Source organism: Pseudarthrobacter oxydans (assembly GCF_030812335.1).
Classification (GTDB): Bacteria; Actinomycetota; Actinomycetes; order Actinomycetales; family Micrococcaceae; genus Arthrobacter; species Arthrobacter oxydans_B.
In genome coordinates, this window is record NZ_JAUSSN010000005.1 from 113,294 (window position 1) to 169,306 (window position 56,013).

Annotated in this window: 50 protein-coding genes, 1 tRNA gene and 1 other RNA gene (2 of these 52 only partly in view); 18 read left to right on the forward strand and 34 right to left on the reverse strand. The window is 66.9% G+C overall.

Going from position 1 to position 56,013, the window contains the following annotated elements:
* The 3 genes in view from purL to purS are tightly spaced (at most 1 nt apart) and all read right to left on the reverse strand, a layout consistent with a single transcriptional unit that may run on beyond the window.
* Window positions 1-584, reverse strand: the start of a protein-coding gene (gene purL, locus J2W14_RS10065; RefSeq protein WP_307461885.1) for a phosphoribosylformylglycinamidine synthase subunit PurL. It extends 1,756 nt beyond the left edge of the window; the window shows 584 of its 2,340 coding nt (coding positions 1-584); it begins with the start codon at window positions 582-584; the stop codon falls past the left edge of the window.
* Entirely contained in the window at window positions 581-1,351 is a 771-nt protein-coding gene (purQ, locus tag J2W14_RS10070) for a phosphoribosylformylglycinamidine synthase subunit PurQ (RefSeq protein ID WP_307461887.1), read from the reverse strand. The genes purL and purQ overlap by 4 nt, the downstream gene beginning before the upstream one ends.
* A gap of 1 nt (window position 1,352) precedes the next feature.
* Window positions 1,353-1,604, reverse strand: coding sequence for a phosphoribosylformylglycinamidine synthase subunit PurS (gene purS, locus J2W14_RS10075; protein WP_011690410.1), 252 nt, complete (start codon window positions 1,602-1,604; stop codon window positions 1,353-1,355).
* A 299-nt stretch (window positions 1,605-1,903) separates the two neighbouring features.
* Here purS and J2W14_RS10080 point away from each other — a divergent pair, with 299 nt between their 5' ends.
* Both J2W14_RS10080 and J2W14_RS10085 read left to right on the forward strand, forming a co-directional pair.
* Window positions 1,904-2,089, forward strand: coding sequence for a hypothetical protein (locus J2W14_RS10080; RefSeq protein WP_307461891.1), 186 nt, complete (start codon window positions 1,904-1,906; stop codon window positions 2,087-2,089).
* Between the two features lie 354 nt (window positions 2,090-2,443).
* A complete protein-coding gene (locus tag J2W14_RS10085; protein WP_307461894.1) occupies window positions 2,444-5,527 on the forward strand; it encodes a S8 family serine peptidase in 3,084 nt (1,027 codons plus the stop codon).
* Between the two features lie 119 nt (window positions 5,528-5,646).
* Here the strand turns inward: J2W14_RS10085 and J2W14_RS10090 are convergent, their stop codons facing one another.
* The 4 genes from J2W14_RS10090 to J2W14_RS10105 are packed head-to-tail and all read right to left on the reverse strand — an operon-like array spanning window position 5,647 to window position 8,019.
* Entirely contained in the window at window positions 5,647-6,009 is a 363-nt protein-coding gene (locus J2W14_RS10090) for a serine protease inhibitor (protein ID WP_307461897.1), read from the reverse strand.
* Entirely contained in the window at window positions 6,006-7,004 is a 999-nt protein-coding gene (locus J2W14_RS10095; RefSeq protein ID WP_307461900.1) for a 3-methyladenine DNA glycosylase, read from the reverse strand. Before J2W14_RS10095 ends, J2W14_RS10090 begins: the two co-directional genes overlap by 4 nt.
* Entirely contained in the window at window positions 6,961-7,518 is a 558-nt protein-coding gene (locus J2W14_RS10100; protein WP_307461903.1) for an SSI family serine proteinase inhibitor, read from the reverse strand. The genes J2W14_RS10095 and J2W14_RS10100 overlap by 44 nt, the downstream gene beginning before the upstream one ends.
* 27 nt (window positions 7,519-7,545) lie before the next feature.
* Entirely contained in the window at window positions 7,546-8,019 is a 474-nt protein-coding gene (locus J2W14_RS10105) for a MarR family winged helix-turn-helix transcriptional regulator (protein WP_307461907.1), read from the reverse strand.
* A gap of 80 nt (window positions 8,020-8,099) precedes the next feature.
* Between J2W14_RS10105 and J2W14_RS10110 the strand changes: the two genes are divergently transcribed.
* Together J2W14_RS10110 and J2W14_RS10115 are read left to right on the forward strand one after the other, a co-directional pair.
* A complete protein-coding gene (locus J2W14_RS10110; RefSeq protein ID WP_307461911.1) occupies window positions 8,100-8,333 on the forward strand; it encodes a hypothetical protein in 234 nt (77 codons plus the stop codon).
* Between the two features lie 219 nt (window positions 8,334-8,552).
* Complete coding sequence (locus J2W14_RS10115) at window positions 8,553-8,759, forward strand: hypothetical protein (protein WP_370871255.1); 207 nt, start codon at window positions 8,553-8,555, stop codon at window positions 8,757-8,759.
* 89 nt (window positions 8,760-8,848) lie between these two features.
* Here the strand turns inward: J2W14_RS10115 and J2W14_RS10120 are convergent, their stop codons facing one another.
* The 4 genes from J2W14_RS10120 to ffs form a co-directional block, all read right to left on the reverse strand.
* Window positions 8,849-10,207, reverse strand: coding sequence for an aspartate kinase (locus J2W14_RS10120; RefSeq protein ID WP_307461918.1), 1,359 nt, complete (start codon window positions 10,205-10,207; stop codon window positions 8,849-8,851).
* A 325-nt stretch (window positions 10,208-10,532) separates the two neighbouring features.
* Window positions 10,533-11,132 carry a recombination mediator RecR gene (gene recR / locus J2W14_RS10125; protein ID WP_307461921.1) on the reverse strand — a complete coding sequence of 200 codons (600 nt, stop codon included), beginning with the start codon at window positions 11,130-11,132 and terminating at the stop codon, window positions 10,533-10,535.
* 51 nt (window positions 11,133-11,183) lie between these two features.
* Window positions 11,184-14,318, reverse strand: coding sequence for a DNA polymerase III subunit gamma and tau (locus tag J2W14_RS10130; protein ID WP_307461925.1), 3,135 nt, complete (start codon window positions 14,316-14,318; stop codon window positions 11,184-11,186).
* Between the two features lie 27 nt (window positions 14,319-14,345).
* Window positions 14,346-14,442, reverse strand: an RNA gene (gene ffs / locus J2W14_RS10135) — signal recognition particle sRNA small type.
* 315 nt (window positions 14,443-14,757) lie between these two features.
* Between ffs and J2W14_RS10140 the strand changes: the two genes are divergently transcribed.
* Window positions 14,758-14,842 (forward strand) — tRNA-Ser (locus tag J2W14_RS10140).
* 149 nt (window positions 14,843-14,991) lie between these two features.
* Here the strand turns inward: J2W14_RS10140 and J2W14_RS10145 are convergent.
* On the reverse strand, window positions 14,992-15,903 hold the full coding sequence (locus J2W14_RS10145; protein ID WP_307461928.1) for an oxygenase MpaB family protein: 912 nt from the start codon (window positions 15,901-15,903) through the stop codon (window positions 14,992-14,994).
* 328 nt (window positions 15,904-16,231) lie between these two features.
* On the opposite strand from J2W14_RS10145, the gene J2W14_RS10150 reads away from it, so the two are divergent.
* The 4 genes from J2W14_RS10150 to J2W14_RS10165 all read left to right on the forward strand — a co-directional run bounded on the left by J2W14_RS10150 (window position 16,232) and on the right by J2W14_RS10165 (window position 20,842).
* Window positions 16,232-17,662 carry a M23 family metallopeptidase gene (locus J2W14_RS10150; protein WP_307461931.1) on the forward strand — a complete coding sequence of 477 codons (1,431 nt, stop codon included), beginning with the start codon at window positions 16,232-16,234 and terminating at the stop codon, window positions 17,660-17,662.
* 110 nt (window positions 17,663-17,772) lie between these two features.
* Window positions 17,773-18,258, forward strand: coding sequence for a glutathione peroxidase (locus J2W14_RS10155; protein ID WP_307461933.1), 486 nt, complete (start codon window positions 17,773-17,775; stop codon window positions 18,256-18,258).
* Between the two features lie 224 nt (window positions 18,259-18,482).
* On the forward strand, window positions 18,483-19,694 hold the full coding sequence (gene fdhA, locus J2W14_RS10160) for a formaldehyde dehydrogenase, glutathione-independent (protein WP_307461935.1): 1,212 nt from the start codon (window positions 18,483-18,485) through the stop codon (window positions 19,692-19,694).
* A 206-nt stretch (window positions 19,695-19,900) separates the two neighbouring features.
* A complete protein-coding gene (locus J2W14_RS10165) occupies window positions 19,901-20,842 on the forward strand; it encodes a phosphodiesterase (protein ID WP_307461937.1) in 942 nt (313 codons plus the stop codon).
* A gap of 3 nt (window positions 20,843-20,845) precedes the next feature.
* Here J2W14_RS10165 and J2W14_RS10170 read toward each other — a convergent pair whose 3' ends face one another.
* Entirely contained in the window at window positions 20,846-22,480 is a 1,635-nt protein-coding gene (locus tag J2W14_RS10170; RefSeq protein WP_307461940.1) for a stealth family protein, read from the reverse strand.
* Window positions 22,481-22,601: 121 nt separating this feature from the next.
* Window positions 22,602-23,516 carry a hypothetical protein gene (locus J2W14_RS10175; RefSeq protein WP_307461943.1) on the reverse strand — a complete coding sequence of 305 codons (915 nt, stop codon included), beginning with the start codon at window positions 23,514-23,516 and terminating at the stop codon, window positions 22,602-22,604.
* 179 nt (window positions 23,517-23,695) lie between these two features.
* On the opposite strand from J2W14_RS10175, the gene J2W14_RS10180 reads away from it, so the two are divergent.
* The gene (locus J2W14_RS10180) at window positions 23,696-23,995 is read left to right on the forward strand and encodes a type II toxin-antitoxin system VapB family antitoxin (RefSeq protein ID WP_307461945.1); all 300 of its coding nucleotides are present in this window, start codon (window positions 23,696-23,698) and stop codon (window positions 23,993-23,995) included.
* The gene (locus J2W14_RS10185) at window positions 23,988-24,659 is read left to right on the forward strand and encodes a LytR C-terminal domain-containing protein (protein WP_307461947.1); all 672 of its coding nucleotides are present in this window, start codon (window positions 23,988-23,990) and stop codon (window positions 24,657-24,659) included. The genes J2W14_RS10180 and J2W14_RS10185 overlap by 8 nt, the downstream gene beginning before the upstream one ends.
* A 15-nt stretch (window positions 24,660-24,674) precedes the next feature.
* On the opposite strand, the gene J2W14_RS10190 is transcribed toward J2W14_RS10185, so the two are convergent.
* Window positions 24,675-25,313, reverse strand: a complete 639-nt coding sequence (locus tag J2W14_RS10190) for a TetR/AcrR family transcriptional regulator (protein WP_307461948.1) — start codon at window positions 25,311-25,313, stop codon at window positions 24,675-24,677.
* A gap of 375 nt (window positions 25,314-25,688) precedes the next feature.
* Window positions 25,689-26,408 (reverse strand): ZIP family metal transporter, encoded by a 720-nt coding sequence (locus J2W14_RS10195; protein WP_307461950.1) that lies wholly within the window; start codon window positions 26,406-26,408, stop codon window positions 25,689-25,691.
* Window positions 26,409-27,246: 838 nt separating this feature from the next.
* On the opposite strand from J2W14_RS10195, the gene J2W14_RS10200 reads away from it, so the two are divergent.
* On the forward strand, window positions 27,247-27,645 hold the full coding sequence (locus J2W14_RS10200) for a GNAT family N-acetyltransferase (RefSeq protein ID WP_307461952.1): 399 nt from the start codon (window positions 27,247-27,249) through the stop codon (window positions 27,643-27,645).
* Window positions 27,646-28,059: 414 nt separating this feature from the next.
* On the opposite strand, the gene J2W14_RS10205 is transcribed toward J2W14_RS10200, so the two are convergent.
* From J2W14_RS10205 to J2W14_RS10255, 11 genes are all read right to left on the reverse strand, one after another.
* The gene (locus J2W14_RS10205; RefSeq protein WP_307461954.1) at window positions 28,060-28,782 is read right to left on the reverse strand and encodes a DsbA family oxidoreductase; all 723 of its coding nucleotides are present in this window, start codon (window positions 28,780-28,782) and stop codon (window positions 28,060-28,062) included.
* A 55-nt stretch (window positions 28,783-28,837) separates the two neighbouring features.
* On the reverse strand, window positions 28,838-29,380 hold the full coding sequence (locus tag J2W14_RS10210) for a GNAT family N-acetyltransferase (RefSeq protein ID WP_307461956.1): 543 nt from the start codon (window positions 29,378-29,380) through the stop codon (window positions 28,838-28,840).
* On the reverse strand, window positions 29,377-30,243 hold the full coding sequence (locus J2W14_RS10215; RefSeq protein WP_307461958.1) for a sugar phosphate isomerase/epimerase family protein: 867 nt from the start codon (window positions 30,241-30,243) through the stop codon (window positions 29,377-29,379). The genes J2W14_RS10210 and J2W14_RS10215 overlap by 4 nt, the downstream gene beginning before the upstream one ends.
* Before the next feature lie 87 nt (window positions 30,244-30,330).
* A complete protein-coding gene (locus tag J2W14_RS10220) occupies window positions 30,331-31,554 on the reverse strand; it encodes a substrate-binding domain-containing protein (protein WP_307461959.1) in 1,224 nt (407 codons plus the stop codon).
* Entirely contained in the window at window positions 31,554-32,666 is a 1,113-nt protein-coding gene (locus J2W14_RS10225) for an ABC transporter permease (protein ID WP_307461960.1), read from the reverse strand. Before J2W14_RS10225 ends, J2W14_RS10220 begins: the two co-directional genes overlap by 1 nt.
* The gene (locus J2W14_RS10230) at window positions 32,663-33,700 is read right to left on the reverse strand and encodes an ABC transporter permease (protein ID WP_307461961.1); all 1,038 of its coding nucleotides are present in this window, start codon (window positions 33,698-33,700) and stop codon (window positions 32,663-32,665) included. The genes J2W14_RS10225 and J2W14_RS10230 overlap by 4 nt, the downstream gene beginning before the upstream one ends.
* Entirely contained in the window at window positions 33,697-35,277 is a 1,581-nt protein-coding gene (locus J2W14_RS10235; RefSeq protein WP_370871256.1) for a sugar ABC transporter ATP-binding protein, read from the reverse strand. Before J2W14_RS10235 ends, J2W14_RS10230 begins: the two co-directional genes overlap by 4 nt.
* A gap of 69 nt (window positions 35,278-35,346) precedes the next feature.
* Window positions 35,347-36,366 (reverse strand): sugar phosphate isomerase/epimerase family protein, encoded by a 1,020-nt coding sequence (locus tag J2W14_RS10240; RefSeq protein WP_307461963.1) that lies wholly within the window; start codon window positions 36,364-36,366, stop codon window positions 35,347-35,349.
* A gap of 1 nt (window position 36,367) precedes the next feature.
* A complete protein-coding gene (locus tag J2W14_RS10245; protein WP_307461964.1) occupies window positions 36,368-37,564 on the reverse strand; it encodes a Gfo/Idh/MocA family protein in 1,197 nt (398 codons plus the stop codon).
* 9 nt (window positions 37,565-37,573) lie between these two features.
* Window positions 37,574-38,710, reverse strand: coding sequence for a Gfo/Idh/MocA family protein (locus J2W14_RS10250; protein WP_307461965.1), 1,137 nt, complete (start codon window positions 38,708-38,710; stop codon window positions 37,574-37,576).
* Window positions 38,707-39,447: a sugar phosphate isomerase/epimerase family protein gene (locus J2W14_RS10255; RefSeq protein ID WP_307461966.1), complete on the reverse strand. Its 741-nt coding sequence runs from the start codon at window positions 39,445-39,447 to the stop codon at window positions 38,707-38,709. The genes J2W14_RS10250 and J2W14_RS10255 overlap by 4 nt, the downstream gene beginning before the upstream one ends.
* Window positions 39,448-39,612: 165 nt before the next feature.
* On the opposite strand from J2W14_RS10255, the gene J2W14_RS10260 reads away from it, so the two are divergent.
* Window positions 39,613-40,824: an ROK family transcriptional regulator gene (locus J2W14_RS10260; RefSeq protein ID WP_307461968.1), complete on the forward strand. Its 1,212-nt coding sequence runs from the start codon at window positions 39,613-39,615 to the stop codon at window positions 40,822-40,824.
* 106 nt (window positions 40,825-40,930) lie between these two features.
* A complete protein-coding gene (locus J2W14_RS10265) occupies window positions 40,931-42,124 on the forward strand; it encodes an MFS transporter (RefSeq protein WP_307461969.1) in 1,194 nt (397 codons plus the stop codon).
* A gap of 268 nt (window positions 42,125-42,392) precedes the next feature.
* Here the strand turns inward: J2W14_RS10265 and aceB are convergent, their stop codons facing one another.
* Together aceB and aceA are read right to left on the reverse strand one after the other, a co-directional pair.
* Window positions 42,393-44,057 (reverse strand): malate synthase A, encoded by a 1,665-nt coding sequence (gene aceB, locus J2W14_RS10270; protein WP_307461971.1) that lies wholly within the window; start codon window positions 44,055-44,057, stop codon window positions 42,393-42,395.
* A gap of 106 nt (window positions 44,058-44,163) precedes the next feature.
* Window positions 44,164-45,477: an isocitrate lyase gene (gene aceA, locus J2W14_RS10275; protein ID WP_307461972.1), complete on the reverse strand. Its 1,314-nt coding sequence runs from the start codon at window positions 45,475-45,477 to the stop codon at window positions 44,164-44,166.
* Window positions 45,478-45,646: 169 nt separating this feature from the next.
* Here aceA and J2W14_RS10280 point away from each other — a divergent pair, with 169 nt between their 5' ends.
* Window positions 45,647-47,128 (forward strand): helix-turn-helix transcriptional regulator, encoded by a 1,482-nt coding sequence (locus tag J2W14_RS10280; protein WP_307461973.1) that lies wholly within the window; start codon window positions 45,647-45,649, stop codon window positions 47,126-47,128.
* A gap of 186 nt (window positions 47,129-47,314) precedes the next feature.
* On the opposite strand, the gene J2W14_RS10285 is transcribed toward J2W14_RS10280, so the two are convergent.
* From J2W14_RS10285 to J2W14_RS10295, 3 genes are read right to left on the reverse strand one after another with little or no spacing between them, the layout of a single operon-like run.
* Window positions 47,315-48,352, reverse strand: coding sequence for a TAXI family TRAP transporter solute-binding subunit (locus J2W14_RS10285; protein ID WP_307461976.1), 1,038 nt, complete (start codon window positions 48,350-48,352; stop codon window positions 47,315-47,317).
* Window positions 48,349-49,785, reverse strand: coding sequence for a sensor histidine kinase (locus J2W14_RS10290; RefSeq protein WP_307461979.1), 1,437 nt, complete (start codon window positions 49,783-49,785; stop codon window positions 48,349-48,351). The genes J2W14_RS10285 and J2W14_RS10290 overlap by 4 nt, the downstream gene beginning before the upstream one ends.
* On the reverse strand, window positions 49,782-50,450 hold the full coding sequence (locus tag J2W14_RS10295; RefSeq protein ID WP_307461981.1) for a response regulator transcription factor: 669 nt from the start codon (window positions 50,448-50,450) through the stop codon (window positions 49,782-49,784). The genes J2W14_RS10290 and J2W14_RS10295 overlap by 4 nt, the downstream gene beginning before the upstream one ends.
* Before the next feature lie 359 nt (window positions 50,451-50,809).
* Here J2W14_RS10295 and J2W14_RS10300 point away from each other — a divergent pair, with 359 nt between their 5' ends.
* Window positions 50,810-52,234: an MFS transporter gene (locus J2W14_RS10300; RefSeq protein WP_307461984.1), complete on the forward strand. Its 1,425-nt coding sequence runs from the start codon at window positions 50,810-50,812 to the stop codon at window positions 52,232-52,234.
* Window positions 52,235-52,328: 94 nt separating this feature from the next.
* Here J2W14_RS10300 and J2W14_RS10305 read toward each other — a convergent pair whose 3' ends face one another.
* On the reverse strand, window positions 52,329-53,171 hold the full coding sequence (locus J2W14_RS10305; protein ID WP_307461987.1) for a hypothetical protein: 843 nt from the start codon (window positions 53,169-53,171) through the stop codon (window positions 52,329-52,331).
* Window positions 53,172-53,383: 212 nt separating this feature from the next.
* On the opposite strand from J2W14_RS10305, the gene J2W14_RS10310 reads away from it, so the two are divergent.
* Window positions 53,384-54,079, forward strand: coding sequence for a queuosine precursor transporter (locus J2W14_RS10310; RefSeq protein ID WP_307461989.1), 696 nt, complete (start codon window positions 53,384-53,386; stop codon window positions 54,077-54,079).
* Between the two features lie 34 nt (window positions 54,080-54,113).
* On the opposite strand, the gene J2W14_RS10315 is transcribed toward J2W14_RS10310, so the two are convergent.
* A complete protein-coding gene (locus tag J2W14_RS10315) occupies window positions 54,114-55,127 on the reverse strand; it encodes a LacI family DNA-binding transcriptional regulator (RefSeq protein ID WP_307461992.1) in 1,014 nt (337 codons plus the stop codon).
* Between the two features lie 154 nt (window positions 55,128-55,281).
* Between J2W14_RS10315 and J2W14_RS10320 the strand changes: the two genes are divergently transcribed.
* Window positions 55,282-56,013: the 5' portion of a Gfo/Idh/MocA family protein gene (locus J2W14_RS10320; RefSeq protein ID WP_307461994.1), read on the forward strand. It continues 447 nt past the right edge of the window; 732 of the gene's 1,179 nt are visible here — the first part of the coding sequence; it begins with the start codon at window positions 55,282-55,284; its stop codon lies off the right edge, out of view.

Below are 56,013 nucleotides of genomic sequence, written 5' to 3' on the forward strand. Positions count from 1 at the left end.
CCGATGTTCGGCAGGCCCAGGGAGTTCCCGTAGCCGCCGATGCCGGCCACGGCGCCGTGCATGACGCGGGCCGTGTCCGGGTGGTCAATGGCGCCGAAACGCAGCGGGTCCATTACAGCCACCGGGCGGGCGCCCATCGAGATGATGTCGCGGACAATGCCGCCGATGCCAGTCGCGGCGCCCTGGTAGGGCTCCACGAACGACGGCGAGTTGTGGGACTCGATCTTGAACGTCACGGCCCAGCCGTCGCCCAGGTTGGTGACACCGGCGTTTTCGCCGATGCCCACCAGCATGTCCTTCTTCATCTCGTCGGTGACCTTTTCGCCGAACTGGCGCAGGTGGTTCTTCGAGGATTTGTAGGAGCAGTGCTCGCTCCACATCACGGAGTACATGGCGAGTTCGGCGCCGGTCGGGCGGCGGCCCAGGACCTTGACGACCTCGTCGAACTCGTTCTGCTTCAGGCCGAGTTCGGCCCAGGGGAGTTCGACGTCCGGGGTCTTGGCCGCGTTCTCGACGGTGTCGATGTTGAACTTCTTGGTCTCGGTGGCGGTGCCGGCCGTCCGGCCAGTCGACGTCTCCGTCATTTGTTGTCTCCCACGATCTTGTTCAGGACAGAGGTGAAGAAGCCGAGGCCCTCGGTGCCGGAGCCGATTTCGGGCCCGAAACCGGCCTCGACGGCGTGCTCCGGGTGCGGCATGAGGCCCACCACGTTGCCCGCGGCGTTGGAAATGCCGGCGATGTCGCGGCGGGAGCCGTTCGGGTTGAAGCCGACATAGCGGAACACGACCCGGCCCTCGGCCTCCAGGGCATCGAGGGTCTTCTCGTCCGCGATGTACTGGCCGTCCTGGTTCTTCAGCGGCACAGTGATTTCCTGGCCGACGGCGTAGTCCCGGGTCCAGTCGGTGGTGTTGTTCTCCACGCGCAGGATCTGGTCGCGGCACATGAACAACAGGCCGTCGTTCTTGATCATCGAGCCGGGCAGCAGGTGCGACTCGGTGAGGATCTGGAAGCCGTTGCAGATGCCCAGGACGGGCAGCCTGGCGTCCGAGTTGGCGGCGTCGATGATCCTGGCCATGAGCGGCGCGAACCGGGAGATGGCGCCGGCACGCAAGTAATCGCCGTAGGAGAAACCGCCGGGAATCACGACGGCGTCGACGTCGCCGAGGGTGGTGTCGGCGTGCCAGAGAGGCACGGCGGCGGCGCCGGCCAGGCGGACCGCGCGGACGGCGTCGCGGTCGTCCAGGGTGCCGGGGAACGTGACAACGCCGATCCTCGCACCCGTGAGCTTGCGAACATCAGGAGCTTGATCGGCGACGGCGACGGCCTCGCCGATCAGGGGAAGTTCAGTCATCTCAGGCCTCGACGACCTCGACGTTGACGACGTCCTCGATGACCGGGTTGGACAGCAGGGTCTCGGCGGCGTTCCGGGCCTGGGCCAGGATCTCCTCCGTCACCTCGCCATCGACCGTGAGTTCAAAGCGCTTGCCCTGGCGGACAGAACTAAACGCGGTGAAGCCCAGACGAGGGAGTGCACCCACGATGGCCTTCCCCTGCGGGTCGAGAATCTCGGGCTTGGGCATGACGTCGACAACGATCCGGGGCATCCGGCAACTCCTGTGCGTGAGCATTGGGTAAGGGCGCAGCGGAGTGATGCCGTCTCACGCCGGTCCGCTGTGTGGTGAGGACTGCTTGATGAACACAGCGTGAAAGGGCGCTCCGCGAGCTTGCATGCCCATTCTACCGGCCGCGGCGCGTCCGGCCGCATTGGCGGCGGGAAGTGTGAACGAAGCTGCCCGGCCGCCCGGACAGCACTCGGGGGGACGCCCACGTCAAACGCGCGGCGGCCCGGCCTGGCCTGCGCCGATCTATGGTCACACCGGTGCGCCGTCAGTAGGATGTGCGCATGTCTGAGAAATCAAAATCCATGGTCTTGCCCGTCGTCGCTGCCGCCGTTTTCGCCGGCCTGGGCCGGATGGTGCTGCAAAAAATCAAAGCGGACCGCAAAGCCCGGGAAAGCAATGTCGCCGGGCCGCTGGATGACAAGACCCGCGAGTGGATCAGCGAAGTGGTCAGAACTCCCCGCCGGTAGCGGGCGCTGGAGTTCCCTGGCTCCCCAGTAGCGCCTCCGGAGCCCTGAGTCCGTCCCCGATCGGCCGACCCGGCAGGGCCGGCCGCGCCCCTCCGGGCGTGGCCGGTCCGCCGGGTCTTGTCGATTTGATTGACAAATTTTGATTTACCCTTTGTGGGCTATGTCATATCCGGCTCTCAGTCTGTACTGTATGAATCGGCTGGTATCCGTCGGGCCCGTGAGAGTCTCAGCTCTTTCTGTCCGGCCAGTCCGTTGACCCGGCACCACCGTCGGGACCGTTCCTTATGAAAGGTTCAACCACACGTGAAATCACCAGGAAAGAGCTTCCTTCGAAGCGGGGGACTCCGGAGGGCCATGGCACTGACCCTGGGCTTGCCGGTCCTCTTGTCAACAGTCGCGATCGCGCCCGCCACCGCGGCACCGGGATCCACCGTTGCCCAGGTTGCACAGAAGAATCTGGATCCCAGCAGCTACCCGGACGGGCGCTACATCGTCCAGCTGGCTGAGAAGCCGGCAGCGAGCTACGAAGGCAGCACGCCTGGTTTTGCGGCCACCAAGCCGGCGACAGGCAAGAAACTCGACGCCGGGAAGGCCGAGGTCAAGCAGTACCGGGCCCACCTGGAAAAGAAGCAGGCCGAGATCGCCGGACAGCAGGGCGTGCAGATCAAGCGCCAGTTCTCCGCAGCCGTCAACGGCTTCAGCGCCACGCTCACCACGGACCAGGCCCTCCAGCTCGCCAAGGATCCCAGCGTCCTGATGGTTTCCCCCGACACGGAAAACGCCCCGGATTACTCCAGCACCGATTTCCTGAAGCTCAGCGGCGAAAACGGCACCTGGAACACCAAGTTCGGCGGCCAGGACGGTGCCGGCAAGGGCGTCGTCGTCGGCGTCATCGACACCGGGTACACCCCGGGCAGCGCCTTCTTCGCCGGCGAAGAGGTCAAGCCCCTCGTCGGCAAACCCGTCGTTGGTGTGCCGTACAAGACGGCCGACGGCAAAATTGCAATGCTCAAGTCCGACGGAGAAATCTTCGCCGGTGAGTGCCAGGCGGGCGAGGACTTCGACGGTTCGGCCTGCAACTCCAAGGTCCTCAGCGCCCACTACTTCTCGGAGGACTTCGAGGCGAACGTGCCCCCGGCCAACCGTGCTCCGGAGGAGCTGTTGTCCCCGGTCGACGTCGACAGCCACGGCACCCACACCGGCAGCACCGCCGTGGGCAACGCCAACATCGAGACGTTCGTCGACGGCCGCAGCTTTGGCTTGACCAGCGGCATCGCGCCCGCCGCAAAGCTCTCCGTGTACAAGGTCTGCTGGGAAGACACCGACCCGAACACCGGCGGCTGCTACAGCTCCGCGTCCGTGGCCGCCGTCGAACAGGCCATTGAGGACGGGGTGGATGTGCTGAACTACTCCATCTCCGGCTCCGCGACGTCCGTGATCGATCCCGTTTCGGTGGCCTTCCTGAGCGCCTCCACCGCGGGAATCTTCGTCGCCGCGTCAGCCGGAAACTCCGGACCGACGGCCAGCACCGTCAACCACGGCGGCCCTTGGGTCACCACGGTTGCGGCCAGCAGTTTCTCCCAGGAGCTCCAGGGCACGGTTGAATTCGCCGACGGCGCCAAGTTCCGCGGCGCCAGCATCATGAACAAAGAGGTCAAGGACGCTGGCGTCGTGCTGGCTGCCGACGCGGCCGCAGCGTCCCCGCCGTCGTCCCCCGCGCTGTGCGGGCCCGGCACGCTGGACCCGGCGAAGGTCGCCGGCAAGGTCGTCGTCTGCGACCGTGGTGTTGTCGACCGCGTCGCCAAGAGCGCCGAGGTCGCCCGCGGCGGCGGCGTCGGGATGATCCTGGTGAACCTCAGCAGCTCCTCGCTGGACACGGACAAGCACGCCGTCCCGACCGTTCACGTGAACCCGCCGGCCACCGAGGCCATCAAGGCCAAGGTCACCGCCAACCCGGCCCTCACGGTGTCACTGGTAGCCAAGGACACCACCGGGCTGGCGCTGGAGGCTCAGCCGCAGATCGCCGGATTCTCCTCCCGCGGGCCGCTGCTGGCCACCGGCTCCGACCTGCTCAAGCCTGACGTCGCCGCCCCCGGCGTCGCCGTCCTGGCCGGCGTCTCACCGATCGGCACGGGCGGCGACGACTTCGGATTCCTGTCCGGTACGTCCATGGCCGCGCCGCATGTTGCCGGCTTCGGCGCCCTGCTCCTGGGCAAGAACCCGAACTGGTCCCCGGCCACGGTGAAGTCCGCCATGATGACCACGGCAGGCAATGTGGTCAACGCTGACGGCTCCAAGAACACCGACGTCCACGCCACCGGCGCGGGCCAGGTGGATCCGGCACGCATGGTCGATCCGGGTCTGGTCTACGACGCGAACCTCGGGGACTACCTGAAGTTCATCCAGGGCACGGGGGTCAACATTGGCCAAGCGTCCAGCACCCTTCCGCGGGATATGAACGTTCCGTCCTTCTCGCTGGGCAGCCTGACCGGAAAAATCACCGTGACCCGCACGCTGACTGCCCTGACCCCGGGCGTCTACAAGGTCCAGGCGAATGTGCCCGGCATCAAGGTCAGCGTGGCTCCGGCCTCCCTGAACTTCAAGGCCGCCGGCGAGAAGAAGACCTTCAAGGTGAGCTTCGAAAACAAGGGAGCCGCTCTGGCCCAGTTCGCTATGGGCTCCCTGAGCTGGGAGGGCGCGGGCAAGACCGTCACCTCGCCGATCGCAGTCCGTCCGCAGTCCGTCCTGGCTGCCAAGGAGGTCTCCTTCACCTCGGAGGCCGGCACCGGCTCCGGTGACATCAACGTTGTCTCCGGCACCGACAAGCCGATCTCGATGACGCTGGATGGACTCTCCAAAGCGGATTCCTCCGCAGTGGAACTGATCCCGGGTGCGTTTACCGGCCGTGCTGACGCCTCAACGTTCGTCAAGACGGTGCAGGTCCCTGCCGGTGTCCCGCTGGCCAAGTTCTCGGTCATCTCCTCTGACGAGGCCTCGGACTTCGACATGTGGGTGGTCACCCCCCGGGGTGTCGAGCAGGTCGCCACGGCGTCGGCCAGCGAGTCGCTGTCCATCCCGAACCCGGCAGCCGGCTCGTACACGATCTACGCGAACCTGTACTCCAGCCCGGGTAACCAGGCCACCAAGGCATCGGTGGACGCGGCTGTCCTCGGCGCCAATGAGAAGAATGCGACGCTCACGCCGAACCCGCTGGTGCTGCCCAACGGCGAGGCCGGCAAGGTCACGCTGAACTGGACCGGCCTTGAGCCCGGCTCCTACATCGGACGGGTCACCTTTGCCGGAACCAGTGAGCCGACGTTCGTCAGCGTCCTGGTGAATGGCGCCGGCGAGGCTGCGGTCGCGCCGACGTCGGACGGCTCGGCCGGGCTGTCCAAGTTCCTGAACCAGGAGCTGGACCGCCCGAACAACGCCATCTAGGCGGAGTCCAACCCTGATAGCAAAGGCCAATGGCCGGCGGTTTCCACCGCCGGCCATTGGCCTTTAAGCTGCCATTCAGACTTCCGGTGGGGCCAACACTGGCGTTCCGCGGGGGCGGCTCAGATCGCTCCGGTGGAGCCCGCAACTCCGCCCAGCAGCGGCGCCATGGTGCGCCAGCGGGCGATCTCGCAGCCGTCGGTGCGGCTGAACTCGCTGCTGACTTCCCGGCCCAGGAACCAGCCGGTCACCACGGCGACCTGCGGGCCGCCGTACTGCTGGGTGCACAGCTTCGGCGGGCCAGGCTTGGGGAAGAAGATGTCCTCCCCGTGCTGCGTGACTGCCGCGAGGGCGGCGGCGGAATCCGGCAGGGTGCAGCCCTCGGCGAGGGCTCCACCGCTGGCCTCCAGCCGGAAGACGTGCTCCGGGGCGCCGGGGGCCTCGGTCAGGCGGATGGTGAGATCGATCTCGTGGGCGGCGGTCATTGCTGTCCTTCCGTGCGTTCGGGAGCAGGTCCGGGGCCGGAACCCGCCGACTGGAGCAGGGGCGTGAGCTCCCGCAGCAGCCGGCGCCGCAGCTCCTGCGATTCGTCGGAGAAGGCCCGCTGGTGCTCAACGTACTCGGCCTTTCCTTCTGCCGTTTCGATCAGGATGGCGGGATATCCCCATTCCTCCAGGTCGTAGGGTGACGCCTGCATGTCCATGGCCCTGATCCGCCAGGACAGCTCGAAGCAGTCCATCACCAGGTCGCTGGGCAGCAGCGGCGCGAGTTTGTAGGCCCACTTGTACAGGTCCATGTTGGCGTGCAGGCACCCCGGCTGTTCCATGCTCCGCTGGTTCTCCCGGCTCGGCGCCAGGCTGTTCAGCGGCACGGCGTCCGGCGTGTAGAAGCGGAAGGCATCGAAGTGCGAGCAGCGGATCCGGTTCTCCTCCACCACCTCGTCGGTCCGATCGGAGCCGAGCCGCAGCTGGAGGTACTCGTGCCGGAGCTCGAATTTGTCCTGCCGGTACACCATCGCCCACTCGTGCAGCCCGAAGCAGCCGAACTGCGCCGGCCGCGCCGCCGTCCCGGCCAGGATAATTCCGGCGAACTGCAGTGCGTCCCGCCGGTCCCGGACGAACGCCTCGACGTCGACCGTGACGGCCGCGCTGCCCGGCAGCAGGCCGGCGGCGGCGAGTTCGCCGTCGTCGGGCGTGCGGTAGTACTTCCAGCCGGTGCGCTCCGCCGCGTCGGGACCGGAGAGCACGACGCCGGCACCCGGGTGCCAGCGCAGCAGCTGGCCCGGCTTCTGGGTGTAGTAGGTGAAGAGGAAGTCCTCGACCGGGTGCTTCCGCCCGGCGGACCGCCGGGCGAGGTAGGGATCCGCATAGCGCCGGACTCGCGCCTGATGAGCGGCCTGGCGCTGCAGCCAGGCTTCCTGGGGGAGGCAGTGCAGCTTAGACAGCCCCGCCGGTCGAGCCAAGGACGTCCTTGGCGGCATTCCAGGCCGCGATCTCGCAGCCGTCGCGCAGCGTGAAGGTCGCTTCGACCGCCCGGCCGTCCACCACGCCCGTGACCGTGGCCTCCTGCGGGCCGCCGTACTGCATGGTGCAGGCCTGGTCCGTTGGCCGGGGCGCGGGACTGAGCACCGCCGCGTTGTTCTTTACGGCCAGGCAGGCCGCGGCAGCATCGGGATGCTGACTCTCGGCGGCCGGGACCCCGCCCTGGCAGACAAGGGTGAAGTTCGCGGGTGTGCCCGTCTCGGACGGCTTGACCATGATCGCCAGTTCGGCGTTGCCTTCCCCGGGACCGGAGGTCACGGGTACGGCAGACGGCGAGGGGGCCGGCGTCGTCGTTTCAGTGTCCGGCGAGGGGGTGGCCGTAGCGGAGGGGCTTGCCTCCGTCGGGCCGGGGGACGTGGCCGACGGCGACGGGGTTCCGCCGCCCGGCGTGCAGGCGGCCAGTCCGGCTACCGCCATCAGAACGAGCGCCGCGTGGCTCAGTTGCTTGCGCATCAGCAGTCCTCCTGTGTTTTGCACAGTCTACCGCCGAGCCGGGCCGTTGGGACCAGCCTTCGTGGCCGCAATCAGATCCATCATGGAGGCGTGCAGCTGGCTGACCTGTTCACGGGTCAGGCCCAGCCGGTCCATCATGGTGCCGGGCACAGCGGTGGCCTGCTGCCGCAGCGCAGCTCCTTGCGGGGTCAGTCCCACGGCAAGGGTCCGTTCGTCGCCGGGCACCCGCTGGCGCGTGATGAAGCCGGCCGCTTCCAGACGGCGCAGCAGGGGCGAAATCGTTGCGGGCTCCTGGGCGAGGGCCTCGCTGATGTCGCGCACGGAGCGGGGGCTGGACTCCCAGAGGCACAGCATCACCAGGTACTGGGGGTGGGTGAGTCCGAGCCTGTCCAGCACCGGCTTGTACGCGCCGACGACGCTGCGGGATGCCACCGTGAGCGCGAAACAAAGCTGGTGCTCCAGCAGGAGGTCGTCCTGGGTTCCGTCGGTCACATCCGCCACGTGGGCCCTCCTTGAATAGTTAGTGCACTAATCATTAGCGTACACTGATGGGAACGTCTCGTTCTTAGGAGTGGATAGTGATGGCCAAGGAAAAAGCCGAAAACGCCTCGCAGAGGTTCATGCGCGCTATGGGCAAACTCCGGATGATTTTCGGACCCGCCAACCGCAGCTCCCTGGTGCACGAGATGACCGAGCAGAACCGTGAGCTGCTGGCCCGGCGCGAAGCCGAAACCCAGCAGTGGGAGACCCTGCACCGCCCCGACGGCAGCACCTACGTTGTGCCGCGCAACCCCGAGGACAAGTCGCTGCGGTAAAGCCGCTGCCGGCTGCGCCTGCGGCCGTGCTCCCGGGCCGGTCCCCGCGGATCCCGGACTCGTCCCCGCGGAGTTTCAGGAGGCGGGCACCCATGCCTTTCCCCCGGCGTCGGGCGTAAAATAAGGTCACTGGCACCAGCACTTAGCCACGGCCGTTCCCCGTGGCCGCACAGGGGAGAGGGGGTGGGAATTGTGGCACTTCCACTGAAGAAGGCTGCCCTGAGGCAGCACCTGCACCCGTCTTCATGGGCACGCTTCCTTTTCGGCCCTGCCTCACGAGGGGACTACTCGGCACCGGTCATTCACAAGCATGACGAGTTCGAGACGGCCTCCGAGGCGGAGCTCGCCGGTTTTGAAGTGGAAACCGACGCACACGGACATCACTACGCTGTCCGAAAGGAAGACCTCCCGAAAGAGCAGGTCTGAGCAGCGCCCCGCCGGGGGCATAACGAAGGGAGCGGCAGATGCCGCTCCCTTCGTCGGTTAATTCCTGGGGCTAACCCCCGGCGGGTGACTCAGCGGCCGGTACCGCCGTGCACCCTCGCCTCATCATCGCTGTCCAGGTCGAAGGCCTTGTGGATCACGCGCACGGCGTCGTCGAGCAGGTCCGCGTGCGTGACGACCGAAATCCGGATCTCCGAGGTGGAGATCATGTTGATGTTGATCCCGGCCTCGGACAGCGCCGCGAAGAACCGCGCCGAGACGCCCGGGTGGGAACGCATGCCGGCGCCGATCAGCGACAGCTTGCCGATCTTCTCGTTGTACTCGATGCTCTCGAAACCGATCCGGTCCTGCGCGGCGTGCAGGGCGGCCAGGGCGTCGGCGCCCTCGACGATCGGCAGCGTGAAGGAGATGTCGGTCCGGCCCGTTCCGTGCGTGGAAACGTTCTGGACGATCATGTCGATGTTCGAGTGCGCATCGGCGATGACCTGGAAGATCGCGGCAGCCTTGCCCGGGATGTCGGGAACCCCGACGACCGTGACCTTGGCTTCGGAACGGTCGTGTGCAACACCGGAGATGATTGGCTGCTCCAAGGCAACTCCCTCTTGGGTTGTGATTTTGTCGTCGGCGCTGGGCATGACCCAGGTGCCTTCGTTCTGGCTGAATGAAGAACGGACATGCAGCGGCACGCCGAAACGGCGGGCGTACTCGACGCAGCGCAGGTGCAGGATCTTGGCGCCGGACGCCGCCAGTTCCAGCATTTCCTCGCTGGAGATCCGGTCGATCTTGCGGGCGGAGGGCACGACCCGCGGGTCGGCGGTGTAGATCCCGTCGACGTCGGTGAAGATCTCGCACACGTCCGCGTCCAGGGCGGCGGCCAGTGCCACCGCCGTCGTGTCCGAGCCGCCGCGGCCCAGCGTGGTGATTTCGTTCGTGGTGCGGCTCATGCCCTGGAAGCCCGCGACGATCGCAATGTGGCCCTTGTCCAGGGCGGTGCGGATGCGGTGCGGGTCGACGTCGATGATCCGGGCCTTGCCGTGAATGCCGTCGGTGATCATGCCGGCCTGGGAACCGGTGAAGGACTGGGCCGACGCGCCGAACTTGTTGATGGCCATGGCGAGCAGTGCCATCGAGATGCGTTCGCCGGCGGAAAGGAGCATGTCCATTTCACGGGCGGGGGCGGAGTCGGTGACCTGGGCCGCGAGATCGAGCAGCTCATCGGTGGTGTCACCCATGGCCGAGACCACCACGACCACTTCGTCGCCGGCGTTCTGGGCATCCACGATCCGGCGGGCCACGCGCTTAATGCCCTCGGCGTCCGCCACGGAGGAACCGCCGAACTTCTTCACCACAAGGTGCTTCGTCGTGGCGGCAGCAGCGGGCAGTTCCTGTGGCTGCGGTCCGGGATGGACTTCGGTAGTGGGCAAACTCATGCGCGCACCCTCACTGGATTATCGGGTCTGGGCCAAGCAACCAAACGGCGCGACGGCGTAACTTCTCACCCCAGTTTATCGCCGGGACGCCTTGGTTGCTGAATTGTGACCGCATGCCAGACAGCCCCGCATCTGTTCCGCTGCACATGCGCTCCGCCGCGGGCATGGGGTGGGCATGTGCTCCGGCCCGTTGCGGACATGCCCTCCGGGGTGGCCGGGCGATGGGCATATTGGCCTTATGTCCATCCGTGGGCGCGGAGGCTGGGCATGTCCACGCCGGGCAGAAGGGCGACGGCGGCAGCCGCCGAGGCGATTGGCGGAGCCGCTAGCTCAGGGCGTTGCGCCGGCCTTCGAAGGCGCGGCCGAGAGTGACCTCGTCGGCGTATTCGAGGTCTCCGCCCACGGGCAGGCCCGAGGCCAGCCGGGTCACGGCGATGCCTATCGATTTGAGCATCCGCGCCAGGTAGGTCGCGGTGGCCTCGCCCTCCAGGTTGGGGTCGGTGGCGATGATGATTTCCTGGATGGCGCCGTCGTTGAGCCGGGTGAGGAGTTCCCGGATCCGGAGCTGCTCGGGGCCGATACCGGCAATGGGGTTAATCGCCCCGCCGAGCACGTGGTACCGGCCCCGGAAGGAGCGGGTACGCTCGACGGCGAGGACGTCCTTGGATTCCTCAACCACGCAGATGATCGAGGGGTCCCGGCGGGGGTCGCGGCAGATGTTGCACAGCTCCTGTTCCGTGACGTTGCCGCACACGGTGCAGAATTTGACCCGTTCCTTGACGCTGGTGATGGCGTCGACGAGCCGCTTCATGTCCTGCGGATCGGCCTCGAGGATGTGGAAGGCCAGCCGCTGGGCGGACTTGGGCCCGACTCCGGGAAGGCGTCCGAGCTCGTCGATCAGCTCTTGAACTGCACCTTCGTACACTGTGTCCTCGTTCGTTTGGGGTGGTGACGGGTGGTGGACCCGGCGGTGCGGCTAGAAGCGCGGCGGCAGCGGGCTTCCGTCCAGGGACCGCTCTTCAACAAGTTTTCCGCCCAGGATGCGCTCGACGGCGGCCCGTCCGAAGACGCCCGATTCCTCGATCGTTTCGTCATCCGCGCTGGGGATGTCCTGGACATAGGTGGTCGTGGCGGCCGTTGCCCGGGCCGGGGCTTTGGCGCGGCCTGCTTCGGCTTCCGGGCTGTTGGAGAGCCGTTGATAGAGGCTTTGCCGGCCCGTCGAAGGCGCCGCTGCCGCGGATGCGGTGGCCGCAGCCGGCGACGCGGCCGGTGACGCGGGTGCGGCCGCTGGGGCGGTGGTTGCTGAGGGCGCGGGCGCAGCCATCGGCGCGGCGTTTGTGGAGGCCGGAAGGGAGGGGGCGCCCACCGACACCAACTCCGCGGAATCTCCCCACCCGTTGGACGACGAGGTGACCGGCTCGTACGCGGCGGTAGCCGACACTGCTGCGGCGTAGTGCGGGACCTGGGCCGCCGCAGGTTCGTAGTGCGGCGGTTCCGGCTCCGGCGCCGGCTCGGGGGCCACGGGTTTCCCGGGCGCGTAGCTTCCGACGTTGGAGTCGGAGCCGATCGTCCAGATTCCGGGGGCCTGCTCGACGGCGCGGGCCCACGGGTCGTTGGCGGTGTCCGGAGCCTGCGGTGCCGGGGTGCCGGCTGGAGGGTTCGCGGCAGCGCGGGAACGCGCCGGCGAAGCGGCCCTCTTGCGGGCCGGAGCGGCGGAGGGCGGGGCGGGAGCCGGCTGGGCGGCCCGCGCCACGACTGGGGCCGCGGGGTCCCAGTCCATGGGCGGTTCCTCGTCCAGCGGCGGAGCGTCCTCGTCCCGCGGCGGGCCCCAGTCATCGTCGGGGTAGGCGTAGGAGCCGGCGGCCTCCGGGGAAGCGCTCGGAAGTTCACCTTTGGCCGGGGCTGCCGGCACAGCAGACGGCGGTTCCTCGGGGGCAACAGCTGCCGGAACGTGCGTCGGCGCCGGGGAAGGCGAGATGGATGCGGCGGCGGGTGTCTGGACCGGAGCGGCCGGTGTGACGGGACGAGATGCTGGTGTCTCTGCAGCAGGCGAAGGCTCCGACCCTGCCGGGACGGTCTCTGCTGCACCGGAAGGAGCCGGGGCGGCGGCCGGCGTCAGGCCCCAGTCCGCGTCGGTGGACGTGGCCGGGACGTCCCGGCTAACGGGTGCTTTTGGGTTTGGCTCAGAGCTCGCTGCGCTGTTGCTTCCGCTGGCCACGGCATTGATCTGGCATTCTATGCCGATGGTCTTGTGGATCGCCTGCCGCAGGTTCTCGGAGTGATCCGCCCGGCCGAACGCGCCGGCCAGCCCTGAGGTGGTGAAGGCGAGCGTCAGGACATGGTCTTCGAAGTGGCCCACCTGGGCATTGGGTTCGACCAGGGCCCACGTGCTCCGCTTGATCTTGGTCAGCGTCTGCAGGATCTCCGGCCAGGCGCGGCGGAGCACTTCGACGTCGGGCCCGGAGCCGGTGGCCGCGGCGCGCGGGGCTGAGGGAGCCGCGGTCGCCGGCTGACTTTGGGCAGGTGCGGCTGCGGCTGCGGGCGCCGGTGAAGGAGCGGTTGGGGTCGGTGCAGCGGGGGCCGGACTGGACGGGACCGGGGCTGGGGATGCCGCAGCCGCGGCCGCCGGATGCACCGGCGCCGGCTGGGGTGCCGGGGCCCGCCCGGGCTCCGCACGGTTAACCGCGGCGGACTCGTCGACGGGCCAGTCGCCGGTGCTGACGCGCGGCGGGGTAAGTGTTTCCCTGGCCGGTTCGGCGTCGCGCCCGGGTGCGACGGAAGGCGCGGAGGCTGCCGGGGCTGCGGGGCCCGCGGCGGCCGGAGCTGCAGCTGCAGGAACCGGAGCCAGCGGGGCCGCGTCCGGGGCAGCGACGGCGGGCGCGGCTGTGGCCGGGACAGCGGAGGCGGCGTGCGGGGCGGCCGGTGCCCCGACGTCGTTGCCGGCATAATTCAGGCGGCGTTCCACCCTGTCGATCCGGGCGGCAATGCCGCGCTCGGTCTGCTCGGAGGACGGCAGCAGGATGCGGGCGCAGAGCAGCTCCAGATGGAGCCGCGGCGACGTGGCGCCGGTCATTTCGGTCAGGGCCGTGTTGGTGACGTCCGCCGCGCGCGACAGCTCGGCCGCGCCCAGGTTGTGGGCCTGGTTCTGCAAACGCGCGATCTGGTCCGCGGGCATGCCGCGGAGGATCGACTGGGCGCTTTCCGGCATAGCCTGGACGATGATGAGGTCGCGGAAGCGCTCGAGCAGGTCCTCCACGAAACGTCGGGGGTCATGCCCGGTCTGGATGACCCGGTCCACGGCCCGGAACACCGTGGCGGCGTCGGAGGCTGCCACGGCCTCGACGACGTCGTCGAGCAGGGACGCATGGGTGTAGCCGAGCAGCGCGACGGCGAGTTCGTAGTCCAGGCCGTTGGGTCCGGCGCCCGCCATGAGCTGGTCCAGGACCGAGAGCGAGTCCCGCACCGAACCGCCGCCGGCGCGGATCACGAGCGAGAGCACGCCCGGGGCCACGGCGACGTTCTCCTGCGTGCAGAGCAGTTCGAGGTACGCCATGAGCGGTTCCGGCGGCACGAGCCGGAACGGGTAGTGGTGCGTGCGGGAGCGGATGGTGCCGATGACCTTGTCCGGCTCCGTGGTGGCGAAGATGAACTTGATGTGTTCCGGCGGTTCTTCGACGATCTTGAGCAGCGCGTTGAACCCGGCGGACGTGACCATATGGGCCTCGTCGATGATGAAGATCTTGTAGCGGTCGCGGACAGGAGCGTACGTGGCCCGTTCGCGCAGGTCACGGGCGTCGTCGACACCACCGTGGCTGGCGGCGTCTATTTCAATGACGTCGAGGGATCCGGAGCCGCCGCGGGCGAGCTCCACGCAGCTGGGGCACTTGCCGCAGGGGGTGTCCGTGGGGCCCTCGGCGCAGTTCAGGCAGCGGGCCAGGATGCGCGCGGAGGTGGTCTTTCCGCAGCCGCGGGGGCCCGAGAAGAGGTAGGCGTGGTTGACGCGGTTCTTGCGCAGAGCCGTCATCAGCGGCTCGGTGACGTGTTCCTGCCCGATAACGTCCGCGAACGAATCGGGGCGGTATCTGCGGTAAAGGGCGGTTGTAACAGTCACAGATAAACCCTACCAATCGGCACAGACATAAAAGACCCCTCATGCACCCGCCAGAGCCCATTTACCCTTGCTACCTTCCGGTCCTGGGGGAGTTCAACAGGATGACGCCACATGAGGGGCCGTCAGCAAGTTTACCCGACGTTTGAGTGTGCCCCGAATCGTGCACTGCGCACCCGGAAAATCCCGCGGGACATGCCCAATTTTCGCGGCTCCGAGTGGGCATTCCGGGCTTATGTCCAGTGGCGGCGCGGGACGCGGGGCGGGGGAGCGCGCGGGTGGACATGCCCATTTCTCGCGGCTCCGAGTGGGCATTCCGGGCTTATGTCCAGTGGCGGCGCCTAACGTGGGGCATGTCCCGTGGGGCGGGGGCCGAGGGGTCAATTGGGCGATGCCGGGAAGTTCAGGTATTCTAGTATCTGCTTTTGATTCAGAAGCTACTGGAGAATTCGCCTAGCGGCCTATGGCGCACGCCTGGAACGCGTGTTGGGTTAACGCCCTCGGGGGTTCAAATCCCCCATTCTCCGCGGTTGGCCCCGGTCCCTTGGACCGGGGCCTTTTTGCGTCCCACGGAATCCCCGCAGCCGGGCGTTAGCGGGGTTAGCGGCCCAAATGTGTACGTTTTGGCCGCTGACCCCAAAATCCCGGCACTGGAAACCCGGGCGCCGGTCCGGCCTCAGGCCAGGCGGCCCAGCCTGCGCAGGCGGGCCCGGGCGGCCTGCTCGCTGGGACCGACCCGACCCAGGGCAAGATGGACGACGCCGAGCGTCACCTTTGTGGCCAGCCGCACCGGCAGCGGGATGGGGCCCAGCCGTGCCGTCCGCAGTCCCAGCAGGTCGCGGTATTTGGGCTCCAGGCTTGCCACGGCCGCCGCGAACAGCACCCGGTAGCCAGGCCTGAGCACCCGATGGAGCGGCGGATTGCGGATGAACGACACCGTCTCGGCGACCCTCTCGTCGGAACGGAGCTCGCCGGCGTCGTGCCACCGGTCCAGCTGCCGGCGCATTTCCGCCTCGCTGAGTGGCGGGGACTCCACTCCCATGAGCTGGCCGGCGTGCGCCCACTCCCGCACGTAGGCGTCGGGGCCGCCCGGAATCGGTCTGCCCCAGATCTTGTGCGCCGACAAGAATGCGTCGGTGAAGGCAATGTGCACCCAGCGGAGCAGCTCCGGATCATTCGCCGCATAGCTCCGGACGACGCCATGTCCGTCCACGTAATCCCCGCGCACCGACCCATGGAGCCGCAACACCCAGTCGGAGGCGGCCCGGGCCGCGGCGGTTGAACCGTAGGAAACCGTAAAGATCCAGCGGATCGTCCCGGCAAGCCGGCCCAGGGGGTCCTCGCGGAAGCGGGAGTGGTCGTGGACGCCGGCCAGCGCCCCGGGATGGAGCGCCTGCATGAGCAAGGCGCGAATTCCCGCCACGATCGTCGGCATGTCCCCGTGGACGGCCCAGACCGCAGATCCTGGCAAGTGGTAGCCAGGATCGTCGCCTTCCGCCAAGCGCGGGACCCAGTCCGGCACGGCGTCCCGGGTCCCGGTGAACGTCTGCTTGAGTTCTGCCTGCCATTCCCTGAGGAAGTTGCGCATACTCCATTCTCACCCACCGCTGCGGCGCCCAGTACCTGCCCCGATCCTGAGGACTACTGGTCCACCACCTGTAGTTGGAAAGGGGTAGTTAATACGGTTCCCAGGTCCCCGCGATTGTGGTCCCATAAGAGCGTGAGTCCGCAAAATTGGGGACTGGCGAACAGGATGCGGGAGTCACATCGTGGGAAAACACTGGGGAAACTCATCGAGTGAGCGGACAGTCAGAGCGCGAATCATTGCTGCGCGCTGTCTATCCGGCGGCTTCTGCCTCTCCCTGGCGGTCCTGACGTTCGGCGTCCAAGGACTCTCGGGCAGCGGCGCGGCCGTTGTGCCGTCCCCCTCTCAGGCCTATGGCGTCGTGGGACCGGGCACGCTGAATCCGGACACTCCGGGCACGGCCGGTGCCCGCACCGCCCCGGCCGCTGACGCCCTGACGTCGGCGGCCTTCACTGCGGATGCCTTGGCGCTCGTGGCCTATACCCGGTCAACGGTTGAGACGACTTCCAAGGACGGCGTCCCCGGGGAGCTCAATGTGGCGTCCGCCGGACTGAAACGGCCCGCCGAAGGCTACCTCATGGCCCCACTCGAATCCCTGCGGGAGTCCTCGTCGTTCGGGCTGCGCACCAGCCCCATCACGGGGTCATCCGGGGAATTTCACTGGGGCCAGGACTTTGCCGCGGCGTGCGGCACCCGAGTCTACTCGGCCGACGCCGGCGTGGTGCGGGCTGTCGGCTGGCATCCGTGGGGCGGCGGAAACCGCGTGGAAATCGACCACGGCAACGGGCTCATCACCACGTACAACCATCTTGAGGGGATCGCCGTCAAGAAAGGCGACTCGGTGCGGGTTGGCGAGGTCATTGCCCGGGTGGGAACGACCGGATCCTCCACCGGATGCCACCTGCATTTTGAGACCATCCTGAACGGCTCGCACAAGAATCCGCACGACTGGATACTTCTCCCGATTGTGCAGACGGACCAGCTGGGCGCCCTCGAGATGGCCAGCTACGCGCCCGACGCCGGCAAGCCCTCCAATACTTCCCTTGGCTGGGCGATCCCGGTGTCTGAAGACGGGACGCATGTAGTTGCTGGCGGCGCCGAGGAAGTGCCCGCTGCAGCGCTGCCGGGAGTGCCATACTCCTCGTCCCCCGCGCCCGAGCCCACTCCGTCCATCTGGGACGCGCTGTCGCCGACGAAGACGCGGTCTGACACGCCAACACCCGAACCGAGCCAGCCGCCGGGCGGGACCACGACGACGGCGGGCACAGCGACGCCGAGTGACACCCCGCCACCGTCGGAGCCGAGCACCGAGCCCCCGCCACCGTCGGAGCCGAGCACCGAGCCCCCGCCACCGTCGGAGCCGAGCACGGCACCACCGCCTCCCGCGGAGCCGGAGCCGAGTACGGAGCCCCCGCCGCCAACAGAAACGCCGACGCCGTCGCCGTCGCCGGAGCCCACCTCGGAACCGGCACTGCCGCCTCCGCCGCCGGTCGTGGAGCCCGCTCCTCCGCCGCCCCCGCCGCCGGCGCCCACCTCGGAACCGGCACCGCCGCCGCCGGTCGTGGAACCGGAACCTGCACCGCCGCCTCCGCCGCCTCCGCCGCCGGTCGTGGAGCCCGCTCCGCCGCCCCCTCCTCCGCCGCCGGTCGTGGAGCCCGCTCCGCCGCCCCCGGCGCCCACCGAGGAACCGCCGCCGCCCGCGCCCACCGTAACCGCTGAACCGTCGGCGACCACGGACCCGTCACTGTCCCCTGGCCCGTAGACGGCACAAACCCATACCTCCACGCGTTGGTATCGAATGACAGTCGTGACCCATTCCGGAACGCCGCTCCGGACACGAACTTCATAACCGACTTCGCGAGGAACCTTCCCATGACCTCTCTGCATAGCATTCCGCTCACCCTCATCGACGGCACGGACACCGATTTTGGCCGCTTCAAGGGGGAGGTGGTGCTGGTAGTGAATGTTGCTTCACAGTGCGGGTTCACGCCGCAGTACGCCGGCTTGGAGGCGCTGCACAACAAGTTCCGCGGGCAGGGCTTCCAGGTCCTCGGTGTGCCCTGCAACCAGTTCGCTGGCCAGGAACCCGCCGCCGACGCCGAGATCGCCGAATTCTGCGAGCGGAATTTCGGCGTGACCTTCCCGCTCACCACCAAGGCCGACGTCCGCGGCAAGAACCAGCACCCGCTCTACGCCGAGCTCACCAAATTCAAGAACAGCTTTTTGCCGGGACTGGTGAAATGGAACTTTGAGAAGTTCCTGGTGAACCGCGACGGCGAGGTGGTGGCCCGTTTTGCCCCCACCGTGGAGCCGGACTCATCGGAGATTATTGAAGCGGTCCAGTCCGCCATTAGCTGAGAGCCGGCTCCCAGAGCACAAGGGGACAACGGCCCCTATCCCTAAGTATGCTTACGGCCCTAGACTGGCCGGACCGTCGAAATCACCCGGGCACACGCACGGCGTTGACACGCGTGTGTGAGCTGGCTGTACCGCTGCCACAGGCCCGGGGACGGTGCATCAGCACGCTTCGAGAATCACAACTGGACACTCATATTGGGGTCCGTGAAACCAGGAGGAAAGCGATGACAGGGAACAAAGCCGTTGCCTACAAGGGACCGGGCAAGGTCGAACTGATCGACATTGACTACCCCAGCTTCGAGCTTAAAGACGGCCCGGGGGTCAACCCCGCCAACGTGGGCCGTTCGGTGCGCCATGGCGTAATCCTCAAAACCGTTGCCACGAACATTTGCGGCTCCGACCAGCACATGGTTCGAGGCCGCACCACAGCCCCCGCGGACCTGGTGCTGGGCCACGAAATCACTGGCGAAGTCGTGGAAGTCGGACCGGACGTGGAATTCATCAAGGTGGGGGACATCTGCTCGGTCCCCTTCAACATCGCCTGCGGCCGCTGCCGCAACTGCAAGGAGCGGAAGACGGGCATCTGCCTCAACGTCAACCCCGCACGCCCGGGTGCCGCTTACGGCTACGTGGACATGGGAGGCTGGGTCGGTGGCCAGGCCAACTATGTCCTGGTGCCGTACGCAGACTGGAACCTGCTGAAGTTCCCGGACAGGGACCAGGCCCTCGAGAAGATGATGGACCTGGCGATGCTGTCAGATATCTTCCCGACGGGCTTCCATGGCGCCGTCAGCGCCGGTGTGGGCGTGGGCTCCACGGTCTACATCGCGGGCGCCGGTCCGGTCGGACTGGCCGCGGCCACCAGCGCGCATCTGCTGGGTGCCGCCGTCGTGATTGTCGGAGACCTGAACGCCGACCGCCTGGCCCGGGCGCGCAGCTTCGGCTGCGAGACCGTTGATCTGACCGAGGGCGGGCCCGCGGAACAGATTGAACAGATCCTCGGGGTGCCCGAAGTCGACTGCGGTGTCGACGCCGTCGGTTTCGAAGCCCGGGGACACGGCCACGACGCCAAGGAAGCTCCGGCAACGGTGCTCAACTCGCTGATGGATATCACGGCCGCCGGCGGTGCGCTGGGTATTCCGGGACTTTACGTCACCGGGGACCCGGGCGGCATCGACGAGGCCGCCAAGAAGGGCGCGCTCTCGCTCAGTCTCGGCACCGGCTGGGCCAAGTCGCTGAGCTTCACCACCGGCCAGTGTCCGGTGATGAAATACAACCGCCAGCTGATGATGGCGATCCTGCATGACAAGGTCCACATCGCCCAGAACGTCAACGCGAAGGCAATCCCGCTGGAGGACGCACCGAAGGGTTACGCGGAGTTCGACGCCGGCGCTGCCACCAAGTACGTGCTGAATCCGAACGGATACCTGAGCTAAACCGCACGGAATCCGAGTAGTGATAATCCGGCGGGCACGGCCGGCCCTGACCAGGGCAGGTATGTGTCCGCCGGATTACTCGGTTATTGCCTCTTTTCGAACATGCCTACTGGTGTTTGCACATTGTTGGCCGAATGTCTGGTTGGATAGATATTACTGAGAGGGACGCTGGAGGCAACCGCTTCCACCCAACCAGGAAGGTAGCAATGGAGCTCATCGAGGCCGAGCACCCCCGGCCACGTCATTTTTTACTCCATCTGAGTGACCCCCACCTGCTGGGAGGTTCGGCGCCATTGCATGGTGTGGTCGACAGCGACGCCCTGCTCCAGCAACTCTTTGACGAAGTCCGGGCTTCCGGTGCCCGCCCCGAAGCCGTGATTTTCACCGGCGACCTCGCCGACCGGGGGGAACCCGAGGCCTATGCCAAGTTGCGGGCCATCGTGGAGCCCGCCTGCAAGGCCATGGGCGCGAAAGTCATCTGGGCGATGGGCAACCACGACAACCGCGCCCACTTCCGCACCGGTCTGCTGGACCTGCCGGCCGACGACGCCCCCGTGGACCACACGTACTACATCAACGGGCTGCGGATCATTACCCTCGACACGTCCGTCCCCGGCTTCCACCACGGAGAGCTGAGCCCGGATCAGCTGGAGTGGCTGGCGGCCGAGCTCGCCACTCCCGCCCCGGACGGGACCATCCTTGCCCTGCACCACCCGCCGGTGCCCTCGGTCCTGGACCTCGCCGTCCTGGTGGAACTTCGGAACCAGACGGCACTGGCCGGGGTTCTGCGGAACTCCGACGTCCGTTCGATTCTGGGCGGCCACCTGCACTATTCGACGACGGCGACCTTCGCTGGGATCCCGGTCTCCGTGGCGTCGGCCACCTGTTACACGCAGGACCTTAACGTGCCGGTCGGCGGAACCCGCGGACGCGACGGCGGACAGGCCTTCAACCTGGTCCACGTCTACGAGCACACGATCGTGCACTCCGTCGTCCTGCTCGGCGACACCCCGGCAGTCGGCGAACTCGTCTCGGCCGCGGAAGCCCAGCGGCGGATCACCGCGGCAGGGATTCGCATCCCGGTCAAGGCGAAGCTCGAAGACCCGGCCAGGACGCCGGGCCACCGCCGGCTGACCGCCAGCAACTAACCCCTACTTCTCCCAGGGAGCCTTGATGGGGTAGTACTTCTCCAGGAAGTCCGTCACGAGTTCGGCCCGTTCCTCGGCCGGGACCTCCGGGAAGCTGCCGTCGTTGAGGCAGAAGAAGTCCATGTTCCGCTTGGCGAGCAGCTTGGGCAGGTAGTTGAGTCCGGCCCGTGCGGTGGTGTCCACGTAGCGCACCTTGGCCGCCGTCTGGGTGACGGCGCGGCCGGTGAGCAGCGCGTAGTAGTGGTAGAACGAATTGGTCACAGAGATGTTGTCCGCCGCGCGGAACGTGCTGGCCGCCGTCTTGGCGAATTCCGCCGGAAACTCCTGCTCCATCTGGGCGACGACGCTGCGCCGCAGCGGCGCAGCCGTGTGCTCCAGATGCCGGGTGGTGATCCGGCCGAACCGGTCCCAGAGCAGCTTCCGGTTCACCCGGGCCGCGTTCTCGAACCCGCTGCGCTCCGTGTCGTTGTCTCCGAGCCCGATCCGGGTTTCCGCCTCGATGAACTTCGTGATGCCGCCAGGGGTGAAGAACATGTCCGGTCCGACGGCGCGGCCGAAGAACATGTCGTCATTTGAGTACAGGAAGTGCTCGGACAGGCCTTGGATGTGGTGCAGCTGGCACTCCACTGCCTGCGAGTTGTGGGTGGGCAGCACGGCGGGGTCGGCGAAGAACTCCTCGCTGCGGACGATCGTGACACTCGGGTGGTCCGCCAGCCAGGAGGGCGCGGGGGAGTCCGTGGCGATGAAGATGCGGCGGATCCAGGGCGCGAACATGTAAACCGAGCGCAGCGCGTACTTGAGTTCGTCGATCTGGCGGAAGCGGGCCTCGTGGTCGTCGCCTTCGCCCACGACAACGCCGGCCATCCGTGCGCGCCGCGCCGCAATGTACTCCGGGGAGCTGCCGTCCACCCAGGAAAACACGAGATCGATGTCGAAGCTGATGTCACTGGCATGGTCCGCGAACATGTTCTCGATGGTGGGCCAGGTGTGGCCGTACCGCTCAACCGTGCCGCGGACGGCGTCCTGGGCCAGCATCGTCCGGCGGGTCAGCGAGTTCTCGATCGGGAGGATCAGCTCGTCGCCTTCGAAACTCCACAGTTCCAGCTGCACGCCGGCCGAGGCTCCGAACTCGAAGCCGCCTTCCGGTTCGACCCGGGGACGGTACAGCCGGAAGATCCGCGACTGCCGGTTGGGGGAGAGTTCGCCGTCGGCAACCAGCACCGAGGACTTCTTCTTGGCGTCGACGCTCATCGAGTAGAAGGGCTCATCGTGGCAGGCCTCCACGAGCGCGTCGCGGAGTTCCTTGCGGTCCTTCCAGTCCACGGCGATGACGGGCCGGTCGTTGTTGCCGCGGACCAGGAGGTAGTCCAGCCCGGCGCCGTCCAGCACCGAGCGGATGAACATCAGGTCCTCGACCATGGCCTGGTACGGCGTGCGGTTCTCGTTGATCAGTCCGTACCGGCCCCGGCGGCGCACAACGTCCTGGCGCGCCCGGAATCTCGCGACGGCAGCCGCGGAGGTGACCTCGTCGTGGGCGTCGACCGATGCCTGGCTGCCGTAGTAGATCTCGTCCTGGACCAATGCGTCTGTAATTTCGATTCTCCGTGATTGTTTGCGTGAATGTGTCCCTACTTGCATAATAACGTCCGCCCCAAAATCGACCCGAATTTCCGCGGCTGGAACGCCGCCAGTGTGGGCCGCAAGAGGCCCCCGTCCGCCCCCGGAGCCCTCGGCCCGGGGGTTACTGCAGTCCGCCGGTTCAGCCCAGCAGTGCCTGGCGCCAGCTGTGCAGGAAAGCCGCCCCGGCGTCGTCGTGGATGACGTCCTCGCCAAGCCCCAGGTCCGCCGCGGTGAGTACGTCATACGGTTTCACCGGGATGCCGTCGGCGGGCCGGACGTCGACGTGTTTCACCGGGTGGTCGTTGTGGTGCAGCCAGTCGGCCATGGCGTAGTCGGTGCGGGAATCGCCGACCGTGCGCCAGGCCTGCGGGGTGACACCCTGCGCCGCCAGCAGCTCCACGGCCCGGCTCGCGCCGAGGTCCTTGCCGAGCCGGACCGACTCGATGTCGGTGGAGATGATGGTCGGATCCACGCGGTAGTCGATCCGGTCATCGGAATCCGGGGCGTGGTGGTCCAGCCGCACCACACCGAGGCCGTGCCGGCCCATCAGCTCCATGGCATCGGCGTCGAAGAGCTGCTGCTCGGCGCGGTAGTCGGAGTTCTCGACGGCGATGTGCTGCTCCACGGAGACCATGGCCAGCTTGGTCTCGTCGAAGAACATGTGAGCGGCGTAGTCCTCGGCCACCAGACGCCGGACGTCGTCGCCAAAGCTCCGCGGGATGGCCAGATCGTGATCGACGTGGACCGGACCGGGTCCCGCGGCGGTGTAGCTGAACCAGACGGCGCCCTTCTCGCACACGGCATGGATGAGGGTGCCGGCCGGCATTCCGGCGGCGATCATCGGTTCCATTACCTGTTCGCGGATGAAGGCCGCCGACCGGCCGGTGTTGAAGATGACCGGGATCCCCGCCGCGGCCAGCGCCAGCAGGTCCGCGATGATCACCGGCTGCACCGCACGGGTGACGGGGCTCGCCACGGGACCGTCGACGTCGAGCAACAGTGCCAGCGGGGGAGCCGACGGCGAGGGGGACGCTGAGGTCTCGGGAATTGTCATGGCCCCATTCTCCCAGCAGCCGGGCATCTTTGCATGTCTTGTGGACCGTACCGCTGTCACGGTGTTGACTGTGACAGCTCGGGCGGCACGGTATGACAAATGGTTACTGTTTGGCTACAACCTCCCGGCACCGGGAGTCGTGGATTCCTTTGGCCGTCCAAGTTCCTTAGTCTTGCAGGGTGATATTCAAAGCCGTGGGCGAGGGACGCCCGTACCCTGACCATGGTTACACCACGCCCAAGGACTGGGCAACGCTGCCGCCGCGGCCGGTCCGGCTGGATGAGCTGGTGACCACCAAGCGCACGCTCGACCTCGAGGCGCTGCTGGCCGAGGACTCGACGTTCTTCGGCGATCTGTTCCCGCACGTGGTGGAATACCGCGGCGTCCTGTACCTGGAGGACGGCCTGCACCGCGCCGTTCGGACCGCGCTGCACCAGCGGACAGCGATCCACGCGCGTGTGCTGGTGATAAATGGCTAGAAAGCCGAAGGACGTCACCGTCCTGCACGGACACCAGGTCATTACCGGCTCGGATCTGCGGGCCACTTTCGTGGAGGACGAGGAGCTTAACCACAATCCCGTCAGGAAGCGACGACGCATCCTGCACGGGGTCGTCCTGGTGCTGCTCGTCGGGCTGGTGGCCGCCGCCATTGTCGTTGCGCTGGCTATCATGAACGGCCAGATCAAGATCCCGACGGCGGAGCGCAGCCAGGCCGCCGCGTCCGTCTGCCCGGAAGCGCGCTTCGACTACACGCCGCCGGAGACGATCAACCTCAATGTCTTCAACTCGACCTCCCGCCCGGGCCTGGCCCGCTCCGTGGCCGACGAGTTCGCGGCCCGCAAGTTCATCGTCGGGGCCGTTGCCAACACGACCTCGAGCTACCGGGGGATAGCGTTGGTCGTTTCCGGCGCCGCGGGCCAGTCCGCGGCGTTCACCGTGCAGCGGAACCTGCCGGGCTCGGACTACTTCCAGGACGGCCGGACAGACCCGAGCGTGGACGTCATCCTCACCGGAGACTTCCAGCAACTGGCGAACCCGGAACTCGTCGACCAGACGCCGGGCCAACTCAGCTGCCCGCGCGAGGACCGGCGGATCGCCGACGAATCCGGGTCGCCCGTGACGCCCACCCCGCCGGCCGGGTAGCGCCGGGCCCGGACGTCAGGTGGATACACGAAGGGGTCGGCCGTCGTCGCCGAACCGGGCCCCGGCGCCGAGCTGGACGAACCGCACAGTCCGGGCAACCCGGGCCTCCGCCTCGGCGTCCTGGCCGACGCCGTCACCGCGGGCGGCGCTGGAGGACAGGGTGCCGTGGATGAGCTGCGCGAGCTGGGTGATGTCCGACTCGGGCAGGTAGCCCTGGGCGATGCCGTCCCGGAGGATGCCCTGCAGGAGCACGCTGAGTTCCCCGACGTGGTCCGCCAGCTTCGCGAACGATGCTGGCGAGAGCACGGCCCCCATCGCGGGGCCGGGCGGCAGGTGCCGCCGGCTGAGGTCCTCGACCTGGGCGCGGACGTACAGGGCCAGGCGGTCCACCGGGTTCTCCAGCGCAGCCAGGGATTCGCGCAGCTCGACCAGGAAGCGCTCGGTCTCATCCAGCGCATAGGCGATCAGAAGCTCTTCGATGTCCGCGTAGTAGTTGTACACGGCGGTGCGGCCGATCCGGGCGTGGCGTGCGACGTCGGTCATGGTCAGCCCCGGGAGCCCGTGCGTGAACAGGAGTTCGCCGAAGGCGGTCAGGATGCGGTGCTGGGTCTCGGCTCGTTGGGCGGCGTTGCTCGCGGCCGAAATCCTGGGCATACGGACACTTTAGCGCGATCTGTCAGTAAACCGGCGCTTATTGCCGGCAGCGACCCCGGGCACCAGATGACATTTCCGGCGGTAGATGAGTCAGCCATGACGCGAGAAGCATGGTGAAGGCGCTCCGAATGGTCATTGATACTCTCGGCTGTGCTGTTCCTCGCCGGCTATTCCGTCAAGCTCATTCCACAAATAAGCAAGTTGTCGCGTCACCGGTGCTCCGACCGTAGCGCTTGCTGCGCCTGGTCAGGATCCTGTGGGTCGTTCACCGCTTCAGGGCAATTGCCGTCGCGGCAGAGAGCCCGCGTTTTCGATCTTCCTTTGCGTCCTTGCCCAGCCAGAGGGTACACCTGAAGGATGAAGCCGGTCGCGGCCTCAGTGCCCGCCGAGGATCTCCACAAGGGCGAACGAGAGGCCGAATCCGAAGGCGATCGCAATGCCCGTGGCGGCGCCGGCGTCCCGAAGCCCCTCCGGCACCATGCGGGTCGTTACGTTCGTCAGGATGCCGCCGCCGGCGAAGGCCAACGCGAAGGCCACGACCTCTGGCGGGGCTGCCCGTAGCAGCACCATGAAGACGGCCACCGACGCGGCGCACAAGAACGTCATGGCCAGCCAGGCGGACATGACGTGGCGGGTGGTCATGCCGGACTTGCGCAGCGGTCCGGTGTCGGCCATGGCCTCGGGCACTCCGCAGAGGAAGACAGCGGCAAGCACCGCGCCACTAATGCCGTAGCCGCTGAGTAGCGCCCCGGTGATAACAACAGCTTCGGCGACCACGGACAGCCCGATCACAAGGAACCTGGGCTCGTGGACAGGAGGTTCGGACAGTGGCCGGCCGCGCACGGCACCCGTTACCACCCACGCCGTCGCCACGGCCCCGCCGATCAGTCCCACCCCGACATAACCGCTTCCGCCGGCCAGTCGCCCGGCCTCGGCTACGAGCTTGTAGGCGACGGCCGAGAGCAGGGCGCCGGCACCGAGCCCGGTTAGGATGCCGAGCAGGACGCTGTTGCCAACGCGCCACCGCAGGGCGAGCAGCCCACCCAGGAAGTACGAGGACCCGGCAAGAAGACCCCAGCCAAATGCCTGCAGCATCGGCGCCCCTTTCCGCTTAGGCACTAAAGCACCGCGCCTAGGCATCATCCCGAAAGGCCGCGGGGATGGCAATGGCCGCGCGCGACGCGCCGCGGGCTGGAAGCCGTGCTCAGGGCCCCGGGGAAGGGACCGGACGTTCATCGGCGCGTTGTTCGGGGGATTGGGCCATGATTGCCGTCCGCCGTTCTTTCGGGGCGGGCAACTCACGGACACCGCCGCGAGGATCGACGACGATCCCTGAACCGTGAGTTGCGTGGCCCGGGTCAGCCCGATGCGTCTCACGACAAGACAAGACGTGCTTTCCCTCGCCGCAGAGGAGCCCGGGTACGTGGCAGGAGCGTGCTTCGGTGTTACAAACCCACCCTGAGGACTCCCGACGCCGTTTCCTGCATGGTCTGTCCACAGGATGTGCTGGCCGCTGAAGACCAGGACATGGTGGAGTCCTGCGGTAATTCTCACTGACCCGGTAAATTGTTCCTCGTTGGCCCAGTAACAATCCCGGCCGGCATTGGACGCAGCAGAGTGGGGACGTTGCGGCTCTGGCCCGTGGGGCACATGGCGCTTGCGCTTCCCGGCCATAGCTACCCCCGGGAGGCGTATTCGGCTGGTGTGTGTCTGGTGGGCTTCCTAGGGGCTGAGCATCGTGGCAGGCCCGCGACCCACGATTTTCTGTCCCTATCTGCCTGGCCGTCGTTGTCTGCTCAAAACGATTGAAGCTGCCGGGCGCTGGCACTTGCCCCTGACACGGCCGCTACTCATACGCACCGCGTTCACCACTGCAAATACCGTCGATATCTTAGCCCTCGCTGAGTGGGCTCTATCTGCAATGCTGTTCAGCATGACGGTAACCTTTGAATGGCGCGGAGTGGTTCGGAACGAAGAAATCAATCAGCTGCACGCTGAGGGCTTTGATCATGCCTACGTTGAAGACGACTGGACTGATCTGCTCTCGCGCCACAGTCTGGGGTGGGTAACAGCGCGCGATGCCGAGGGTCTCGTAGGCTTCGTCAACGTTATCTGGGACGGTCAGGTGCACGCATTCGTCGAAGACACTTTGGTGGCACATCGTGCCCGCCGGCAAGGCATCGGGAAGAAACTCCTTGCCGTGGCGACGGAACACTCCAAGGGAGCGGGATGCGAGTGGCTTCATGTTGACTTCGACGATCACCTGAAGCGCTTCTACTTCGATGCATGCGGTTTCCGTCCCACCAATGCTGGACTCATCCACCTGCGCTAGCCGGGGCTACCACCGAAGCAGCGAGCGTTTTCCAACCGAGACGAATAGGGCACGCGGGATTCTGTTGATCGAAGCAACACACCATACGAGTTCCGAGCGCCCGGCCTCCTCGCAACGGTCGGCGGCCAGGCGTTCGGGTTACGGGGCGCTGTAGTGATGATGTCGATGCCGGCTCAATCAAGACAACCGCGGCGGGGTACACCAGTGAAAGGTCCGCTGAAGGTTCCCAATACGGACATGTAGAGGGAAGAGTGTGGACATTCCGTGCAGGCGACTTTGGAAACTGACATCCGGGCCACTTGGCCAACTTAATGAGAGGAACCTTAGGTCCTCTTGCCAAAACCTGCCCAGGAAGACGACTCAGTTCAGTGCTAAGACGTCAACTGGCAGCGAACTGACACCGGAAATCCGGTCCTAGGTGGTGGCGCAGCCCTCGGGGCCGCAGGCTTCCGCGGTTCCTCGGGCTTCCGCGCCGCCGGCGGCGCTGACCATTTCCAGCGGGCGGCTGTCCTGCCACGCCTGCTCGAGGGCGGCGGTGAAGGTCTCGGCGGGCTGGGCGCCGGAGAGCCCGAATTTCCGGTCGATCACGAAGAACGGGACGCCGGTGACGCCTAGGGCGCGGCCTTCCTCGAAGTCCAGCCGGACGTCGTCGGCGTATTTGTCGGTGGTGAACAGTTCCACCAGCTCGGCGGCGCCGATTCCCAGGTCCAGCCCCAGCGAGGTCAGGTAGTCACGGCTGCCGATGTCCTTGCCGTGCTCGAAGTGGTCGCTGAGCAGGCGTTCTTTTGCTGCGTCCTGCTGCCCGTGCGCGGCGGCGAGGTGGATCAGCCGGTGGGCCGTGAAGCTGTTGGCGACCACGACGTCGTCGAAACGGTAGTTGAGGCCCTCGCCCCTGGCCTGCTCCGCCACGTGCGCGAACATTCCGGCGACCTGGGCCGGCGCCAGGCCCTTGCGGGTGCTCAGGTAGTCCAGTTCGGTGCCGTCGTAGTGGTCGGGCAGCGAGGGGTCCAGCTGGTAGCTGCGCCACGTCACCTCCACAGCCTCGCGGTGCGGGAAGGCCGCCAGGGCGGTTTCAAAGCGGCGTTTGCCGATGTAGCACCAGGGGCAGGCAACGTCGGACCAGATCTCAATCTTCATGCTCGCCACAACCCCGGCGCGGCCGGCTCCATTCCCCGGCGGACTGTCGGCTTGGTCACGGGACCCGTGCGAGCGGGAGTTCCATGACGAAGTCGTGTTCCACGGTGCTGCCGAGCCGGAAGGACTTGGTGCCGACCTTTCGGAAGCCGGACTTCTCGTAGAACCGGATGGCCCGGGCGTTCTGGCTGTTCACGCCGAGCCAGAGCCCTCGGGCGCCGGCTCCCGCGGCCGCGCCGATGCTGGCGCGCATCAGTTCGGCCGCGGCGCCGAGCCCGTGGTGGTCGGGGTGGACGTAGCACTTGCTGAGTTCGGTGCACGGCAGTTCGCCCAGGACCGCGGCCACGTCCGGGTCGCTGGCTGGGCGGGCCACCAGCAGGCTGTAGCCGCGAAGGTCGCCGTCGGCGTCGATCACCAGGACGGTGACGTCCGGGTCGGCCAGATAGGTGCGGAAGTGGGCCTCGCTGAGGGTGTTGGCCAGGTGCGCCGCGATGTCCTCCGGCCGGGACTCCGGCGGACACGCGAGCGGGAAGGTGACGGCAGCCAGCGCGGCCAGCCCCCCGGCGTCGTCCGCGGTTGCCTGTCGGATTACATGCGTCACAACGGAATCTCCCGGGACAGGCTGCGAAGGAAAGCCAGGCCGCTTTCAGCCAGTTCGTCCTGGCTCGGGGCAAGCGGCCGCCAGATCGACGCGGCGACGGCAATGGCGGCATTCTCGACGGTGAAACTCTCAATGTTGAGCGGTCCCGTGTAGCCGACTTCATCCAGGACCTGCAGGAAGCCCGTCCAGTCGGTTTGGTCCCCGCCGGGAGCGCCCCGGTCGTTGCCGCAGACCTGCACATGCACCAGATGCTCTCCGGCGGCCCGGACGGCAGCGGCGACCGAACGCTCCTCGATGTGTAGGTGGTAACTGTCCAGCGCGAGGCCGACGCCGTTCCCGAGCAGCGGCCCAAGCGCCTCAAGCGCCTGATCGACCGTATTGATCAGCGATGTTTCGTACCTGTTCAGGGGTTCGATGCCCAGCACGACTCCCGCCTCCTGGGCCCGGGCCGCGACGGGCCGGATGTTTCGGCGCAGCTCCGCGTAGGCGTCCCGGCGCTCTTCGGCTGACATCCGCCACACCCCTCCGGTTTGGGCGTAGAAGGGTCCACAGACAGTCGGCGAACCGATGCTGCCGGCCATGGTGATGCAGGCGGTCAGGTAGGCCTGGGTCCTTTCTACGGAAGCCGGATCCGTAGCCACCAGGTCCCGCCCCGGCGCCATGGCCCCCACCACGAAAGGCTTCAGCCCGGTTCCCGCGAGTGTCTCCAGCACCGTTCCGGAAGAGAAGTCGCCCGCGTTTTCCAGCGGGAGTTCGACGGCGTCAAACCCCAGGGCGGCGATTTTCCCCAGCAATCCGGGGAGGCTGGTATCGGTCAAGGGGGATTCCCAGACCCAGGTGCTGATGCCGATCAGACGCGCCAAGCTGCCTTCTTTCCATCTGTTGGTCCTGCCTCCAAATCCAGAGGCGGTCCCGCGGGGTGAGGGAACTCCGGGGACCGCCGCGCCGCGTCAGGGAATCTGCCGCTGCTGCCACACCTCCGGGTAGCCGTCCAGATCCTCGCCGCCGAACTTGGCGTAGTGCCCGCCGGGCATGCCCTCGTTACGCTGCAGCCACTCGTCCAGTTCGTCTACCAGGATGGGCTCCTGCGGCAGAACCCATTCGGCCGGAATCTGTTCGCCCTTGAAGATCTTTTCCAGGGCCAGCAGCGGGGTCCGCCACTGGAAGTTGGAGTAGACCGGGGCCATCGCGTCGATCCCGGTCTGCTTCCACTTGGCCAGGAAGCTCATCTCATCCTCGCCGGTCATCACGGGCAAGGGCTTGCCGGCATCCTCGAAGGCCTCGAGGGCAGCCACCGCACCGTCGCCGGCGTCCATCCAGACGCCCTTGACGTCACCTGTGGCCAGTTCATCGGAGATGATCTTCTTGATCTCGGTGGGATCGGCCCCGGTGAAATAGTCCGTGGCCTGGATTCCCTTTTCCTCGAAGATCTTCTTGGCCGCCGCCCAGCGGTGCTCCAGCACATCGACACCCGGGAGGATGCGAAGGGCCACCACCTTGTCCCCGGACTGAAGCTTCTCACTCAGGAAAGTTGCGGTGTCGATACCCCAGGCGAATCCGCCGATCGGGTGGATGAAGGTGGTGGCGCATTTGGTCTCCACACCGCGGTCAAACACCACCACGGGCTTGCCTGTCTGGCAGGCACGTTCGACGGCCTGGGTGAGGGCCGCGGTGGAGTTGGGCGAAATAACGAACGCCCCGCAGTTGCCCTCGGCGATGAAGTAGTCGATGTCCGCTATTTGGGTGTTGTCGTTGTCTTTGGCATCCCGGGTTTCCATTTCGGAGATGACCCCGGAGCCCTGGAGTGCCTTGAGTTGCTGGTTCATGGTGATCCAGCCGGTCTGCCGCCAGGGGTTGGAGATGGAGGCGTTGGCGAAGCAGACTTTTTGCGGTCCCTGGGCCGCGAACTTGGACGTGTCCGTCATCGCGCCCGCGATGTACTGCAGGTAGGGCTGCTCCGGGTCCCCTTCGAAGGTTGCCGAGCGCTGCTGGTTCTGTGTGTCGTAGAGAGCCTGGTCAAACCAGTCCTGGCTCGCCGGGCTGCTGGCCGCCGGAGAACCGGTGCCGGCTCCCGTCGTTTCGGTGACGGACGGATCTGTAGTGGTGCATGCGGTCAGGGCCACCAGCGGCAATGCTGCGGCAAGGGCGATCGCGCGGACAGAGTTATTGCGCATCAGACTCTTTCTCCTCCTTGTTCGGTGCCCTCGGCGGGCGGTGGTGCTGCGGCCAACTGGTGCTGTTCGTCATGGGCAGCGGAACTCGCTCCTTTGCGCTTGCGCTGCCATGACTGGGATGCTGCGGCCACAGCGATGATGATGATGGCTCCCTGGACCGTGTCCCGCCACGTCGCAGGGACACCCATGAAGTTCAGGAGGGTGAACAGCGACTCGAGGGCGAATGCCCCCGCTGCGGCGGACAGGACCCAGCCGCGCCCGCCGCCCAGCACAACGCCCCCGAGAACAACGGCGGTGATCGCGGTGAACTCGTACCCGCGCCCCACCGACGGATGCACACCCGCATAGCCCACGAGCAGGATGCCAGCCACGGTGGCCGACAGCGATGAAATCATAAAGGCGCGCGTGCGCACCCACCAGACCCGGGAGCCGGCCAGTGCCGCCGCCGCAGGATTGTCTCCGACCGCGATGAGCATGCGGCCGAAGGGGCGGCGCATCAGTATGAACGCCGCGACCGCCAGGGCGGTCAGGATAAGGACCGGGTAGGGAATGATGTCCAGGACCGGAACGTCACGGATGCCGCCGCGTCCGATCTGCCGGAAGCTGTCCGCAGGGTTGCCCTGGGCCGCGCCGCCGGTCCAGTAGAGGACCAGCCCGAGCAGCGCCAGCATCATGCCCAGCGTGACAATGAAACTTGGGACCTGCAGCAGGGTGGTGATCAGCCCGTTCACCAGCCCGATGAAGGCACCCAGCACCAGCATCAGGACGAGCACGGGGATCACCTTGGAATCGTCCTGCCCGATCAGGTTGCCGGCGACGATGACCTGCATCGTCACGACGGAGCCCATCGACAGGTCGAATTCCCCGCCGACAATGACGAAGTACTGGCCGATGGCGGCGATGGCAATGGGGGCAGTCCTGCCGACGAACCGGATGAAGGAGCTCGGCTCCCCGAAGGACGGGTTCAGCACAATGATGGCGGCCAGGAGCCCGATCAGCAGGATGAAGACGGCGCCGCCGGGGGTGCGCATGGCGCGCAGGAGCCGCTCGGAACGGCTGGCACGGTTCTGCTTGAGAATCGCGCTGCGGTCGGAGTTCAGTGCCGTACTCATGGCCCCTCCACCGGCACGGGCCGGGCAGCGGGCGTCTCCGTCGAGCCTTTCGCCGGGAACCGTTCCGGTCTGCTGACGATCCGGCGCCGGGCATAAACGGCGACGGCGGCGACGATCACCACGCCCCTGACCACGTCCTTCAGGAACGGGTTGACCTGCATGACGGACATGATGTTGTCCAGCATGGCAAAGATCAGCACGCCGCCAAGGGTGCCGGTGATGGTCCCCTTGCCGCCGGAGAGCAACGTCCCGCCGAGCACAACCGCCGCGATGGAGAGCAGATCGTAGCCGCCCTGGGAACCCACGGTGGGACTGCCGACACCCAGCCGGCTGGCCAGGAGCAGTCCTGCCATCCCTGCCAGGACAGAGCAGATGACGTGCGCCGTAATCACCGGCACGTCAACGCGGATTCCGGAGGTACGGGCCACGGCGATGTCGCCGCCGACAGCGTACAGATGGTGCCCGACGCGTGTGCGGTGCAGGAGCAGCATGGCCAGGCCCGCGCAGGCCAGCATGATGATCGTGGAGATCGGGACGGGGCCGATCCCCGTGGCTCCGACGAGGCGGAACTCCAGCGGTGTCTGGCCGAAGCTGCCCTTGAAATTGGTGGCGAGGTAGCCGCTGATAATCAGGCCCACGCCCAGCGTGGCGATGAATCCGTGCACGTTCAGCCGGGCGACGATGAGCCCGTTCGCGAGTCCGATGACCGCGGCCGTCCCCAGCGTCAGCAGGACTGCGGACAGGATGTTGTTGGGGTTGTTCGCCATCACCCCGGCGGCGATGAGGCTGGCCAGGCTGGTGACATAGGGGACGGAGAGGTCCAGGCTGCCCGCCAGGATGACCAGTGTCTGCCCGATCGCGATGAAGCCCAACACGCTGGTCCCGGTCAGGATGCTCGAGATGTTCCCGGGACTGAAAAAACTCCGTCCGATCGAATTCACCAGCACAACACCCAATATGAGTGTCGCCAGCGCCACGAGGTAGACGATCTGGGTGGAGGACAGCCGCTGGAAGAAGCCTGCTCGCCGTGTCATGACTCTCCTTCGGGTGCAGTCCTGGCGCCGGTTCCCAGCTGCAGGACGGCTTCTTCTGACGTTCCGGCGGGCAGCTCACCGACGAGCCGGCCATCACGCATCACCAGGATCCGGTCCGACATGCCGATGACTTCCGGGAGTTCACTGGACACCATCAGGATGGCTTTGCCCTCCGCCGCGAGCTGGCGCATCAGCCGGTAGACGGCCACCTTGGCGCCAACGTCAATGCCGCGGGTGGGTTCGTCCAGCAGCACAAGCCGGGGACGGATTGCGAGCCATTTGGCGAGGACCACTTTTTGCTGGTTGCCGCCCGACAGGTACTGCACCTCCTGGTCCAGGTCACGGGCTATGACTTCCAGGGAGGAGAACACGCCCGGGATCTCGGTCTTGACGGCTTTTGTGCGGCCCGGGAAAACCGACCGGATCACACTGAGTGCGTTGTCCAGGATGGACTGGTTCAGGCTCAGGCCTTCCGCTTTGCGGTCCTCTGTGATCAGGGCCATCCGTGCCCGCACGCCCTGGCGGGGTGATTTGGGCAGCAGTTCCGCGCCGGCCATCTTCATCGTCCCGCGGGTGAAGGGTGCGGCGCCGAAGATGCCGTGGAGCAGTTCTGTGCGGCCGGACCCCTGAAGTCCTGCCAGACCGACTATCTCGCCCGGCCGAATGCTGAGGCTAATCCCGTCCAGCTGGCCGTTTCCGGCGCCCTGCAGCTCGAGGATCGGCTCCTCGGTAACGCCGTCGGCGGCCGCGTTCTCCCGGGGTAATTTCTCCGGGAAGAACGCCGAGATGGGCCGGCCCACCATCAGCCGGACGAGTTGGGCATCGTCCAGTTCGGACGCTGGCCGGGTGCTGACCACCTTGCCGTCTTTCAGGACGGTGATGACGTCACAGAGGTCGAACACTTCGCGGAGGCGGTGGGAGACGTAGAGGATGGCCGTTCCACGTTCACGGAGGCGTGCCACGATCCCGTAGAGAAGTTCAACCTCGGCACCCGCCAAGGCTGCCGTGGGCTCGTCCATGGAGATGATCCGCGCGTCATAGCTGACCGCCTTCGCGATCTCCACGACCTGTTGTTCAGCCACCGTCAGGCTCCGCACCTGCCCGGTGGGCCGGATGGCGGTGATCCCCAAGGATTCAAGAAGCTCCTCCGTTTTGGAGTTCATCAGGGCTTTGTTCACCAGCAGTCCGCGGCGCGGCTCCCGGCCCAGATAGATGTTCTCGGCCACCGTCCGGTCCGGCAGAAGGTTGAACTCCTGGAACACGGATGACAGCCCGGCTTCGTGGGCCTTGGTGGGGTGGCTGAAGTGAACTTCCTTGCCCTCCAGGAGGACGGTTCCGGCGTCGGGCTGGTACACGCCGGCCAGGACTTTCATCAGGGTGGACTTTCCGGCGCCGTTTTCTCCCATGAGCCCGTGCACCTGGCCGCGGTGAAGGCTTAGATGGGCGTTTTCCAGCACGGGGATCCCGAAAAAACTTTTGGTCAGTCCGCGGACTTCCAGGATTGGCGGGGGTGCCGGCTCGTCGGAATGGAGCGTCTCGGAAGCAGGCACGGCATCAGTTTCGTTGTGGTTCTCCATCGATGCGTCCTCCACGAGCTAACTGTTACAGGGGCCGTTCTGATCCGTCAAGGAATAAACGGGTGGTCACTATTGCGGGTTTACCGCCCCGTCCTTGGCGCTGAAGGCGGCGTCGAAGGCGGTGTTCGACGCCGGGAAGTCGTACTTTTTGAGGTTGGCGAGTGCTTCGGGGGCGCCGTGGAGGCGGTCCATGCCGGCGTCTTCCCATTCGACGGAGATGGGGCCGTCATAGCCGATCGCGGCCAGGGCGCGGAAGGACGATTCCCAGGGCACGTCGCCGCGGCCGGCGGAGACGAAGTCCCAGCCCCGGCGCGGGTCGCCCCAGGGCAGGTGGGAGCCCATGACGGTGTTCCGGCCGGTGGGGCGAAGCTTCGTGTCTTTGCAGTCCACGTGGTAGATCCGGTCCTTGAAGTCCCAGATAAAGGAGACCGGGTCGATGCCCTGCCACATGAAGTGGGAGGGGTCCCAGTTCAGCCCGAACGCCTCGCGGTGGCCGATCGCTTCGAGGGTGCGGACGGTGGTCCAGTAGTCGTAGGCGATCTCGGAGGGGTGGACCTCGTGGGCGAAGCGGACGCCGCATTCGTCGAAGACGTCCAGGATCGGGTTCCAGCGGTCGGCGAAGTCCTGGTAGCCGGCCTCGATCACCGACACGGGGACGGGCGGGAACATCGCGACGTACTGCCAGATGGAGGAGCCGGTGAACCCGACGACGGTGTCGACGCCGAGGGCGCGGGCGAGCCGGGCGGTGTGCTGCATTTCCTCGGCGGCGCGGGTGCGGACGCCTTCGGGGTCGCCGTCGCCCCAGACTCTGGTCCCGACGATGGCCTCGTGGCGGAAGTCGATGGGGTCATCGCAGACGGCCTGGCCCTTGAGGTGGTTGGAGATGGCCCAGACCTTGAGATTGTATTTCTCCAACACGGCGAGTTTGGACTCGACGTAGCCGGGATCGTCCCAGCGCCAGGCGTCCAGGTGGTCCCCGGAGACGGCGATTTCCAGGCCGTCGTACCCCCACCCGGAAGCCAGGCGCGCGACTTCCTCGAACGGCAGGTCGGCCCACTGGCCGGTGAACAGGGTGTACGGGCGGGCCATGTCAGGCTCCTTCGGTGGCAACGGGGGCAGCGGTAGCGGGGGAGTTGTCCAGCCGGACCATGGAGCTTCCGGCCGCGGCGCTTTCCGCGACTGCGGCGAGAATGCGCTGGACAGCCAGTCCGTCCTGGAACGACGGCGAAGGCTGGGCTCCGGTGTCAATCGCCACGAGGAAGTCCCGGATTTCGTGCGTAAAGGTGTGTTCCCAGCCGATGATGTGGCCCTGCGGCCACCAGGCAGCCATATAGGGGTGGTCCGGTTCGTTGACCGGGATGCGCCGGAACCCCTGCTCCCGGGCCGGAGCAGTGGCGTCCAGGAAGTCGAGTTCATTCAAGTTCTCAAGGTCGAAGAGGATGGCGCCTTTATCGCCGTATATTTCGATTTTGAGGGAGTTCTTCTGTCCAGTGGCCACCCGCGAGACTTCAATCGAGGCGATGGCCCCGGACGCAAGCGTCAGCGTCGCCCAGGCGGCGTCGTCGACCGTCACCTCTTCCAGCCCGCGGGCGCCCGGCCGGTGCGAGGTGAAAGTGTGCAGCCGGCCGGAAACGTCGGTGACCCGGTCTGCGAGCAGGAACAGCACCTGGTCGATGGCGTGCGAGGCGATGTCGCCCAGCGCCCCGGATCCGGCCGTGTCCTTCTGCAGCCGCCACGTCATGGGCGTTTCCGGGTTTACCAGCCAGTCTTGCAGATAGGCCGCCCGGACCTGCCGGATCGCGCCCAGCCTGCCCTCCGAGATCAGCTCTCGGGCCAGGGCCAAGGCGGGGACCCGGCGATAGTTGAAACCGACCATTGACTGGACGCCGCGGGACTGCGCCTCGCGGGCGGCCGCGGCCATGGCTTCGGCCTCGGCGAGGGTGTTGGCCAGCGGCTTCTCCACGAGCACGTGCTTGCCCGCGGCGAGGGCGGCGAGGGCGATCTCGGCATGCATATAGCCAGGGGTGCAGAGGTCCACGACGTGGATGTCGTCGCGGTCCATGACCGCTCTCCAGTCCGTGGCGGACTCCGCCCAGCCGTACTTCGTCGCGGCTGCGGCGACTCCCTCCGGGTCCCGCCCGACGATGACCCGCTGTTCGAAGGCCGGAACGTCGAAGTAGCTGGCCACATTGCGCCAGGCGTTCGAGTGGGCCTTGCCCATGAAGGCGTAGCCGATCATGGCCACACCGAGCGGGGGCCGGCCGTGCGTGGATCCCTGTGGATGCATAGTCAGCCCCTAAAGGGTGGAAAGGGTCGGATCCCAGTCCTCGGGGAGGGCCGGAATCTGGGCGACGGAGCTTTCGACCTCCACGAAGGCGCGGGTATCGATCGACTCGGAAATGGAGGCCATGGTGTCGAGGATGTGGAACGCCAGCTCACCCGGTGCCCGGTGCGGCCGGCCCGCGCGGATGGCGCGGGCCATTTCCAGCACGCCGGCGCCGCGGCTGGCGGTGGAGCCCACTGACGGGACGGTGGTCCAGTCATCCGCGCCGAGCGCGCAGATCCGGATATCGCCGTCGAAATTGTTCGGATCCGGCAGCGCGATGGTGGCGTCGGAACCAGTGATCTCCACGAAGCCGGCACGCTTGAACGGGGAATCGAAGCTGAAGATGCTCTGTCCGGACTCGCCGCCTTCAAACTCCAGGATGGAGCTGACGTGCGTCGGGACGGTGACGGCGAATTCCTCGCCGGCTTTGGGCCCGGAGCCGATGACGCGTGTTTCGCGGGATTTGGAGCCGAACGCCGCGACCCGGCGGACGCTGCCGAAGGTCTGGACGAGGGTGGTGAGGTAATACGGTCCAATGTCGAACAGGGGTCCGGCGCCGTCCTGGAACAGGAAGGCGGGGTTCGGGTGCCAGGATTCCGGACCGGGAGACTGCATCAGGGTCAGGGCGGTCAGCGGTGTGCCGATGTCGCCGCGTTCGATCATCCGGCGCGCCGTTTGCAGCCCCGCACCGAGGAAAGTGTCGGGGGCGCAGCCGAGGCGGACGCCGGCGGAATCGGCTGCCTTAAGCAGCCCGCGGCCGCTTTCCCGGTCCAGCGAGAAGGGCTTCTCGCTCCAGACGTGTTTGCCGGCGTTGACGGCCTGGGTGGCCACCTCGACATGCGCCGCCGGTATGGTCAGATTGATGACGATCTCCACTTCGGGGTTGCCGAGAACAGCGTCGACTCCGCCGTGTGTGTCAATCCCGTACTCGGCGGCGCGGGCGGCGGCGGCGGCCTCGAAGAGATCTCCGATCGCCACGACCCTGACGTCCGGGAAGCTCGTGAGGTTGTCCAGGTACTCCTTGCTGATGACTCCTGCGCCGATGATGCCGACGCCGACAGGCCCGGATCCGGAGGGGCCGAAGGCGGCTCCCGCTGCGTGGTTCATGCGGCAGCCTTTCCGGCGCTGAGGTAGTTGTAGCTGTCCCGGACGGCGTCGAACATATCGCCCTGGAAATCGTCCAGCTCGATCACGCCTGCCTCAAGGGAACCTGCTGCCTCGAGGACATCCCAGATGGGCATCCTGCCGTCGCCCACGGCGAGCTGGCTGGAGGGGTCCGCGGTGACGGGCCCATCTTTAATGTGGATGAACTTCACCCGGTCACCCAGGCGGGCCAGGAGTTCCGCAGGATTCTGGCCGCCGACGGCAGCCCAGTAGGTGTCCAGCTCGAGGACAACCGCCGGGTCCAAATAGTCAGCGAGGTGTTCCAGGGCGGTCTTGCCGTCGAGCACGGACTCAACTTCCCACCAGTGGTTGTGATACCCGACGCGGACGCCGTAGCTGGCTCCCTTGGCGGCGGCGGCGTTGAGCTGAACCGCTGTTTCCCTGATGTCTTCGATCGTGTTCCAGCGCTCGGCCGGAACGTGCGGATCGATTACCGTGCCGATGCCCAGCTGCCGGGCGGCGGCGAAAATGGCGTCCTGGTCCTCGCTGAGCAGGGGAGCGTGGCCGGACGGGGCCGTGAGGTTGTTCTCGGCCATGGCCTGCTTCAGTTCAGCGGCTTTGGCAACGAAACGGTAGGGCTCAACCATGGTGAAACCGATGCCGGCCAGGCGCCGGATGGTTCCAGCGAGATCCTCTTCCAGGGCCTTACGGACCGTGTAGAGCTGGATCGAGTACGACACTGTCTCTCCTCGTCATCGGGGTAAGCCGTTAGGCCCGCAGGGCGGTCTGTGATGGCCTACACCCAAGCTAGGACGACTTCTGCCGGGCGTCAAGCAAAAGTTGCAACCCACGTTCCGGATTGTAGGAAAGTGACACGCAGAAGTGCCTCGTGCTATCACTGATTCATGAGCACGCCCGCCGGCGCAGATCCCGCCGCCCCCGAGGCCGCCGGCAGCCTGTCCCGTGCCGGCGACCTGTTCCAGCTCCTGCGCGACGGCCAGGCCCGTACCCGCGCCGAGCTGGCCCTCACCACCGGCCTGGCCCGTTCCACCGTTGCGTCCCGCATCGATGCGCTGATGCAGGCCGGCCTGGTCGGACCGGCGGGCGAGGCCAGCTCCAGCGGCGGCCGGCCGCCGTCGCGCTTTGCCTTCAACCCCGCCGCCCGCGTCGTGCTGGCGGTCGACGTAGGGGCCACCCACCTGATCGTCGCCGTCACGGACCTCAGCGGAGCGGTGCTGGCCGAGTGCCAGCTGGCCCAGGACGTCGCCGACGGCCCGGAGGCCGTCCTGGACCGGGTGGTGGCGGAAGGCATCAAACTGCTGGGCCAGGCGGGCCGCGGCACGGACGGCCTCGCCGGCATCGGCATCGGACTGCCCGGTCCGGTGGAACATGCCACCGGGATGCCGGTAAAACCGCCGATCATGCCTGGCTGGGACGGGTTCGACGTCGTCCGGCACGTCCAGCGCTCGCTGCCGGTCCCGGTGCTGGTGGACAACGACGTGAACATCATGGCCCTGGGGGAGCGGACCGCCTACTGGCCGGAACACGACAACTTCCTTTTCATCAAGGTCGCCACGGGAATCGGCGCCGGCATCATCAGCAGCGGCGAGCTCCAGCGCGGTGCCAACGGCACGGCCGGGGACCTGGGCCACGTCCGGGTGCCGCGCGGCGACGATGTGCTCTGCCGCTGCGGGAACTACGGCTGCCTTGAGGCGCTCGCCTCCGGCCCCGCCGTCGCGCATGCCCTCACGCTGCAGGGACTGCAGGCCGACAACGGCGGCGACGTGCTGCGGCTCGTGTCCGAGGGCAACCTGCAGGCGATCCAGGCCCTGCGCCAGGCGGGCCGGGACCTGGGCGACGTGCTGGCCACCGTGGTGAACCTGCTCAATCCTTCCGTCATCGTGATCGGCGGCAGCCTCGGCCAGGCCGGCGAACACCTCATGGCCGGGGTCCGCGAGGTGGTCTACCGGCGCTCGCTGCCGCTGGCAACAACGCACCTGCGGATCGGGCTGTCCATGGCGGGGGACCAGTCCGCGATTCTGGGTGCCAGCCAGATGGTTACCCAGTATGTGCTCTCACCGGCCGTGATCGAGGCGACCCTGCAGGCAACGGGCTGACGCCGGGACTCCGCGGGTGTCATAATCGCCGGGTCCGGCTGGGGCCCGTGATAGCAATGGGACTGATGAAAGCATATTTCTGCCCGCCGGCCGAGCCGCGGCACCCATGAGCGCCAACGTCCTGGCGAACGTGCCGCGCAGCTGGATCCTGCTGGCCGCCATCGGGCTCATCGCCCTCAACATGCGCGGCCCGTTCGTGGCCGTGGCGCCGGTGGTTGGCCCGATGCAGGCGGAACTGGGCTTCTCCCCGGTGGAACTTGGTCTCCTGACCGGCATCCCCGTGCTGTGCTTCGCCCTTGCCGCGCCGCTCGCCGCATTCACCGGACGCAAGCTCGGCGCGGAAGTCGCCATCACCCTGACCCTGCTGGGTGTCCTGCTGGGCGTGATAGTGCGGTCGGCGGGCAACGGCGCCGTCGTGATGCTCGGCACGGTGATTCTCGGGGTCGCCATCACGATCGGCAACATCGTCGTGCCGCTGATCATCCGGCGCGACTTCGTCCCCGCCCGGCAGGGCACGGCGATGGGCATCTACACCGCCGCCCTGAACATCGGCTCCTTTGTCACCGCCATGGTGATGGCGCCGCTGGCCGAACTGTTTGGCTGGCGGCTGGCCCTCGCCTCCTGCGGGCTCTTCGCCGTCGCGGCCCTCGTTGCCTGGGTGCTCGCCTTCGGCAGCCGGGCGTTCCGGCCCGAACCGGTTCCCGCCCCGGAGCCGGCCCGTGCCGGGATCAAGCGGGCGTCGCGCTGGATCACGGTGGGGCTGACCGCCGGGTTCGCCGGGCAGGCGTTCTCCTACTACGGTGTGACCGCCTGGCTCCCCAGCATCCTCGCGGACGAACTCGGCATGACGGCCGCGGAGGCGGGCGCCGGGTCCTCGCTGTTCCAGATTCTCGCCATCGTGGGCGGCCTGGGCGTTCCGCTCGTGGCCCGTTTCGCCAGCACGACGACGGTGGGGCTCACCCTGGGGCTGTTGTGGGTGACCGTTCCTGTGGGCCTGCTGCTGGCGCCGGGACTGTGGTGGCTGTGGTCCTCGTTGGGCGGCATCGCCCAGGGCGGCGGCATCACGCTCATCTTCATCGCCATCATCCGGCTGGCCCGGGACCAGGCCTCGGCCGGCCGGATGTCCGCCGTCGTGCAGGGTGTGGGCTATTCCTTCGGTGCCCTGGCGCCAACCCTGCTGGGCTACGTCAACGGGGTCTCGGGATCGTGGACCGGGCCGCTGCTGATGGTGCTCGGCTCGGTCGCGATGTTCATCCTCGGGACCGCGCTGTCCCTCCGCCACGTCCCCAAGGTGCGCTGACCCGCGCTGCCTGGACTGCCGCGCCGACTGGGATGCCGGACTGCCCGTGCTGCCGCGCCGCCCAACTGCCTGGACTGCCGCGCCGAGGTGACAGTTGAGGCCCATGTTCATGGCGAACATGGGCCTTAACTGTCACCTCGACGCCGTTGTCGAGTCCCCGAGGGGGTCTTCCGTCGCTGGGCCACCGCCCCGGATCTCGGGGGTGCCTGTTGCGAAGGGCATGGCAGCCCAGCAGACGGAAATCTGTACCTTCCGGTGCGCTCCTGTATTAGGCGGGGACGAGGGCGGGATCCTCGGTGGGGAGGTCGCCGCCGTCGCGCGCTTCATGCAGGAACCGGTCGTAGGCCGGAAGTGTCAGGAAGGCCGGGAACGCCGGGGTGAGCGTGACTTCCTCGAAGATGTCCCGGGAATCGGCGAAGCGGTCGCCTTCGAAGCGTTCGAGCTTGGCGAACTCCTCGTCCAGCATGTCCTCGACCCATTCGCGGGTGATGACCTCGCCCTGGTCCGTGATGGCCCGGGAGAAGATCCACTGCCACAGCTGCGAGCGGGAGATCTCCGCGGTGGCGGCGTCCTCCATCAGGTTGTGGATGGCCACGGCGCCGTTGCCGCGGAGCCAGGACTCGATGTAGCGGATGCCGACCTCGATGTTGTTCCGGATGCCCCGTTCGGTGATGGTGCCGGTGGTAGAGGCGATGTCGAGCAGGGCGCGGTCGTCGGGGGTGACGTCCTCGCGGAGCCGGTCCAGCTGGTTCGGGCGGTCGCCGAGGACGCCGTCGAACACCTCGCGGCAGACCGGAACCAGGTCCGGGTGCGCCACCCAGGAGCCGTCGAAGCCGTCAGCGGCCTCGCGGGTCTTGTCGGCGCGGACCTTCTCGATGGCGATCGCGTTGGCTTCGGCGTCCTTGCGGTTGGGGACGGCTGCGGCCATTCCGCCGATCGCCATGGCGCCGCGCTTGTGGCAGGCCCGGACCAGCTGTTCGGTGTAGGCGCGCATGAACGGCTGGGTCATGGTCACCTGGCTGCGGTCCGGCAGGACGAAGCGCGGGCCGCGGGTGCGGAAGTTCTTGATCAGCGAGAAGATGTAGTCCCAGCGGCCGGCGTTCAGGCCCGCGGCGTGGTCGCGCAGTTCGTAGAGGATCTCCTCCATTTCGAACGCGGCCGTGATGGTCTCGATCAGCACGGTGGCGCGGATGGTGCCCTGCGGGATGCCGAGCAGGTCCTGGGCGAGGACGAAGATGTCGTTCCACAGGCGGGCCTCGAGGTGGTTCTCGATCTTCGGCAGGTAGAAGTACGGGCCCTTGCCCTGGGCGATCAGCCGGCGGGCGTTGTGGAAGAAGTACAGGCCGAAGTCGACGATGCCGCCGGCGATCGGGGTGCCGTCAATGAGCATGTGCTTTTCCGGCAGGTGCCAGCCGCGGGGACGGACCACAATCGTGGGCAGCTCCTCGGCGGAGCGGAGCTTGTATTCCTTGCCCTCGGGGGAGGTGAAGTCGATCCGGCGCTCCAGGGCGTCGGTGAGGTTGAGCTGGCCCTGGACGACGTTCCGCCACGACGGGGTGGAGGAGTCCTCCATGTCCGCGAGCCACACCTTGGCGCCGGAGTTCAGCGCGTTGATGGTCATCTTCTTGTCCACCGGGCCGGTGATCTCGACGCGGCGGTCCTCGAGGCCCGGAGCCGGGGGAGCAACGCGCCAGTTCGGGTCGTTCCGGACGGACTCGGTCTCGCGGAGGAACCGCGGGTCCTGGCCCTTGCCGATCTGCTGGCGGCGGTCCCGGCGGGCCTGCAACAGCTCCAGCCGCCGTCCCTTGGTTGCCTTGTGCAGCTTGGCAACAAATGCCAAGGCATCAGGAGTCAGGACCTCGCTCTGCCGGCAGATCGGCTGTGCGGTCAACGTAACCCCGTTGATGGTGAAGTTGTCAGTGAAGCTGTTCATGGGAGTTGCTCCTTGGATGTCCGCCGTTGCCCTATCACTTTTGGTCTCCAAAGGAGGCCGATGAGGACCAAAAGTGATAGGGCAACTGGCGGGAAAAGCTGGGGGTTTAGTGGAACTGGCCTTCTTCGGTGGATCCCACCAGAGCCAGGGTGGATGCGTTCGGGTTGAGCGCGGTAGCGATGTCGTCGAAGTAGCCGGTGCCGACTTCGCGCTGGTGCTTGGTCGCGGTGTAGCCGCGGGATTCGGAGGCGAATTCCTTCTCCTGCAGCTCGACGTAGGCGCTCATGCCTTCACGGGCGTAACCGTGGGCGAGATCGAACATCGAGTAGTTCAGGGCGTGGAACCCGGCCAGGGTGATGAACTGGAAGGTGAAGCCCATGGCGCCGAGTTCGCGCTGGAACTTGGCGATCGTGGCGTCGTCGAGGTGCTTCTTCCAGTTGAACGACGGCGAGCAGTTGTAGGAGAGCATCTGGTCCGGGAAGTCGGCCTTGACGGCTTCGGCGAACTTGCGGGCCAGTTCCAGGTCCGGGGTGCCCGTCTCCATCCAGATGAGGTCGGAGTACGGGGCGTAGGCCTTGGCACGGGCGATGCAGGGTTCGATGCCGTTGCGGACCTTGTAGAAGCCCTCAGCGGTGCGCTCGCCGGTGACGAATTCCTGGTCGCGCTCGTCGACGTCGGAGGTGATCAGGGTTGCTGCCTCGGCGTCGGTGCGGGCGATGATGACGGACGGGGTGCCCGCGACGTCGGCGGCCAGGCGGGCGGCGTTCAGAGTGCGGACGTGCTGCTGGCTGGGGATCAGGACCTTGCCGCCGAGGTGGCCGCACTTCTTTTCCGAGGCGAGCTGGTCTTCCCAGTGCACGCCCGAGGCGCCGGCCTGGATCATGGACTTCATCAGCTCGTAGGCGTTGAGGGGGCCGCCGAAACCGGCCTCGGCATCGGCGACGATCGGGACCATCCAGTCCTCGACGGTCTGGATGCCCTCGGAGAACTCGATCTGGTCGGCGCGGAGCAGGGCGTTGTTGATGCGGCGGACCACGGTCGGCACCGAGTTGGCCGGGTACAGGGACTGGTCCGGGTAGGTGTGGCCGGAGTTGTTGGCATCGGCGGCAACCTGCCAGCCCGAGAGGTAGATGGCGCGCAGGCCGGCCTTGACCTGCTGCACGGCCTGGTTGCCGGTCAGGGCACCCAAGGCGTTGGTGTACTTGCCTTCTTTTTTCTCATCGGTGAGCTGCTTCCACAGCTTCTCGGAGCCGCGGCGGGCCAGGGTGTGTTCCTCGGAGACGCGGCCGCGGAGGCGGACGACGTCGGAGGCCTTGTAGTCCCGAGTGACACCTTCCCAGCGCGGGTTGGCAGCCCACTCGAGCTCCAGTGCGGTGGCCTGCTGTTCGGGCGTCTGGGTGGGCTCAAATGCTGCAGTCATCTTTGTCTCCTTAGTGGGGCCCCGGGCCGGCCGTACTGCTTCCTCGCAGTGCGACTGGATGATCCGGTGCGGTGTAACTTTTCCGTAAGACCTACTTTTCTGTACTTTCAACCGCCTTTCTAGATGAAAAGAGTGGAAAGAAATGCACTTCTTCGCGTATTCTCAATAAATGCACCCCGCCAGTTGGAATCGTCCCGCCTCCGCCGCCTCACCCGCCGTCCCGGAGGTGGACGTCATCAGCATGGGCCGCCGCGTCCGACACCTCCGCAAGGCCGCCGGACTCACACTCGATGACCTGAGCGCCACGGTGGGAACAGCCCCCAGCCAGCTGAGCCTGATCGAGAACGGCAAACGCGAGCCCAAGCTCGGACTGCTCCAGCAACTCGCGGCGGCGCTGGGCGTCAGCATCGACGAACTGCTGGGCGCGGAGCCGCCCAACCGGCGCGCGGCTCTGGAGATTGAGCTGGAGCGCTACCAGCGCAGCCCCATCTACGAGTCCCTCAAGCTGCCCAAGATCCGCATCAGCTCACGGCTCCCGATGGATGTGCTGGAGTCCATGGTGGGGTTGCAGCACGAGCTGGAACGCCGGCTCAACGAGCAGATCGCGACGCCGGAAGAGGCCCGCCGCGCGAACGGGGAACTGCGCGCCATGATGCGCGAGCGGAACAACTACTTCCCGGAGTACGAGGCCGAAGCGCAGAAGGTCCTGGCCTCCGTCGGGCACACGAGCGGCCCGCTGTCCCATCACGTCATCGCCGACATCGCCGGGCACCTCGGGTTCACCCTCCACCACGTGGGCGACCTGCCGCACTCCACCCGTTCGGTGACCGACCTTAAGAACCGCCGGATTTATCTCACGCAGAACGCGCGCAGCGACCACGACCCGCGTTCGGTGCTGCTGCAGGCGCTGGGCCACTACGTGCTGGGGCACCAGACCCCCACGAACTACGGCGACTTCCTGATGCAGCGGGTGGCCACGAACTACTTTGCCGCCGCGCTCCTGCTGCCGGAGCAGGCCACCGTGGAATTCCTGCAGAAAGCCAAGCAGGCCAAGGAGATCGCGGTGGAGGACATCCGGGACGCCTTCGCCGTGTCGTATGAGACCGCCGCGCACCGCTTCACCAACCTCGCCACCCAGCACCTGGACCTGCGGACGCACTTCCAGAAGACCCACAAGAGCGGCATCATCTACAAGGCCTACGAGAACGACGGCGTGACGTTCCCGCAGGACCATACCGGCGCCATCGAGGGCCAGCCGTCCTGCAAGAACTGGACCTCCCGGGTGGTCTTCGACGTGCCGGACAAGTTCTCCGCGTACAACCAGTACACCGACACCCCGGCCGGAACCTTCTGGTGCACGGCCCGGACGGAGCGCTCCGCCAACGGCGAGTTCTCGCTTTCGGTCGGCGTCCCGTACGCCCAGGTGAAGTGGTTCCGCGGCCGGGACACCACGGAGCGCTCCAAGTCGACCTGCCCGGACGAAAGCTGCTGCCGGCGCCCGCCGGCGGCCCTGACGTCAGAGTGGGCCGGCAACGCCTGGCCCTCGGCACGGGCCCATTCGCACCTGCTCGCCGCGATGCCGCCCGGCGCCTTCCCCGGCGTGGACGAGACCGAGGTCTACAGCTTCCTGCAGGCCCACTCCGGCAGCTGAACAAAGCACGACGGCGGCCGGGCACCGCCGTCGGTTCCTTACGGGACTGAGGTGCGGCACCGCCGTCGTCCCTCCCCAGACGCTCTCTCACTTCCTGCGGGTTCTTGGCCAACGCCCTCTCACTCTCTTGGGGAAAGTGAGAGAGCGTTCCGGTATTTGTTGCAGGGTCTGAGAGAGGGTTTCCCCTTACCCGTGGAGTTCCCGGTAGGCAGCAGCGGCTGCCGGGTGCAACGGCAGTCCGGCAGTGTTGATCAGCGACTCCGGGCTCAGGAACTGGACCCCCAGGCTGGAGCGGGGGATCAGTTCCTCGGCATGCCCCACCAGCAGTTCGACCGTCCTCTTCACGGTTCTCCCGTCCAGGTCGTTCCGGCACAGGAGGAGATTCGCCACACCCACCGTCCAGACACCGGGAATGCCCTCGTAGCTGCCCTCAGGGATCAGCACGCGGTCGTAGTAGGGGCCATAGCGGGTCCGTACGGACGGAATCAACGCAGAGAGGTCCAGGAATGCCAGGGCGGCCACCTTGTTGCTGTCAGCGATCGCAGCCGTTGGCACGCCGCCGGACCAGAACAGGGCGTCCACCGATCCGCCCTGCAGGGCTGCCAGGCCATCGTTGAGCCCGAGGTTCAGCACGGTAACGGTCTTTTCGGTGGCCGCCGCGGAGGCAGTGCCAACAGCAGCGGAGCCGAGCCCGGCAGCCTCGATCAGGCGAGGAGTGGTCAACGAGGTCCCGGAGCCGGGCTCGCCGACAGCCACTGTCCTCCCGGCCAGTCCGGCGAGGTCGCGGATGCCGCTGCCTTTCCGCACAACGCAATGCACGTAGTTTTCGTATACCCGGCCGAGGGCCGTGACTCCGGCGGCCGACGTGCTGTGTGTTGCCAGCTGCTGGGCCGCGGCATCGGCCAGCGCGACGGCGAACGTGGCCTGCCCCGTCAGCAGTTGGCCCAGGTTATCCAGGCTGCCTCCGGTGGTCAGGGCCACCGCATGGTCTGCCACTCCATGACGCTGGAGGGACTCCGCCAGCAGCGTGGCGAACTCCAGATAGAACCCTCCCGGCTCACCCCCGGCCACGGTCACCGTGCCCGGACGGTCCTCGGGAGTGCAGGCGCTGAGGGCTGGCAAAAGCAGTCCCGCCAGCCCGGCAGCCAGCCCGGCCTTGAGAGCGGTCCGCCTCGGCGGAAGGCCTCCGGACATCATGCCGGCCATGCGAGGCGTTCCAGTCATGCCGGACCCTCCTTACTAGGCCCGGCCACGGCACGCGGAAACTCGATGCTCGCGATCAGGCCGCGCGGCGAGGCTTCCGCCAGCAGCAGGCGGCCCCCGTTGGCTCCGGCCAGTTTGTCCACGATCGTCATGCCCAGGCCGTTGCCGCGGATCTCCCGGTGTTGCGGGGAACGCCAGAACCGGCCTGTGGCAGCGGCACGTTCCGCAGCGGAAAGCCCCGGACCGTCGTCGGAGATTTCGACGGCGACCGCGTCCGGGCGGACCCTGACTGCCACCGAGATGCGGGCAGGGGCTGCGTATTTGATGGCGTTGTTGATCAGTTCCCCCACCATCTGGGCCAGTTCGGCGGCGTTGCAGGCGATGTGCACCGTCGGGTCCGGCGGACCGTCCAGCAGGATGGAAGAGCCGCTGCGCCGTGCCGCAGGTCCTGCCCGTTCGGTTTCTTCCTGCAGGACAGGGTAAGGATCAACCACCGCCTGGAGCCCGCGGGAAGGGGTCTCCAGCGGCCCTCCGGCAGAGTCTTCGAAGACCCTGTGCTCGGCCGTGGCCAGCCTCAATACGCCGTCCAGCATCTCTTCCACACGTTCCAGTTCCGCCAGTACTCTGGCTGCGGCCTTGTGTTCCCGGGCTGTGTGCAGTTCTAACTGCAGTAAGTCGACCCGCAACCGCAGGGCGCCCACGGGATTGCGCAGCTGATGGGACGTGTCGGCAATCAGCTGGCGCTGGGAGTCGATGCTGTCGCTGACCGTCCGCGCCATTCTTGTGAAGGAACGGCTCAGTTCCCGCAGTTCCGGCGGCCCGTCCTCAGGAAGCTGGCCGGTCCTCCCTATTGCCTCAAGCTCCGTAACCGCCGAATTCAGGCGGTGCACAGGACGCAGCACCCACCTGGTCACGCGGGCGGCGCCGAGGAGGAGCACTGCTGTGAGGGCGGCGGCAGCGACTCCGACAAGGAGCCACCGCTCCCGCAGCTTCTGCCGGGCGGCATCCAGGCCCACTTCCAAGACCGCCTCGCCAAGAACCTGGCTTGCGCTGCCGAAGGAGCGTGAAATCACCTCGGACCCGGTTCCGAAAGGCTGAAGCGGAGCGAGCGTGGTGTCGTTGAGGTTCAGGTTCGCCCTGGCCAGCGCACCGCGGACGTCCGCCCTCTCCTCGCTCAGGCTGCCCGAGCGCAGCGTGCCTGCCTGGAGGCGGATCAGGACCCCTTCCCCAAACAGTTCCGAGTATCTGTCCATCTCGGTCTGCAACTGTGCGGCATCTCCCCCGTCCATGGCGGTGTCGAACGCTACCTGCGCGAGGCGGTTGAGGGCGGCAGCCCGGTTGATCTGAAGTTCCTGAGTGAGCTCACGGCTGGCCGACGTCAGGATGGCGGTGGAGGCGAAGATGACGATGAGGACGGACAGGATGCTCAGGACACCGAGGACTCGCAGCTTCACGCAGGACCCGCCTCGACCCGGTAGCCCACGCCTCGGACGTTGATGATGAAGCCGGGCATCTGGAGTTTCGCCCGCAGGCCTGTCAGGTGAACGTCGAGGGACCGGGAGGAGGCAAGGAACGCATCGCCCCACAGGGCATCCAGGATCTGCTCCCGCGTGACCACCGAACCCGCGTGGCTTGCCAGGAGAGCGAGCAGGTCGAACTCAGTGGCGGTCAACGGAAGGACCCTGGGACCGATCGCGGCCACACGCCGTTCGAGGTCCACCTCGAGTTCGCCCAGCACGACGGTCCGCTGCCTGATGTCCTTTGCACGGCCTGCCCGCCGGGTGACGGCTTCGATTCGCGCGAGGAGCTCAACTAGTTTCACCGGCTTGACGAGGTAGTCATCGGCTCCGGACCGCAGGCCAAGCACCACGCTGCGCTCGTCGTGGCGGGCTGTGAGGATCAGGATCGGGACGGGTGTGACCTGGCGAAGCTTGCGCAGGACGTCGAGGCCGTCCATATCGGGAAGGCCCAGATCGAGCAGGATGACCTCAAAGCGCCGGTGTTCCAGGAGTGCGTCGGCTCCGCGGGCAACCCGGGAGGCCGTGTGTCCGGCGGAAACCACGGCTGCGTCCAGGGCGGACGCCATGGCGTCGTCGTCCTCGACGATGAGCACATCCATGGTCTGTTTCCTGTTCCGTATGAGCGGTGCTTTCTTCCCCGACCCGCCTTTGGAGATTACCCCGTCCACCGATTTTCCGCCCGCCGGGCTCTGAACCCACAAAGACGCGGTCCTGCATCCGCTAGATGCAGGGGCAAGCGCAGATCCATCACGCCAACCCCGGAGCTAAACCTAAGGAAGTGTTAGGACTTCCCCTCCTGCGTTGGCTGTGCGGTGGATCACGAATAGCTTGGATGGAGTCCCCGGCTTTCCGGGGACTGCCGATGTCGAGGAGGAACCATGAGCAATGTTGCCGTGGACAGCACGAAAGTACGCCCGGAACGGTTGCCGGTGGCGGCTTCGTCAAGGAAGGTTCAGCGATGAGCACCCAGCAAAGCGAAGTCCAGAGCGAGTCAGCCCAGACCCGCCGGGCCGTGAACAACATCCTCAAAGGCTCTGCCGGCAACCTCGTCGAGTGGTACGACCTCTACGTTTACACAGTCTTCGCGGCATATTTCCAGTCGCATTTCTTCAATTCCAAGGACGAACTCCAGGCGGGCCTTGAGGCCATGGCCGTCTTCTCAACGTCCTTCCTGATGCGCCCGGTTGGTGCCTGGTTCTTCGGCCGCTATGCCGACCGCAAGGGACGCAAGGCGGCCCTGACGCTCAGCGTGACGATCATGTCCGCCGGTTCCTTCGCCATCGCCATCCTGCCGACGACCCAGCAGATCGGCGTCTGGGCACTGATTCTGCTGATCGTGGTGCGGCTGGTCCAGGGCTTCTCCGTGGGCGGCGAATACGGCACCAGCGCCACCTACATGTCCGAGGCCGCCACGTCCAAGCGTCGCGGATTCTTCTCCAGCTTCCAGTACGTCACCCTGATCGGCGGCCAGATGCTGGCCCTGCTGGTTCTCGTCATCCTGCAGAACACCATGGACAAGGGCGCCCTGACCGAGTGGGGCTGGCGTATCCCGTTCGCGATTGGCGGCGTGGCCGCGCTCGTGGTCCTGTGGCTGCGGCGCTCGATGGAAGAAACCGTGTCCGCCGAGCAGGTCGAGGCCGCCAAGGTTCCGGCCGTGACCGGCGTTGCGCAGCCTGGCACCATGAAGCTGCTGTTCACCGAGCACTGGAAGCCGCTGCTGATCTGCATCGGCGTGACCCTCGGCGGCACCGTGGCGTTCTACACGTACACCAACTTCATCCTGAAGTTCATGAACGATACCTCCGGGATCGCCAAGACCGACACGTCCGTGATCAACTTCTGGGCGCTATTCATCTTCATGCTGCTCCAGCCGGTCTACGGGATCATCTCGGACAAGGTCGGGCGCCGGCCGCTGCTGCTCTGGTTCGGCATCACCGGTGTCCTGTTCACTTGGCCGCTGCTCTCCACCCTGGCGGGCACGAAGGATCCGTTCACGGCGTTCCTGCTCATGATGGGCGGCCTGCTGATCGTCGGCGGCTACACCTCGATCAACGCACTGGTGAAGGCCGAGCTGTTCCCGGCTTCCATCCGCGCCCTCGGCGTCGGCCTCGGCTACGCCATCGCGAACTCGCTTTTCGGCGGAACGGTTCCGCTGCTGGGTGCAGCGTTCCAGAAGGCCGAGCGCGTGGACCTGTTCTTCACCTACGTCACCGTGGCCATTGCCATCTCGCTGCTGGTCTACATCTTCGCGCTGAAGAACAAGAAGTCCACACACCTGGACCACGAACAGGGCCACGCATGGGAGCCCGCGGCGGCCCCGGCGGTGTCCGGCGACGGCCGCAAGGACGACGACAAGGACCTCGTCGACGCCTCGCGCCGCTAGCTTTTTTGGGCCGCCGAACCGGCGGTGAGGACGACGACGGCGGGTTGCCGGCTCCGGGGCTTTGGTCCGGTAGCCGGCGGCCCGCCGTCGTCGATCACGGGGTTGCCGGGTCGGTCTCCGGAAGGGGGCGGTTGGCGACGCGGAAGGCCGTGGACCGGTCAGCCGAATGACGGTAAGCGATGAGGTGGGCCAGCGCGGCGACACCCAGTGCGATCCCGGTCATTTCCAGGGATTCTTCAACCAGCGTGAGCAGGAAGAATTGCCAGGGCAGGGTATCGCCCTGGATGAAAAGTCCGGACAGGGTTTCGACCCCGACGCCACCGGCCACAAAAATGATTCCGGCGGCCAGAAGGCCTGCCCGGGAGGTCCGGGGCAGGCCGAGGACCATCCGCAGCAGAGAGAGTCCGATCAGGCCGGCGATGAGAACGCCGGGGATGACCCAGGTGAAGCCCAGCTGCAGCGGAAGGTACCTGCCCAGCTCGCTTCCAATCACATCGAGGCGCTCATGCAGTTCCAGGGTCTCGTCGATGGAAAAGACCATGCAGACAGCGCAGAACAGTGCCCAGGAGCCGCGGTGCCGGGAAGCCCGGCGTGCGAAATATCCGGCAAGGATTCCCGCGGTTATCCAGAGCCCGGCGCTGAACCAGGTCGGCAGATTGATTTCGCGCCCGACGTCGAAAAAGTAGAACCAGAACCGGACGGTTTCGACGGACTCCGGGGGTGCCCATTGCGTGGCCAACGCCAGCGAGCCGCTGATCAGGACCAAAAGGACTACCGGAATCATGAGGTAGGTGAAAGACCGCCACAGGCTGATTCTCCGCCAGACCGTGGCATCCACCGGACCTGCCGGTACGTCGGCGCTGCCTTCGGAGGCGACGGTCGTGAGACCATCGCTGTGCCGGGCGGAACCGCTGTCCTCGGGGGAATCGGAAGCCATGCCGAAATTCTAGCGGGGCGGCGTGCCCGCAGCCGGGAGGCAGGTCCCCGCGCTCCGCAACGCCAACCACAGCCCCGGGCAACGGGTGAGAGAATGGTGGACGGTTCCGCAGCGAGATCTTCGGACCCGTCCAGTGCTAATACAGCCGGCCGCCCAGCGTGGTCCTCCCGGAGGATCCGGGCGCCGAGCGAACCACTATGAATGGAACACCCATGACTTCCGCCCAGACGTTCCCGGCCCCAGCGCCGCCCAAGTTCGCCTCAATAGGTTCCTCCTACTTCGGCATCCTGCTGGCCGTCATGGCCGTGGTGCTGATTCTGTCCAACATCGGGGCGTCGAAGGGCGTCGCCATCGGCCCGGTCATCACCGACGGCGGCTTCTTCCTCTTCCCGCTGGCCTACATCCTCGGGGACGTCATCAGCGAGGTCTATGGCTTCAGGGTGGCCCGCAAGGCCATCATCACCGCCTTCGCGCTGTCCGTGTTCGCATCGCTCTGCTACTGGATCATCATCGCCTTGCCGGGCTTCGCCGACGACTTCGGTGTTGCCAAGCAGGCCGCGCTGGAAGGCGCCCTCGGCCCGGTTCCGCAGATTGTGCTGGGCTCCCTGCTGGCGTTCCTGGCCGGGCAGACCATCAACGCGTGGATCCTCGTGAAGATGAAGGCACGCACGGGGGAGAAGTCCCTCTGGGCGCGCATCATGGGGTCCTCGGTCGCCGGCGAGTTCGTGGACACCCTGATCTTCTGCAGCATCGCCGCCTCCGTGATCGGCATTACCGACGTCGGCACGTTCGTGAACTACGTCGTCGTGGGCTTCCTCTACAAGACCCTCGTGGAGTTCCTCTTCGTCCCGGTCACCGCGGCCGCGATCGGCTGGATCAAGCAGCGCGAACCGAGCTACGGGGCGTAGGGCCGCCGCCTGCGGTTCGGCCGGCGAGGTCCAGTCAGCCGGAAACCCGGGCTGTGGTGCCGCGGACGATGAGGGCCGGCTCAATCAGCTTGCGCTCGGGCTCGAGGGTGGGGTCCTGGATCCGGGCCAGCAGCGTGTGGGCGACATCGACGCCGACGAGGTCGCTGCGGTTGTCCACGGACGACATGTCCAGGTAGCGGGACTTGGCCAGCTGGGAGTTGTCGTAGCCGACCACGGAGAGGTCCGCCGGGACGGACAGGCCGCGAGCCTTGGCGGCGGCGAGGGCACCCAGGGCCATGGTGTCATTGGCCGCGAACAGGGCTGTGGTATCGGGGTGGTGGTCGAGAATCCAGCAGGCTGCCGCGTAGCCGTCCTCCTCGGAGGTCCCCTGGGATTCGCCGGCAATCCGGACCCCGACGCCGGCCTCCACGAGGCGGCGGCGGAACCCTTCGCGCCGGTGGGCGGCGGCGCCGCCGGAGCCGGAGAGGTGCCCGATCCGCGTGTGGCCAAGCTCCAGCAGGTGGTCCGCAGCCAGGCGGCCGCCCTCGTCGTCGTCATTCGTGATGAGGCTTGCCCCGGCGGGGACCCCGCCCCGCCAGCCCGCGACGACGGCGGGAACCCAGGTTCCGGCCATCATCGACTCACTTGGCTCGGCGGCGATCACGAGGCCCTCCACATGCATGGACAGCAGGCCGTCCGTGGCCTCCGTGATGCGGTTCTCGCCCGGGCGGGAATCCGCGAGGGTGACCTGGTAGCCGTGGGGGGAGAGCGCGGATTCCAGGCCGCGTAGCAGGTCCACGAACCAGAGGTTCCGGAAGTCGTCAATGACCAGCCCGATGCTCTTGGTCTGGCTGCTGGCGAGGGTCGTGGCCGCACGGCTGGGCCGGTAGCCCAGCTCCGACATGGCCGCCCGGACTGCCGCCCGGCGCTTCTCGCTGACCTTCGACGGGTTCTGCAGCACCAGCGACACCAGCGACGGGGAGACGCCGGCACTCTTGGCGACGTCATAGATCGTCGGGCGCCGGGTTCGGGCGGGGTTCAGCGTCATCTGCAGAGCCTTTCATGTCTCATCCGAGGATAACCGGCGAACCATTGACAGGACATATTCACATAGCTACGCTTTTGTTCAGCGCCAGTTTTTGTAGCGCTCCAATTTTAGCGGACCTGGCCGGTGGCCTGGCCGAATTTCAAAGGAGAAATCGATGGCTGACAGTCTAGGAGTCGCCGTAATCGGCGCCGGCATGGCAGGCAAGGCCCACGCGGCTGCATACCGCACGGCATCGGCACTCTACAGCCCGGTCCTTCCGCCCATCCGGCTGGTTTCCATCGGCGACGTGAACGCCGAGTTCGGCTCCCTGGCGGCGAAGCGTTTTGGCTACGAACGCCATGACACCTCATGGCAGGCGATCGCCGAGGCCGAGGACATCGACGTCGTCAGCGTCGTGATCGCGAACTCCCTCCACCGCGAAGTCGTCGAAGGACTGCTAGCCGCCGGGAAGCACGTGCTGTGTGAAAAGCCGCTCAGCGACTCAATCGCGGACGCCCGCGCCATGGCAGTGGCCGCCGACAACGCCAGCTCGATCGCCCGCATCGGGTTCACCTTCCGCCGCACGCCGGGCATCGCGTACATCCGCGACCTCATCCGGTCCGGTGTCCTGGGCAACGTCCTGCACTTCAGCGGCCGCTACTGGACCGACTACGGGTTCAGCCCCTCGGCCCCCATGAGCTGGCGCTACAAGGGCGGCCCCGGCTCGGGCGCGCTGGCCGACGTCGGAAGTCACCTGACGTATGTCGCCGAATTCCTCTGCGGCGACATCAAGTCCATCAGCGGAGGCCGACTCAGCACAGTGATCGGCAAGCGCCCGCTGCCGCTCGGCGCCGTCATGGGCCATGACCACGCCGCGGTCAGCGACACGTTCGAGACCGTTGAAAAT

Excerpts from the sequence above, each read along its gene's own strand:
- purQ (WP_307461887.1), bottom strand. The coding sequence starts at position 1,351 with ATGACTGAACTTCCCCTGATCGGCGAGGCCGTCGCCGTCGCCGATCAA.
- purS (WP_011690410.1), bottom strand. The coding sequence starts at position 1,604 with ATGCCCCGGATCGTTGTCGACGTCATGCCCAAGCCCGAGATTCTCGAC.
- J2W14_RS10080 (WP_307461891.1), top strand. The coding sequence starts at position 1,904 with ATGTCTGAGAAATCAAAATCCATGGTCTTGCCCGTCGTCGCTGCCGCC.
- J2W14_RS10085 (WP_307461894.1), top strand. The coding sequence starts at position 2,444 with ATGGCACTGACCCTGGGCTTGCCGGTCCTCTTGTCAACAGTCGCGATC.
- J2W14_RS10090 (WP_307461897.1), bottom strand. The coding sequence starts at position 6,009 with ATGACCGCCGCCCACGAGATCGATCTCACCATCCGCCTGACCGAGGCC.
- J2W14_RS10095 (WP_307461900.1), bottom strand. The coding sequence starts at position 7,004 with ATGCCGCCAAGGACGTCCTTGGCTCGACCGGCGGGGCTGTCTAAGCTG.
- J2W14_RS10100 (WP_307461903.1), bottom strand. The coding sequence starts at position 7,518 with ATGCGCAAGCAACTGAGCCACGCGGCGCTCGTTCTGATGGCGGTAGCC.
- J2W14_RS10110 (WP_307461911.1), top strand. The coding sequence starts at position 8,100 with ATGGCCAAGGAAAAAGCCGAAAACGCCTCGCAGAGGTTCATGCGCGCT.
- J2W14_RS10120 (WP_307461918.1), bottom strand. The coding sequence starts at position 10,207 with ATGAGTTTGCCCACTACCGAAGTCCATCCCGGACCGCAGCCACAGGAA.
- J2W14_RS10145 (WP_307461928.1), bottom strand. The coding sequence starts at position 15,903 with ATGCGCAACTTCCTCAGGGAATGGCAGGCAGAACTCAAGCAGACGTTC.
- J2W14_RS10155 (WP_307461933.1), top strand. The coding sequence starts at position 17,773 with ATGACCTCTCTGCATAGCATTCCGCTCACCCTCATCGACGGCACGGAC.
- fdhA (WP_307461935.1), top strand. The coding sequence starts at position 18,483 with ATGACAGGGAACAAAGCCGTTGCCTACAAGGGACCGGGCAAGGTCGAA.
- J2W14_RS10165 (WP_307461937.1), top strand. The coding sequence starts at position 19,901 with ATGGAGCTCATCGAGGCCGAGCACCCCCGGCCACGTCATTTTTTACTC.
- J2W14_RS10170 (WP_307461940.1), bottom strand. The coding sequence starts at position 22,480 with ATGCAAGTAGGGACACATTCACGCAAACAATCACGGAGAATCGAAATT.
- J2W14_RS10175 (WP_307461943.1), bottom strand. The coding sequence starts at position 23,516 with ATGACAATTCCCGAGACCTCAGCGTCCCCCTCGCCGTCGGCTCCCCCG.
- J2W14_RS10185 (WP_307461947.1), top strand. The coding sequence starts at position 23,988 with ATGGCTAGAAAGCCGAAGGACGTCACCGTCCTGCACGGACACCAGGTC.
- J2W14_RS10190 (WP_307461948.1), bottom strand. The coding sequence starts at position 25,313 with ATGCCCAGGATTTCGGCCGCGAGCAACGCCGCCCAACGAGCCGAGACC.
- J2W14_RS10195 (WP_307461950.1), bottom strand. The coding sequence starts at position 26,408 with ATGCTGCAGGCATTTGGCTGGGGTCTTCTTGCCGGGTCCTCGTACTTC.
- J2W14_RS10200 (WP_307461952.1), top strand. The coding sequence starts at position 27,247 with ATGACGGTAACCTTTGAATGGCGCGGAGTGGTTCGGAACGAAGAAATC.
- J2W14_RS10205 (WP_307461954.1), bottom strand. The coding sequence starts at position 28,782 with ATGAAGATTGAGATCTGGTCCGACGTTGCCTGCCCCTGGTGCTACATC.
- J2W14_RS10220 (WP_307461959.1), bottom strand. The coding sequence starts at position 31,554 with ATGCGCAATAACTCTGTCCGCGCGATCGCCCTTGCCGCAGCATTGCCG.
- J2W14_RS10225 (WP_307461960.1), bottom strand. The coding sequence starts at position 32,666 with ATGAGTACGGCACTGAACTCCGACCGCAGCGCGATTCTCAAGCAGAAC.
- J2W14_RS10230 (WP_307461961.1), bottom strand. The coding sequence starts at position 33,700 with ATGACACGGCGAGCAGGCTTCTTCCAGCGGCTGTCCTCCACCCAGATC.
- J2W14_RS10235 (WP_370871256.1), bottom strand. The coding sequence starts at position 35,277 with ATGGAGAACCACAACGAAACTGATGCCGTGCCTGCTTCCGAGACGCTC.
- J2W14_RS10240 (WP_307461963.1), bottom strand. The coding sequence starts at position 36,366 with ATGGCCCGCCCGTACACCCTGTTCACCGGCCAGTGGGCCGACCTGCCG.
- J2W14_RS10245 (WP_307461964.1), bottom strand. The coding sequence starts at position 37,564 with ATGCATCCACAGGGATCCACGCACGGCCGGCCCCCGCTCGGTGTGGCC.
- J2W14_RS10250 (WP_307461965.1), bottom strand. The coding sequence starts at position 38,710 with ATGAACCACGCAGCGGGAGCCGCCTTCGGCCCCTCCGGATCCGGGCCT.
- J2W14_RS10260 (WP_307461968.1), top strand. The coding sequence starts at position 39,613 with ATGAGCACGCCCGCCGGCGCAGATCCCGCCGCCCCCGAGGCCGCCGGC.
- J2W14_RS10265 (WP_307461969.1), top strand. The coding sequence starts at position 40,931 with ATGAGCGCCAACGTCCTGGCGAACGTGCCGCGCAGCTGGATCCTGCTG.
- aceB (WP_307461971.1), bottom strand. The coding sequence starts at position 44,057 with ATGAACAGCTTCACTGACAACTTCACCATCAACGGGGTTACGTTGACC.
- aceA (WP_307461972.1), bottom strand. The coding sequence starts at position 45,477 with ATGACTGCAGCATTTGAGCCCACCCAGACGCCCGAACAGCAGGCCACC.
- J2W14_RS10280 (WP_307461973.1), top strand. The coding sequence starts at position 45,647 with ATGCACCCCGCCAGTTGGAATCGTCCCGCCTCCGCCGCCTCACCCGCC.
- J2W14_RS10285 (WP_307461976.1), bottom strand. The coding sequence starts at position 48,352 with ATGACTGGAACGCCTCGCATGGCCGGCATGATGTCCGGAGGCCTTCCG.
- J2W14_RS10295 (WP_307461981.1), bottom strand. The coding sequence starts at position 50,450 with ATGGATGTGCTCATCGTCGAGGACGACGACGCCATGGCGTCCGCCCTG.
- J2W14_RS10300 (WP_307461984.1), top strand. The coding sequence starts at position 50,810 with ATGAGCACCCAGCAAAGCGAAGTCCAGAGCGAGTCAGCCCAGACCCGC.
- J2W14_RS10305 (WP_307461987.1), bottom strand. The coding sequence starts at position 53,171 with ATGGCTTCCGATTCCCCCGAGGACAGCGGTTCCGCCCGGCACAGCGAT.
- J2W14_RS10310 (WP_307461989.1), top strand. The coding sequence starts at position 53,384 with ATGACTTCCGCCCAGACGTTCCCGGCCCCAGCGCCGCCCAAGTTCGCC.
- J2W14_RS10315 (WP_307461992.1), bottom strand. The coding sequence starts at position 55,127 with ATGACGCTGAACCCCGCCCGAACCCGGCGCCCGACGATCTATGACGTC.